General features: G+C 73.1%; 58 protein-coding genes, 1 tRNA gene and 1 riboswitch (1 of these 60 running past the window's edge). Of the genes, 38 read left to right on the top strand and 21 right to left on the bottom strand.

What is annotated here, in order from left to right; translation table 11 throughout:
- Positions 1-990: the 3' portion of a bifunctional phosphatase PAP2/diacylglycerol kinase family protein gene (locus tag QI554_RS37885; protein ID WP_281477021.1), read on the top strand. 723 nt of this gene lie to the left of the window's left edge; only the last 990 of its 1,713 coding nucleotides appear in the window; the start codon falls outside the window, past its left edge; its stop codon occupies positions 988-990.
- Positions 991-1,159: 169 nt separating this feature from the next.
- Positions 1,160-2,035, top strand: coding sequence for a polysaccharide deacetylase family protein (locus tag QI554_RS37880; protein ID WP_281477020.1), 876 nt, complete (start codon positions 1,160-1,162; stop codon positions 2,033-2,035).
- A 19-nt stretch (positions 2,036-2,054) separates the two neighbouring features.
- Here QI554_RS37880 and pheA read toward each other — a convergent pair whose 3' ends face one another.
- Positions 2,055-3,002 (bottom strand): prephenate dehydratase, encoded by a 948-nt coding sequence (pheA, locus tag QI554_RS37875; protein WP_281477018.1) that lies wholly within the window; start codon positions 3,000-3,002, stop codon positions 2,055-2,057.
- Positions 3,003-3,132: 130 nt separating this feature from the next.
- On the opposite strand from pheA, the gene QI554_RS37870 reads away from it, so the two are divergent.
- The 4 genes from QI554_RS37870 to QI554_RS37855 all read left to right on the top strand — a co-directional run bounded on the left by QI554_RS37870 (position 3,133) and on the right by QI554_RS37855 (position 6,724).
- The gene (locus QI554_RS37870) at positions 3,133-3,912 is read left to right on the top strand and encodes an ABC transporter permease (protein WP_281477017.1); all 780 of its coding nucleotides are present in this window, start codon (positions 3,133-3,135) and stop codon (positions 3,910-3,912) included.
- Between the two features lie 195 nt (positions 3,913-4,107).
- Positions 4,108-4,401: a hypothetical protein gene (locus tag QI554_RS37865; protein WP_281477015.1), complete on the top strand. Its 294-nt coding sequence runs from the start codon at positions 4,108-4,110 to the stop codon at positions 4,399-4,401.
- Between the two features lie 10 nt (positions 4,402-4,411).
- Positions 4,412-6,061, top strand: coding sequence for an alpha/beta hydrolase (locus tag QI554_RS37860; protein ID WP_281477013.1), 1,650 nt, complete (start codon positions 4,412-4,414; stop codon positions 6,059-6,061).
- A 105-nt stretch (positions 6,062-6,166) separates the two neighbouring features.
- Positions 6,167-6,724 carry a hypothetical protein gene (locus tag QI554_RS37855; RefSeq protein ID WP_281477012.1) on the top strand — a complete coding sequence of 186 codons (558 nt, stop codon included), beginning with the start codon at positions 6,167-6,169 and terminating at the stop codon, positions 6,722-6,724.
- Positions 6,725-6,730: 6 nt separating this feature from the next.
- On the opposite strand, the gene efeB is transcribed toward QI554_RS37855, so the two are convergent.
- From efeB to QI554_RS37825, 6 genes are all read right to left on the bottom strand, one after another.
- The gene (efeB, locus tag QI554_RS37850; protein WP_281477010.1) at positions 6,731-7,981 is read right to left on the bottom strand and encodes an iron uptake transporter deferrochelatase/peroxidase subunit; all 1,251 of its coding nucleotides are present in this window, start codon (positions 7,979-7,981) and stop codon (positions 6,731-6,733) included.
- Positions 7,982-8,024: 43 nt separating this feature from the next.
- Positions 8,025-9,785, bottom strand: coding sequence for a copper resistance CopC/CopD family protein (locus tag QI554_RS37845; protein WP_281477009.1), 1,761 nt, complete (start codon positions 9,783-9,785; stop codon positions 8,025-8,027).
- Positions 9,775-10,461, bottom strand: a complete 687-nt coding sequence (locus tag QI554_RS37840; RefSeq protein ID WP_281477008.1) for a copper chaperone PCu(A)C — start codon at positions 10,459-10,461, stop codon at positions 9,775-9,777. Before QI554_RS37840 ends, QI554_RS37845 begins: the two co-directional genes overlap by 11 nt.
- Positions 10,458-11,168, bottom strand: a complete 711-nt coding sequence (locus QI554_RS37835; protein ID WP_281477006.1) for an SCO family protein — start codon at positions 11,166-11,168, stop codon at positions 10,458-10,460. Before QI554_RS37835 ends, QI554_RS37840 begins: the two co-directional genes overlap by 4 nt.
- 33 nt (positions 11,169-11,201) lie before the next feature.
- Positions 11,202-11,960: a YcnI family protein gene (locus QI554_RS37830; protein WP_281477005.1), complete on the bottom strand. Its 759-nt coding sequence runs from the start codon at positions 11,958-11,960 to the stop codon at positions 11,202-11,204.
- Positions 11,961-12,211: 251 nt separating this feature from the next.
- Complete coding sequence (locus QI554_RS37825; protein ID WP_281477004.1) at positions 12,212-12,973, bottom strand: hypothetical protein; 762 nt, start codon at positions 12,971-12,973, stop codon at positions 12,212-12,214.
- Between the two features lie 284 nt (positions 12,974-13,257).
- On the opposite strand from QI554_RS37825, the gene QI554_RS37820 reads away from it, so the two are divergent.
- Together QI554_RS37820 and QI554_RS37815 are read left to right on the top strand one after the other, a co-directional pair.
- Positions 13,258-13,701, top strand: a complete 444-nt coding sequence (locus tag QI554_RS37820) for an ATP-binding protein (protein ID WP_281477002.1) — start codon at positions 13,258-13,260, stop codon at positions 13,699-13,701.
- A gap of 59 nt (positions 13,702-13,760) precedes the next feature.
- Positions 13,761-16,022: a hypothetical protein gene (locus tag QI554_RS37815; RefSeq protein ID WP_281477001.1), complete on the top strand. Its 2,262-nt coding sequence runs from the start codon at positions 13,761-13,763 to the stop codon at positions 16,020-16,022.
- Here QI554_RS37815 and QI554_RS37810 read toward each other — a convergent pair.
- Together QI554_RS37810 and QI554_RS37805 are read right to left on the bottom strand one after the other, a co-directional pair.
- Entirely contained in the window at positions 15,969-17,432 is a 1,464-nt protein-coding gene (locus tag QI554_RS37810; RefSeq protein WP_281477000.1) for an MptA/MptB family glycosyltransferase, read from the bottom strand. The genes QI554_RS37815 and QI554_RS37810 overlap by 54 nt on opposite strands.
- Before the next feature lie 38 nt (positions 17,433-17,470).
- Positions 17,471-18,322, bottom strand: a complete 852-nt coding sequence (locus QI554_RS37805; RefSeq protein ID WP_281476998.1) for a glycosyltransferase — start codon at positions 18,320-18,322, stop codon at positions 17,471-17,473.
- A gap of 475 nt (positions 18,323-18,797) precedes the next feature.
- Here QI554_RS37805 and QI554_RS37800 point away from each other — a divergent pair, with 475 nt between their 5' ends.
- From QI554_RS37800 to QI554_RS37790, 3 genes are all read left to right on the top strand, one after another.
- Positions 18,798-19,517: a bifunctional DNA primase/polymerase gene (locus QI554_RS37800; protein ID WP_343230855.1), complete on the top strand. Its 720-nt coding sequence runs from the start codon at positions 18,798-18,800 to the stop codon at positions 19,515-19,517.
- 212 nt (positions 19,518-19,729) lie between these two features.
- Positions 19,730-20,506, top strand: coding sequence for a hypothetical protein (locus QI554_RS37795; protein WP_281476996.1), 777 nt, complete (start codon positions 19,730-19,732; stop codon positions 20,504-20,506).
- A 157-nt stretch (positions 20,507-20,663) separates the two neighbouring features.
- Positions 20,664-21,335, top strand: a complete 672-nt coding sequence (locus tag QI554_RS37790; protein ID WP_281476994.1) for a hypothetical protein — start codon at positions 20,664-20,666, stop codon at positions 21,333-21,335.
- 488 nt (positions 21,336-21,823) lie between these two features.
- Here the strand turns inward: QI554_RS37790 and QI554_RS37785 are convergent, their stop codons facing one another.
- The 4 genes from QI554_RS37785 to QI554_RS37770 form a co-directional block, all read right to left on the bottom strand.
- On the bottom strand, positions 21,824-22,789 hold the full coding sequence (locus QI554_RS37785; protein WP_281476992.1) for a DUF5926 family protein: 966 nt from the start codon (positions 22,787-22,789) through the stop codon (positions 21,824-21,826).
- A gap of 150 nt (positions 22,790-22,939) precedes the next feature.
- Positions 22,940-23,410, bottom strand: a complete 471-nt coding sequence (locus QI554_RS37780; RefSeq protein ID WP_281476990.1) for an ATP-binding protein — start codon at positions 23,408-23,410, stop codon at positions 22,940-22,942.
- A 246-nt stretch (positions 23,411-23,656) separates the two neighbouring features.
- A complete protein-coding gene (locus QI554_RS37775; RefSeq protein WP_281476989.1) occupies positions 23,657-24,496 on the bottom strand; it encodes a glycerophosphodiester phosphodiesterase in 840 nt (279 codons plus the stop codon).
- Positions 24,497-24,583: 87 nt separating this feature from the next.
- A complete protein-coding gene (locus tag QI554_RS37770) occupies positions 24,584-25,972 on the bottom strand; it encodes a purine-cytosine permease family protein (RefSeq protein ID WP_281476987.1) in 1,389 nt (462 codons plus the stop codon).
- Positions 25,969-26,093: riboswitch (TPP riboswitch) on the bottom strand. It overlaps the preceding gene by 4 nt.
- A gap of 79 nt (positions 26,094-26,172) precedes the next feature.
- Here QI554_RS37770 and QI554_RS37765 point away from each other — a divergent pair.
- From QI554_RS37765 to QI554_RS37755, 3 genes are all read left to right on the top strand, one after another.
- Positions 26,173-26,616 carry a TFIIB-type zinc ribbon-containing protein gene (locus tag QI554_RS37765; RefSeq protein WP_281476985.1) on the top strand — a complete coding sequence of 148 codons (444 nt, stop codon included), beginning with the start codon at positions 26,173-26,175 and terminating at the stop codon, positions 26,614-26,616.
- 199 nt (positions 26,617-26,815) lie between these two features.
- Entirely contained in the window at positions 26,816-28,444 is a 1,629-nt protein-coding gene (locus QI554_RS37760; RefSeq protein ID WP_281476983.1) for a S1C family serine protease, read from the top strand.
- 90 nt (positions 28,445-28,534) lie between these two features.
- Positions 28,535-28,623 (top strand) — tRNA-Ser (locus QI554_RS37755).
- A 202-nt stretch (positions 28,624-28,825) separates the two neighbouring features.
- Here QI554_RS37755 and QI554_RS37750 read toward each other — a convergent pair.
- The 3 genes from QI554_RS37750 to QI554_RS37740 form a co-directional block, all read right to left on the bottom strand.
- Positions 28,826-29,263, bottom strand: a complete 438-nt coding sequence (locus QI554_RS37750; protein ID WP_281476982.1) for a hypothetical protein — start codon at positions 29,261-29,263, stop codon at positions 28,826-28,828.
- Positions 29,260-30,750, bottom strand: a complete 1,491-nt coding sequence (gadC, locus tag QI554_RS37745) for a glutamate/gamma-aminobutyrate antiporter GadC (RefSeq protein WP_281476980.1) — start codon at positions 30,748-30,750, stop codon at positions 29,260-29,262. Before gadC ends, QI554_RS37750 begins: the two co-directional genes overlap by 4 nt.
- Before the next feature lie 176 nt (positions 30,751-30,926).
- Positions 30,927-31,556: a hypothetical protein gene (locus QI554_RS37740; RefSeq protein ID WP_281476978.1), complete on the bottom strand. Its 630-nt coding sequence runs from the start codon at positions 31,554-31,556 to the stop codon at positions 30,927-30,929.
- 157 nt (positions 31,557-31,713) lie between these two features.
- On the opposite strand from QI554_RS37740, the gene QI554_RS37735 reads away from it, so the two are divergent.
- Positions 31,714-32,136: a spore germination protein GerW family protein gene (locus QI554_RS37735; RefSeq protein ID WP_281476977.1), complete on the top strand. Its 423-nt coding sequence runs from the start codon at positions 31,714-31,716 to the stop codon at positions 32,134-32,136.
- 84 nt (positions 32,137-32,220) lie between these two features.
- Here QI554_RS37735 and ligD read toward each other — a convergent pair whose 3' ends face one another.
- Positions 32,221-34,065, bottom strand: coding sequence for a non-homologous end-joining DNA ligase (gene ligD / locus QI554_RS43480; protein ID WP_343230854.1), 1,845 nt, complete (start codon positions 34,063-34,065; stop codon positions 32,221-32,223).
- 121 nt (positions 34,066-34,186) lie between these two features.
- On the opposite strand from ligD, the gene ku reads away from it, so the two are divergent.
- Both ku and QI554_RS37715 read left to right on the top strand, forming a co-directional pair.
- Positions 34,187-35,194: a non-homologous end joining protein Ku gene (ku, locus tag QI554_RS37720; RefSeq protein WP_425528126.1), complete on the top strand. Its 1,008-nt coding sequence runs from the start codon at positions 34,187-34,189 to the stop codon at positions 35,192-35,194.
- A gap of 809 nt (positions 35,195-36,003) precedes the next feature.
- Complete coding sequence (locus QI554_RS37715; protein WP_281476974.1) at positions 36,004-36,726, top strand: transglycosylase family protein; 723 nt, start codon at positions 36,004-36,006, stop codon at positions 36,724-36,726.
- A gap of 179 nt (positions 36,727-36,905) precedes the next feature.
- On the opposite strand, the gene QI554_RS37710 is transcribed toward QI554_RS37715, so the two are convergent.
- Entirely contained in the window at positions 36,906-37,088 is a 183-nt protein-coding gene (locus QI554_RS37710) for a hypothetical protein (RefSeq protein WP_281476973.1), read from the bottom strand.
- Between the two features lie 236 nt (positions 37,089-37,324).
- On the opposite strand from QI554_RS37710, the gene QI554_RS37705 reads away from it, so the two are divergent.
- The 11 genes from QI554_RS37705 to QI554_RS37655 all read left to right on the top strand — a co-directional run bounded on the left by QI554_RS37705 (position 37,325) and on the right by QI554_RS37655 (position 47,156).
- Positions 37,325-38,209 carry a nitrilase-related carbon-nitrogen hydrolase gene (locus tag QI554_RS37705; RefSeq protein ID WP_281476972.1) on the top strand — a complete coding sequence of 295 codons (885 nt, stop codon included), beginning with the start codon at positions 37,325-37,327 and terminating at the stop codon, positions 38,207-38,209.
- A gap of 136 nt (positions 38,210-38,345) precedes the next feature.
- Entirely contained in the window at positions 38,346-39,803 is a 1,458-nt protein-coding gene (locus QI554_RS37700) for an aldehyde dehydrogenase family protein (RefSeq protein ID WP_281476970.1), read from the top strand.
- Between the two features lie 37 nt (positions 39,804-39,840).
- Positions 39,841-40,284 (top strand): hypothetical protein, encoded by a 444-nt coding sequence (locus QI554_RS37695; RefSeq protein WP_281476969.1) that lies wholly within the window; start codon positions 39,841-39,843, stop codon positions 40,282-40,284.
- A gap of 100 nt (positions 40,285-40,384) precedes the next feature.
- On the top strand, positions 40,385-41,875 hold the full coding sequence (locus QI554_RS37690) for a VWA domain-containing protein (protein WP_281476968.1): 1,491 nt from the start codon (positions 40,385-40,387) through the stop codon (positions 41,873-41,875).
- 490 nt (positions 41,876-42,365) lie between these two features.
- Positions 42,366-43,745, top strand: a complete 1,380-nt coding sequence (locus QI554_RS37685; protein WP_281476967.1) for an MmgE/PrpD family protein — start codon at positions 42,366-42,368, stop codon at positions 43,743-43,745.
- A gap of 210 nt (positions 43,746-43,955) precedes the next feature.
- Positions 43,956-44,132, top strand: a complete 177-nt coding sequence (locus QI554_RS37680) for a RidA family protein (protein ID WP_281476965.1) — start codon at positions 43,956-43,958, stop codon at positions 44,130-44,132.
- On the top strand, positions 44,129-44,563 hold the full coding sequence (locus QI554_RS37675; RefSeq protein WP_281476964.1) for a MaoC/PaaZ C-terminal domain-containing protein: 435 nt from the start codon (positions 44,129-44,131) through the stop codon (positions 44,561-44,563). The genes QI554_RS37680 and QI554_RS37675 overlap by 4 nt, the downstream gene beginning before the upstream one ends.
- Entirely contained in the window at positions 44,560-45,141 is a 582-nt protein-coding gene (locus tag QI554_RS37670) for a thiolase C-terminal domain-containing protein (protein ID WP_281476963.1), read from the top strand. The genes QI554_RS37675 and QI554_RS37670 overlap by 4 nt, the downstream gene beginning before the upstream one ends.
- A gap of 27 nt (positions 45,142-45,168) precedes the next feature.
- On the top strand, positions 45,169-45,624 hold the full coding sequence (locus tag QI554_RS37665; protein WP_281476961.1) for a Zn-ribbon domain-containing OB-fold protein: 456 nt from the start codon (positions 45,169-45,171) through the stop codon (positions 45,622-45,624).
- Positions 45,625-45,639: 15 nt separating this feature from the next.
- The gene (locus QI554_RS37660) at positions 45,640-46,806 is read left to right on the top strand and encodes an acyl-CoA dehydrogenase family protein (RefSeq protein WP_281476959.1); all 1,167 of its coding nucleotides are present in this window, start codon (positions 45,640-45,642) and stop codon (positions 46,804-46,806) included.
- On the top strand, positions 46,803-47,156 hold the full coding sequence (locus QI554_RS37655; RefSeq protein WP_281476958.1) for a cupin domain-containing protein: 354 nt from the start codon (positions 46,803-46,805) through the stop codon (positions 47,154-47,156). Before QI554_RS37660 ends, QI554_RS37655 begins: the two co-directional genes overlap by 4 nt.
- A 44-nt stretch (positions 47,157-47,200) precedes the next feature.
- Here QI554_RS37655 and QI554_RS37650 read toward each other — a convergent pair whose 3' ends face one another.
- The gene (locus QI554_RS37650; RefSeq protein WP_281477076.1) at positions 47,201-47,809 is read right to left on the bottom strand and encodes a TetR/AcrR family transcriptional regulator; all 609 of its coding nucleotides are present in this window, start codon (positions 47,807-47,809) and stop codon (positions 47,201-47,203) included.
- A 177-nt stretch (positions 47,810-47,986) separates the two neighbouring features.
- On the opposite strand from QI554_RS37650, the gene QI554_RS37645 reads away from it, so the two are divergent.
- The 10 genes from QI554_RS37645 (at position 47,987) to QI554_RS37600 (ending at position 53,944) form a co-directional block, all read left to right on the top strand.
- On the top strand, positions 47,987-48,655 hold the full coding sequence (locus tag QI554_RS37645; protein WP_281476956.1) for an FMN-dependent NADH-azoreductase: 669 nt from the start codon (positions 47,987-47,989) through the stop codon (positions 48,653-48,655).
- Position 48,656: 1 nt separating this feature from the next.
- On the top strand, positions 48,657-48,977 hold the full coding sequence (locus tag QI554_RS37640; protein ID WP_281476954.1) for a DMT family transporter: 321 nt from the start codon (positions 48,657-48,659) through the stop codon (positions 48,975-48,977).
- A 78-nt stretch (positions 48,978-49,055) separates the two neighbouring features.
- On the top strand, positions 49,056-49,490 hold the full coding sequence (locus QI554_RS37635; protein ID WP_281476952.1) for a thioredoxin family protein: 435 nt from the start codon (positions 49,056-49,058) through the stop codon (positions 49,488-49,490).
- A 17-nt stretch (positions 49,491-49,507) separates the two neighbouring features.
- Positions 49,508-49,924 carry a DUF4395 domain-containing protein gene (locus QI554_RS37630; protein WP_281476950.1) on the top strand — a complete coding sequence of 139 codons (417 nt, stop codon included), beginning with the start codon at positions 49,508-49,510 and terminating at the stop codon, positions 49,922-49,924.
- Between the two features lie 111 nt (positions 49,925-50,035).
- Positions 50,036-51,073 carry an NAD(P)-dependent alcohol dehydrogenase gene (locus QI554_RS37625; protein ID WP_281477074.1) on the top strand — a complete coding sequence of 346 codons (1,038 nt, stop codon included), beginning with the start codon at positions 50,036-50,038 and terminating at the stop codon, positions 51,071-51,073.
- A gap of 262 nt (positions 51,074-51,335) precedes the next feature.
- Positions 51,336-51,797, top strand: coding sequence for a SigE family RNA polymerase sigma factor (locus QI554_RS37620; RefSeq protein WP_425528128.1), 462 nt, complete (start codon positions 51,336-51,338; stop codon positions 51,795-51,797).
- Positions 51,797-52,549, top strand: coding sequence for a hypothetical protein (locus tag QI554_RS37615; RefSeq protein ID WP_281476948.1), 753 nt, complete (start codon positions 51,797-51,799; stop codon positions 52,547-52,549). The genes QI554_RS37620 and QI554_RS37615 overlap by 1 nt, the downstream gene beginning before the upstream one ends.
- 147 nt (positions 52,550-52,696) lie before the next feature.
- Positions 52,697-53,044 carry a DoxX family protein gene (locus tag QI554_RS37610; protein WP_281476946.1) on the top strand — a complete coding sequence of 116 codons (348 nt, stop codon included), beginning with the start codon at positions 52,697-52,699 and terminating at the stop codon, positions 53,042-53,044.
- A 94-nt stretch (positions 53,045-53,138) separates the two neighbouring features.
- Positions 53,139-53,573, top strand: a complete 435-nt coding sequence (locus QI554_RS37605) for a GNAT family N-acetyltransferase (protein WP_281476945.1) — start codon at positions 53,139-53,141, stop codon at positions 53,571-53,573.
- A 224-nt stretch (positions 53,574-53,797) separates the two neighbouring features.
- Entirely contained in the window at positions 53,798-53,944 is a 147-nt protein-coding gene (locus tag QI554_RS37600; protein ID WP_281476944.1) for a hypothetical protein, read from the top strand.
- A 150-nt stretch (positions 53,945-54,094) separates the two neighbouring features.
- Here the strand turns inward: QI554_RS37600 and QI554_RS37595 are convergent, their stop codons facing one another.
- A complete protein-coding gene (locus tag QI554_RS37595) occupies positions 54,095-54,289 on the bottom strand; it encodes a DUF397 domain-containing protein (protein ID WP_281476943.1) in 195 nt (64 codons plus the stop codon).
- The gene (locus QI554_RS37590) at positions 54,286-55,134 is read right to left on the bottom strand and encodes a helix-turn-helix domain-containing protein (protein WP_281476941.1); all 849 of its coding nucleotides are present in this window, start codon (positions 55,132-55,134) and stop codon (positions 54,286-54,288) included. Before QI554_RS37590 ends, QI554_RS37595 begins: the two co-directional genes overlap by 4 nt.
- Positions 55,135-55,976: the final 842 nt, after the last annotated feature.

The raw sequence follows: 55,976 nt of genomic DNA, 5'->3' as shown, positions 1-55,976 counted from the left end.
CCGATCAAGCTCGACTCGGAGGACGGGCGCGCGCGGATCGCCCGCATCATGGCGGAGGCCGGCTGGGCGCCGCCGCTGTGGCTGGAGACCACCGTCGACGACCCGGGCGCGGGCGCGACCCGTCGGGCCCTCGACGAAGGCGTCGACCTCGTCCTGGTCGCGGGCGGCGACGGCACCGTGCGGGAGTGCGCGGAGGCGCTGGCCGGCACCGGTGTGCCGCTGGCCGTCGTGCCGTCCGGGACCGGCAACCTGCTGGCCCGCAACCTCGGGCTGCCGATCGACCTCGCCGACGCCGTGCACGTCGCCGTGCACGGCCGCGACCGGCCCATCGACCTCGGCGGCATCGAGTCCGACGAACCCGACGCCGGGCACCGCTACTTCACCGCGATGGCCGGCATCGGGCTGGACGCGGCGATGGTCGCGGACGCGCCGGACGCGCTGAAGAAGAAGGTCGGCTGGCCCGCGTACGCCGTCTCGGGCGCCCGCCACCTGCGCGATGCCCGCATGCGGGTGACGCTGCGCATCGACGACGGGCCGCCGATCACCCGGCGGGCCCGCATGGTGCTGGTCGGCAACGTCGGCGCGCTGCAGGCCGGCATGCAGCTGCTGCCGGGCGCCGAACCGGACGACGGGCTGCTGGACGTGGTGGTGTTCGCCCCGTACGGCATGACCGGCTGGGCGCACGCGACGCTGCGGGTCATAGGCCGGCGGCGCCGCGACGAGCAGCAGGCCGCCGCCCGGCAGCGGCGCTGGCGGCCGATCGAGCACTTCACCGGCCGGACGGTCGAGGTCGAGACGGCCCGCCCCGAACCGCGCGAGCTCGACGGCGACCCGATCGGGCCCGGTACGCGGATGGTGGTGCGAGTGCGCCCCGGCGCGCTGATCGTCCGGGTGCCGGACGGGCGGGTCGCGCTGCGTCCGGAGGCGCGTGCGGAACCGTTCCCGCCCGCGGACGCCGACGGGGGACTGGCGGCGGTCGAGGGGGTCTGACGCGGGCGGTGCGGCCGCCTCCGCGCACGTGCTCCCGTCCGGCGGCCGTCGGGGCGCCACGAACAGCAAAACGTCGGAAAATCAGACGATTTGCCCGTTCTGTGTGTCAGGGTGGACGACGGTCGTCTCGTCATCGGCCGCAACTCCCCCCAGCCAGGAGGAGGCCCGTGTGTCGGAGACGCGCCGCCACCCCGCACACCCGCTCGTCGCCCTGCTCGCGGTCCTCGCACTGACCGCGATCGGCTGCTCGATGCAGGGCGGGAGTGCCGACCCCCGCACCTCGTCGGCGTCACCGCCGTCCGACGGCGGACCGCGCGCCGCCCCGAACCCCCATCTGGGGCGCGAAGTGCCGCCGCAGGGCGGCGGCGCGGCCGAGTCCACGTCGGCTCCCGCCTCGTCCGCCGCGCCGTCCCCTTCGACCGTCGGACCCCAGGCCCGTCCCCCGGTCTCGGACACGCTCGTTCGCAGCACCGCGGGCTCCGGCCGACGCGTCGCGCTCACGTTCGACGACGGGCCGAGTGCGGAGTGGACCCCGAAGATCCTCGACCTGCTCGACAGGTACGGCGTCAAGGCCACGTTCTGCGTCGTCGGCGAGCAGGCCCGCGCGTACCCCGCGCTGGTACGGAAGATCGTCGCCAAGGGACACCGCCTGTGCGACCACACCGAGACCCACGACGAACGCCTCGCCCGCATGCCCGAGGACCAGGTCCGCAAGCAGATCGGCGGCGCCCGCGACGCCATCCTCGCCGCCGCCCCGGACGCGGAGCTCGAGTGGTTCCGCGCCCCCGGCGGAGGGTGGTCGAGCGCCATCAAGAAGGTCGCCGTCGGCTACGGCATGAAGCCCCTCGACTGGTCGGTCGACAGCCGCGACTGGGAGCGCAAGGGCGTCGACACCATCGTCGCCACCGTGCAGCGCCAGCTGCGGCCGGGCGGCGTCGTCCTGATGCACGACGGGGGCGGCGAACGCTCGCAGAGCGTCGCCGCACTCGCCCGGCTCCTGCCCTGGCTCGTCCAGCAGGGCTACAGCTTCGACTACCCGGGCTGAGGGGACCGGGCCGACCGGGTCAGTCCTCGCCGCGCCGGCAGCGGTCCAGCCACGCGGCGGCGTCCTCGAACTCGGCGTCCGACGTGCCGCGCCGCACCTGCGGGCGGGCCCCGTCGGCGCGCGGGTACGAGCCGAGGAACCGCACCGCGGCGCACACCCGGCGCAGACCCATCAGCGCCTCGCCGACCCGCGCGTCCGCGATGTGCCCCTCGGCGTCGATCGCGAAGAAGTAGTGGCCGAGGCCGTCGCCGGTGGGGCGCGACTGGATGTGGTCCAGGTTGACACCCCGCACCGCGAACTCCTGCAGGATCTCCAGCAGGGCGCCCGCGTGGTCGTCGACGATGAAGGCCGCCACCGACGTGCGGTCGGCCCCGGTCGGAGCGTCGACGACGCCCGGGCGGCGCACCATCACGAACCGGGTCACCGCGCCCTCGACGTCGTGGATGTCGGTGACCAGCGGCGTGAGGCCGTAGCGCGCGGCGGCGAACTCGCCCGCGAGCGCGGCGTCGTAGCGGCCCTCCTGGACCAGGCGTGCGGCGTCGGCGTTGGACGCGGAGGAGAACCAGTGCGAGTCGGGCAGGTTCGCGGCCAGCCAGCGGCGCACCTGCGGCTGCGCGTGCGAGTGGCTGGAGACCGTCTTGACGTCCTCCATCGCCGTGCCGGGGCGGACCAGCAGCGCGAACGAGATGGGCAGCAGGATCTCCCGCTCGATGATCAGCGGTTCGCCGGTCGCCAGCTCGTCGAGCGTGACGGAGACCGAGCCCTCGACCGAGTTCTCCAACGGCACCACGGCCGCGTCGGCGTCGCCCCGCCGCACCATGTCGAGCGCGGCCGGCACCGAGGCCATGGGAATCGTGTCGACCGCCTCGGCTCCCGGCAGCGTGCGCAACGCCGCCTCGGTAAAGGTGCCCTCCGGCCCGAGGTAGCTCCAACGGGGGGCACCGACCGGTGTACGCGAGGCTGACATGTCGGCCACTGTAGCCGCGTGCGACGGGAGGGAACGGCATGTGTGATCGTCGTATCGGGAACCCGGCCCTGCCGCGTGCCGCGGCGTGGCCCTCAGCGTGCTCGCGTTCCCAGCGCCTAGCGTCGTCTCCATGACCCACCCGACGATCACGGTCGCCGCGTCGCTGCTTCCCGTCACGCCGACGCTCGGGGTCGTCATCGCCGTCCTGCTGCTCGCGGCGTTCCTCGTCGCGGCGCTCGCGCACCTGGGGCACGGACGCGAGGTGCTGGTCGCCGGGGTGCGGGCCGCCGTGCAGCTGCTGGTGGTCGCGCTGGTCATCGGGCAGGTGGTGCACCACTGGTGGGCGACGCTGCTGTTCGTCCTCGTCATGTACGGCGTGGCCGCCGCGACCGCGTCGGGCCGTATCACCGGCGTGCCGTGGCGGCCGTGGGCCGCGGTGCCGCTGCTCGCCGGGACGCTGCCGGTGCTGACGCTGCTGATGGTCACCCGGCTGGTGCCGTTCGACGGCCTCGTCCTCATCCCTGTCGCGGGCATCCTGATCGGCGGGGCGATGACCGCGACGGTGCTCGCGGGGCGGCGGGCGCTGGAAGAGCTCACGGTGCGGCGCGGCGAGGTCGAGGCCGCGCTGTCGCTGGGGCTCATGGACCGGGAGGCCCGCCTGGAGATCTGCCGGCCGGTCGCGGCGGGCGCGCTCATCCCGGCGCTCGACCAGACCCGTACCGTCGGACTCGTGACGCTGCCGGGCGCTTTCGTCGGCATGCTGCTCGGCGGGGCTTCGCCCGCCGCCGCCGGGGCCGTGCAACTCTTCGTCCTGATCGGCTTGTTGGCGACCGAGTCGATCGCCATCGCGGTTCTCCTCGAACTGGTCGGAAGAGGCCAAATCACCCGTAGTGCCGCCAACAGCCGCTAAGTGCCTGTGAGTTGCCGGACTCTTCATCCACAGGTCTGTGGAAAACCGGCCCTGTGCTGGGGAAATCCTGTGGATAAACCGGCTGTTGACCATCCGATCCGGTGAATCTCATGCCAACCGACCGGTGTGTTCGGCCGGCCGGGCTTAGCGTCGAAGCGGATCACTCAACCGCCCGCGAACCCCGGAGGACCCATCATGCGCGTCGATCCCGCCGCCCTGCACAGCGCGTCAGCCGGCGCGCGGAAGCTCGCCGCCGAGCTGCCGCGGCTCGCCGACGAGGTCGCGGCCAGCGCCGACGCCGCCGCGACCGGGTGCCCCGGCTTCGCCTTCTCCGACGCGCTGGTCGAGGTCGCCGCGTCCTGGCGCGGCCGGCTCGCCGAGGTCGGCGTGGCGTACGGGCGCACCGCCGACGGTCTCGGCGCCACCGCGCGGCGCGATGTCGAGACCGACCACGCGGTCGCCGAGCCGTTCCGCGCCGGGGCGGGGTGAGGCGGCGGTGGTGACCCTGCCCGCGCTGCGCGACGCCCAGTTCAACCGCTGGGAGAGCGCGGCCGACGAATGGGCCCGGCTGTCCACGGCGCTGGACCAGGGAGGCAGCACCGCCGCGTCGACGGTCGCGGGCCCGCTGCTTGCCACCGGCTGGGCGGGCGCCGACGCCGACGCAGCGTTCCGGCAACTCGAAGCACAGGACACGGCGTTACGGGCCGCCGCGCAGGAAGCCTGCGGCGTGGCACCGCTCGTGGAGGCGGCCGTCAGCGAACTGCGGTCGGCGCAGGCCGTTCTGACGGCGCTGCTCGCCGAAGCCGCACAGGGCGGCCTCGCGGTCGGCGACGACGGCGCGGTGCGGGCCCGGGCATGCGAACCCGCCCACTCCGCCGACGCGGAGCACGCGGCGCGGATCTCCGCCGACATCGCCGCCGTGCTCGTCCGCGCGAGCGAGGCCGACGAACTGCTCGGCGACGGCGTCCGCCGGCTCGCGGCCGACAGTGTGCGGCCCGGGCTCGACGCGATGGCCGACGCGGCCGCGGACAGCGCGATGGTCGCCGCGCTGGCGAGTGTCGACGCGTCCGCGATCCCCAAGGGCGGGCCGCAGGAGGTCGCCGCGTGGTGGGCGGGGCTGTCCGAGCGCGACCGCCGGCGCTACCTGGCCGGCTGCCCCGAGGCGCTCGGCGCGCTCGACGGCCTCCCGGCGCACGTGCGCGACCGGGCGAACCGCCTTGTGCTGGCCGCCGCCGAGGCCGGGCTCGGCGAGCGGCTCGCCGCTGAGCGAGCCAAGCTCGACGCGGTCACCGGCGGCACCCGGGGCGCCGGCGTCGCGTTCATCCAGGCCGTCGGCGACCTGGAGACCCGCCTCGCCGCCGTGCGGGGGCTGCGCGCGTCGCTTGACCTGATCCCCGACGGCAAGGCGGCCCCACCGGCCTACCTGCTGGCCCTTTCACCCGATGGCGACGGCACCGCCGTCGTGGCCCTCGGCGACCCCGACCGGGCCCGGCACACCGCCGTGTTCGTGCCGGGCAAGGGCGCCGACCTGGCCAACGTGCCGCGCGACGTCGAACGCATGCGGGCCCTGTGGTCGCGCACCGGAAGCACCGACGGCGACGTCGCCGCCATCGCCTGGACCGGCTACGACGCCCCCAACACCCTGCAACGCGCCCTCGACCCCGACTACGCGAGAACGGGCGCCCCCAAGCTCGGCCGCTTCGTCGACGGCCTGCGCGCGGCCCACGACGCGACCGAACCGGACCACGTGACCGTCATCGGCCACAGCTACGGCTCCCTCGTCGCGGGCGAGGCGGCGAAGCGCGGCGGCTTGGCGGCCGACGACATCGTCGCGGTGGGCAGCCCCGGCATGCACGTCCACAACGCGTCCCAGCTCGGCACCGCCCCGGGCCACGTATGGGTGGCCCGCGCGCCCGGCGACCCGATCCCCGAACTCGGCAAGGCCACCTACACGTTGCCGATCGCCGGAGTCGGCCCGGACGACCGCGCCTTCGGCGCCAACCGCATCACGACCGACGGTTCGCACGGCCACAGCGAGTACTGGCGCACCGACCACCCGGACAGCCTCGACAACCAGGCCGCGATCGTGAAGGGCGAGTACGACCGGGTCCACCTCATGTGGGGGACACCGCCACCAGGACGGGAGTGACGGCGGCCCCGACAGGCTCGCGCGGCCGGGTGGTCGGCTGACACGGGTCGGCTGGGCGTGAATTCGACGCGACACCGCGGGGGCGGAGGTGCGACCCTCGCGGGCATGACCCGGTCCGACCACACGGTCCGTCCGCCCGGTGCGCCGCGCGTCATGGGCGCTTCCGGGGCCGCGGCGCGGGCGGACGCCGATCCGGGTGCCGAGCACGGGACGGCCAACGGCCGTACGCTGTGCGGCATTCCGCGGGAGCAGGTCACCGTGTACCGGCATTTCTTCTTCCCGCTGCGTCCGGACGCCTGTCCGAGGTGTCGTTCGCTGGCCACCGGCGCACCCGTCGACGCGGCCGCGCGCGAGCGCATCTACGCGTACGCCGAGTCGGCCGACTGGGGTCCGCTGCGTGAGGCACTGCTGGACGCGCTGCTCGAGGACGCCGAGGTCAGCGTGTGGCTCGAAGGCCCGGCGTCCGAGCTGATCCACCGCTACGCCCCGCCGAGCTGGATCGCTGAAGTGCGGCCGCAGGCCGAGGCCCTGCTTCGGGTGCGCGAGGCGCGCCTGTGCCTGGCCAGGGCCGGGCATCTCGGCCGTGAGCTGCTGCTGTTCGTGCCGGAGGACCGGCGCCCGTTCGTCGCCGCCGGCCCGTCGCCCGTGTGGCCCACGGACTGACGCGCGTCAGCCCTCGAAGAGCGCCTGGCCCACGTACCCGCCCTCCGCACACCCCGGAGGCGCCGCGAACAGGCCGCTCGACTCGTGGCGGACGAACGGCGACAGCGCGTCTCCCCGGGCCAGCTTCTGCTGGATCGGCACGAACCCGTCGAGCGGGTCCTTCTGCCAGGCGATGAACAGCAGGCCCGCGTCCGGCGCCCCGTCCGGGCGGAAGCCGTCGTGGTACGAGTAGCCGCGCCGCAGCATGGTCGCCCCGCGGTTGAACTCCGGTGCGGAGACCCGGATGTGTGCGTTCGCCGCGATGGCGAGCGTGCCGTCCGGCGCGCGGCGGCCGAAGTCGGCGGCCGTGTGCTCGCCGCCGCCGGTGACCGGCGCGCCCGTGTCCTTCTTCCGGCCGATGACCTGCTCCTGGGCGGGGACGTCGAGCCCGTCCCAGTCGTCGAGCAGCATCCGGATGCGCCGCACCACCACGTACGAACCGCCGCGCAGCCACGCCGGTTCGGCGTCGGGCGCGACGAAGATCTTGGCGTCGAAGTCGGGGGCGTCGGGCTCGGGGTTGTTGGTGCCGTCGACCTGCCCCATCAGGTTGCGGTGCGTCATGGGCCGGGCCGTCGCGCCGGGGGAGCGGGCGAAGCCGTTCATCTGCCAGCGCACCCGTGCCACGCCGCGGGCCAGCCGCTGCAGGGTGCGGACCGCGTGGAAGCAGACCAGCGCGTCGTCGGCGCACACCTGGACGAGCAGGTCGCCGTCGCCGCGCGCCGGGTCCAACTCCTCGCCGGGGAACGCGGGGAGCGGCTTGAGCCCGGCCGGCCGACGGTCGGCGAGGCCGGTCTTGTCGAACAGCGTCGCCCCGAACGCGAAGGTGACGGTGAGCGAGGACGGCCCGGCGTCGAGTCCGACCTGTCCGTCGGCGTCGGGCCGTTCGCCGCGCGCGAGGCGGGCGGCCGTGTCGGACCACCGCCGCATGAGCGCGGCGGTCTTGGCCTTGTCGGCGCCGGGTTCGAGGTCGTACGCCATCAGCACGGTGCGGGCCTGCGCGGGCGTGGTGATCCCGGCCTGCCGCGCGCCGTGGAACGGCACCGCGGTGGCGCCGAGCGCGGTGAGCGCGGGCCCGGACGCGGTGTCGTCCGAGGCGAGCGACGCGCCGAACGCGCCGCCCGCCGCTCCGACGACGAGGCCGCCCGCGCCCGCCGCGCCCGCGACGCCGAGGAGCCGGCGCCGGCTGATGCCCTCGGGCTGGTGTGCGGTAGTACCCATCTCGGTTCCCTCGGTGTCCTTGACTCGTCTACGCGGTGCCGGCTCAGCGCACCTTGACCGGCACGACGACGGTCGCGCGGTCGAAGTCCCCGGTGCGTACCGAGACCGAGAACTTCCAGGTCCCGGCCATCGGCAGCGACAGGTCCCGGGCGCTCCACTGCCCGGGCCCGGTGCGCTGGAGCGCGACGGTGATGCCGTCGATCTGCTTCTCGGGCAGGGAGACGCTCAGCGTCACCTCGGGCGGGTCGATCGTGTTGTTCAGCGGGTCGCGCACGGACACGTCGACCGAGTTCACGCCGGCGCGCGCCGGGGTGACGACGAGCTCGAAGACGCCCTTGCCGGCCGGACCGCCCGCGTCGTACGGCGAACTGACGCTGACAGTACGGGACGTGGTCGCCTCCTCGCGCTCGTGCGCGGTGCGCCCGGGCTCGGTGTTGACGAGCACCGTCGTGACCGCGAGCACCACGATGGCGAGCACCGCTTCAGTGCCGACGGCGCGTTGCAGCGTGCGCTTGCGCGCGAGGGGCTCGCCCGCGCGTTCGCCGGCCTTGGCGCGCAGCCGCGCCTGGAGCCAGCGCCGGGCCACCCACGCCGCCGCGATCATCAGCAGGACGAAGTTGACCTTGAGGATGAGCAGCAGGCCGAACGTCGTGGAGAACAGCGCGTCGAACGACCCGATCTGCCGCCACCCGGCGTACACGCCGGTCACCGCGAGCACGGTCACGCACACCATCGCGGCCTTGGAGAACCAGCCGACGGTCGGGACGTCGAGCGCGCCGGGCAGTTCCTCGCCGTCCTCGTCCTTGTCCGGTCCGAACAGCAGGACCAGCAGCACCGCGAGCCCGCCGAGCCAGCACCCCATCGCGACGAGGTGCACGATGTCGGCGCTCATCGCGAGCGGCGCCTGCATGCCGACCGACGCGTGGTCGGACGCGGCCCACGTCGCCGCCATGCCGACGCACAGCAGCGCCCACGCGCCGCCGAGCACCGCACGGCGCCGGCGCCCCGCCTCGCCGAGGACCGCGACGAGGTAGCCGAGCAGCGCGCCCGCCGCGCCCAGGATGAGGATGCGCACGGACAGCGCGCGGCCGAGCTTGCTCTCCAGGGTGGTCCGCAGGACGTCCAGGTCGAACGCCGACGAGAACGGCAGCCCCGCCGCCTTGGGCCCGTACAGCATGAGCGCCGCGACGGTGGAGACCAACAGCCCCGCCCAGGACGCGAACAGCAGCAGCCACACCCGGAACCGGCCGACCGCGGCGGGCCGCAGCGCGACGAGGAACAGCACCGATCCGGTGAGCAGCGCGAACGTCCCGAACGCGACGCCGCGCGCGAGTCCGTCGAAGAACCCGACGGTGTCGTCGCCGCCCTGGTCGATCCCGACGCCGCCGCCCGCCGAGGCGCGCACGATGTTGAAGGTGAACGCGCCCGAGATCGGGTGCGAGTCCTCCGACACGACGCGCCACGCGACCGTGTACGTGCCCGGCCCGAGCCCCGGCTGCAGCTTCACGCGCAGCGTCGACGGGCCGCCGACGCCGTGCTCGGGGCTGCCGGTGTCGACCCGCTTGCCGGTCGGGTCGAGTACCTTCACACCGCCGAGCGCCGCGTCGACGCCCTCGCTGAACCGCATCGTGACGACCGACGGCGCGGAGGGCACGGTGCTGCCGTTCGCGGGGTCGGTCGAGTCGAGCGACGCGTGCGCGGACGCGACGCCCGCGCCGCCGACCAGCAGCGTGAACAGCAGCACGGTCAGCGCGAACAGCCGGGCCGGCAGGCGGCGCCGGCCCGGTGCGGCGTCAGCCGCCATGACTGGTGTGGTCCATGCCGGTCATATCGCCGTTGGCCGACGATCCGGTGGACGGCGACCCCGAGGGTGAGCCCGACGCGGACGTGGTGGGCGACGCCGAGGCGTCCCCGGGCCGCTCGGCCGCACCCAGCACCGGCACCTGCACGGTGATCGGCCCGGACTTCTCGAAGGTCAGCGTCAGGGTGACCGTGTCGCCCTTCTTCAGCGTCTTCGTGACGTCCTCGAACATGATGTGCGTGCCGCCGCGGGCCAGCACGCCCTTGCCGTGCGCCGGGACGTCGACCGCGTCGACCTTGCTCATCGAGTTGCCGCTCGTCTGGTGGAGACCCGCGCTGGCGGTCAGCGGCGTGCTGACCGACAGCAGGCGGTCCGCGGCGTCCCCGTCGTTCTGCACGACGAGGTAGCCGGCGGCCGTGCCCTGCTTGGCTGGCTGCGGGATGTACGGGTCGACGACGCGCAGCTTGGGCGCCCCGGTCGACGCGTCGGACGACCGGGCCGCGTTCGGGTTGGCGCTGACCGGCCCGGCCGGCACCGACGGCGTCTCCCACTTGGGCGAGGACGACGACCCGCAGGCGACCAGCGGGATACCGCCCGCGAGGGCGAGGACCCCGCCGGCGACCAGGGCGGTCGTCCGGCGGCGGAGCGCGATGCGGGAGCGAAGGGGGGCCGTGATCATGGAGTGCTTCCCTCGGGGTGGATCAGGAGCGGCAGGTCGTGGGCGAAGTCGTCGGCGGTGATCCCGGCGGGGGTGCCGTCCGGGTTCAGGCCGACGCCCGCCAGGTAGATGATCCTCGCGAGATTGTCGCGCTCGAAAGCGATGATCTGCGTGCCGTGGGTGCTGGTGACCTTGCCGTCCGCGCCGACCTTCGGCGGCTCCAGGGCCACGCCGACGCTCTTGGCGGCCGCCTGGATCGTGTCGAAGGACCCCGTCAGACCGACGAACGTCGGGTCGAACGCGTCGAGCCACGAACGCAGTTCGGGGCCGGTGTCGCGCTGCGGGTCGGAGGTCACGAAGACCACGTCGACGTTTGCGCGGTCCTCGGGCTTGAGCTTGGTGAGGCCCCGCGCGAGGTCGGCCATTGTGGTGGGGCACACGTCGGGGCAGTGCGTGTAGCCGAAGTAGAGCAGCGTGACCTTGCCGGCCGTCTTGGCCTTGAAGTCGTACGCCTGCCCCGACGTGTCCGTCAGCGTGAGTTCGGGCTTCGCCATCGGGCCGCCGAGTTCGGTGCCGCGGTACTTGGACGGCGGGCCCGACGAGTCGATCCGCACGGGCGCCCCGCCGGTCGCTGTGGGCTTGCCGCCGTCTCCCGAGTCACTGCACCCGGCGGCGAACAGGATGCCCGCCGCCGCGAGTGCCGCGGTCCTCACAAGTGCCTTGCGCATGGTTCTCCCGATCACGTGACGGTAGGGCGGTGGTTACGCGCGCGGACCCGCGGCGCGCGACGCGCGGAGGATGCCGAACGCGCCGACGGCGAGGCCGAGGACGCCGACGACGAGGCCGGCGACGCCGAGACCGCGCGCCGTGCTGTCGCTGCCGTCCGAGGACTTCGCGGCGGCCACGGTGAGGTTCTTGTCCGCCGGCGCGGGCTGCGCGGCCGGGGACGCGGCGGGCGTGCCGGCCGCACCGGCCTTGGGGACGAGCTTCAGGGTGGGGGCCGGCTTCTCCGGCTCCTTGCCGTCGGGGCCGGGCACGTCGATCCAGCGGACGACGTCGCCGTTGTCGTACGTCTGCAGCGCCTTGAAGACCAGCTTGTCGGTGTCGGTGGGCAGGGCGCCCATGGACACCTCGAAGTCCTCGTACTGGCCGGGGGCGATGCGCACGCCGGCGTTCGCCGTCCACGTCACCTTGGCGACCGCCTCGGTGATCTGCTTGCCGTGCGACGTGATCGGCGTGGCCAGCGGCCGCTTCTCGATGGTCGCCGTCCACCCCGCGAGCGGGCGGGTGCGGACGGACGTCAGCGGCTTGTCCTCGGGCAGCTGGACCTCGAGCTTGGTGGTGCCGGCCGCGTCGTTCTCGTTCGGGACGCGGAACGCGACGGCGGCGTAGCCGCCCTGCTCGGCCTGGACCGGCTGCACGGTGACGTGCGCGGACGCGGGCGCGGCGAGGGCGAGCACTGCGGCGACGGAGCCGGCGGTGAGGATCGCGGCACGGCGGCGCAGGGTGTTGAGCTGCATCGTTTCTGGACTCCAGGAGTGGGCGCACGCAGGGTCGCGGCCGCGCGGCGGAGTGCCGCGTTCGGGCGGGGCGTGCGGGGACCGGGTTGCCCGGGGCTCCGGACGGCGCTCAGGCGCCGGTCGACGAGTGCGTCGGCCGACTCGGCGCGCGGCCGGAAGGCGGGCGGGGCAGGATGCGCGGTCATGAGCCGCCTGCCGTCCCCGTTCCACCGAACGGGTGATTCCCCGGTCGCGGAGTCGCGTCCGGTTCGTCAGCAGGCGGTGGCGAACGCGGGCGGCCCGCGGCGCACGACGGCGTGCCGCAGCACGACCGGCCGCGGACCGGGTGTCGCACGGTCGAACGCGCGCACGGCCGGCGGGCGGTACCCCGTGCGGGGAACCCCGAACAGGACGGCCAGGACCACGCGCAGCGGCGCGGCCACCGTCGTGTGCAGCCGGTGCAGCAGGCCGAACAGCGCCGCCTCGCCCCGGCGCAGCCACCAGGCGGTGACCAGCGCGGCGAGGGCGTGCGCGGCGAGCATGCCGTACCCGCCGTCGAAGAGCATCGGGCCGATCGTGTGCCCTGCCGCGTGGCCGGAGCCGGGCGCGGGCAGCGCGTTGGGCGCGTCCGGGTTCAGCCCGGCCGCCGCCACGATCTCGCGGGCCGACCAGCCCTGGGGGAGCACGATGTGCCCGGCCGAGTCGCGGCTGCCGCACAGCAGCCGGTCGAGGAGCGTGGCGCCGCCGTGGTGGCCGGTCATCGCGGGGGCGGCCGCGGCCGCCATCCCGACGCTGAAGAGCGTGTGCAGGCCGATCTGGGCGAGCGCGAGCAGCGCGGCGATCCCGCCGAGCGACCGCTCGCGTCCGGCGGCCGCGAACGCGACCGCGAACACCGCCCCGAAGCCGGCGCCGACCGTCCACAGCGGCAGCGGCTCGCTGGTCATGAACGCGTGCCCGGCCGCCGACAGCGCGACGCACACCGCGGCGAACACGGCGGCGCGCGCGGCGCGAAGGGGCAGGGACACGGCGAGCATGACGCCCCATGCTCTCATCGCGCCCGCGCGCCACGAGCGCGGGTCCCCGATTCCGCCGCACCCTCCGCCGTACCGCCGTCCGAGGGACACCTGATGAAGGAGTTGGTGGAGATCCCTCGAATCCCGTACCGCGCGATACAGGACGCCTCTGCTGGGGAAAAATTCAATTGTTGACTTTCTATGGGATTTGGGTATATGCGCTGAGTCTCTCCCGCGAGACACCCGGATCCCGGCGCGGATCCTGAATGCGATCTTGAATGCGACCCTCTGAGCGGAGGCCGTTCATGGACATGCGGTGGACCGTCCACCTTCCCCGGGAGACGGCGAGCGTTCCCATGGTGCGGAGACTGCTGATGGGCGCCATGGAGACCGCCGGCGTGGACCCCGGAGTGGCCGCCGAGATCGGTCTGGCGCTGTCGGAGGCCTGCGCGAACGTCGTCGAGCACGCACGCGGCGCCAATCCCGAGGCCGAGTTCGAGGTCCGTGCCGGAATCACCGGCAACCGCTGCCGCGTCGAGGTCAGCGACACAGGCCCCGGGTTCAGCGCCGAACGATTGCGCACCCCGCTGCACCACATCGCCTCGACGGGCGCCGAGAACGGCCGGGGGCTGCTGCTGATCGAGGCCATGAGCGACCGCGTCCAACTGCGCAACCACCCGCGCAAGGGCGCGGTCATCCGTTTCGAGAAGTCGTTGCGCTGGCGCAAGGACGCACTGCTGCCCGTGTGAGACCTGGGCTCCGCATAGCCTGGTGCCGCCCGCACCGGACCGACGAGGAGCCCCGCACCGTGACGCCCCGCCCGACCAGGCCGCACCTCGCCGTGCTCGCCGCCTCGGTCGCCACGCTCCTCGCGACCGTCCTCGCGCTGCTGCCGGCGCCCTCCGCGGCCGCCGCCCCGGCCGTCGGCCCCGCGCCGACCGCGCCTGCCGCGTCGCCCGGCGTCGCGCCCGTCGCCGCGACCGAGCACGTCGTCTTCGTCGGCGTCCCCGGCCTCATGTGGTCGGACGTCACCGCCTCCGGCACGCCCAACCTGTACGCGCTCGTCGGCCGCAGCACCTCCGCCGCGCTGTCCGTGCGCACCCCCAACCTGCGCGGCTGCCCCAACGACGGCTGGCTCACCGTCGGCGCGGGCGTGCGCTCGACGGACAGCCACGCGCACGGCTGCGCGCTCCCCGTCGACCCGGTGGTCGGACCCGACGGCGGCCTGACCGTGCCGGAGATGCCGGCGATCTCCAAGCGCAACGACAAGTTCTCGTACGACCCGACGTTCGGCCTGCTGGCCGCCACGGTGGCCAAGGCGGGCCGGACCGTCACCGCGGTCGGCCCCGGCGCCGCGCTGGCGACCGCCGACGAGCACGGCCGCAGCCCCGCCGCCTACCTCCCGGACAGCACGGCCCTCGACACCGGCGCCATCGCCCGCAGCGCGCTGACGCTCGTCGACCTCGGCCCTGAGGCCGGCACCGCGGAGCCGGTCGGCGGCGACGGCCTGGCGCCGCGGTTCCAGCCCGACCGCGCCGAGCGGCTGCGGGCGTTCGACACCGCGCTGGGCCGCATCGCCGCGGCGCTGCCGCCGAACTCCCGGCTGGACGTGGCCGGCATCTCCGACGACGGCGGTGTCCCGCACCTGCGGATGTTCACCGTGGGCGGCCCGGCCCCGTTCGGCGGCGGTGTGCTCACCGCCACGTCCACCCGTTACGACGGCATGGTGCAGATCACCGACATCGCGCCCAGCCTGCTGTCCCAGCTCGGGATCGAGCAGCCGGAGGCGATGATCGGCGCGGTCGTCACCCGCACCGGAGGCCCGACCGGCGCCGCCGCCGTGCGCGAGCTCGGCCTGCTCGACGTCGGCGCGGCGGCCGCGCGGACCGTGCGCGAGAAGTACCAGTTCTTCACGTGGCTCACCCTGCTGCCGCTGCTGCTGTTCGGCATCGGCGTCGCGTGGTCCGGCCGCATGCGCCGCAACGGCGCCGCGCCGACGGCCCGCAAGCGGCTGCACCGAGGCATGCAGGTCCTCGGTGTCACGGTCGCGTCGGTGCCGGCCGCGACGTTCCTGGTCGCCCTGTTCCCCTGGGAGAAGGCCGGCAGCCCGGAGCTCGCGATCATCGGGCTCACCCTCGCCTGGACGGCGGTGCTCGCCGCGCTCGCGTTCGCGGGACCGTGGCGGCGTTCGCCCTACGGCCCCGCCGGGTTCGCCGCCGCGGCCACGGTCGCGGTGCTGGCCGGCGACGTGGCCACCGGGTCGCACCTGCAGATGAACACGATCTTCGGGCTCTCCCCGCTCGTCGCCGGACGGTTCTACGGCTTCGGCAACGTCGCCTGGTCGGTGTACGGCATGGTCGTCGTCCTCGCCGTCGCCTGGCCCGTCGGCCGTCTCCTCGACCAGGGCCGCAGGCGCGCGGCCGTGGCCCTGCTCGCCGGGTGCGGACTGGCCGCGATCGTGGTCAACGGATGGCCGGCGTTCGGCAGCGACTTCGGCGGCGTCCTCGCGCTCGTGCCCGGCTTCGCGGTCCTCGGCCTGCTGCTCACCGGCACGCGGATCTCGTGGATCAAGGTCGGGCTCATCGCGCTCGGCGCCGTCGCGACCATCACCGTCATCGCGGTCCTCGACTGGATGCGGCCCGCCGCCAGCCGCTCGCACCTGGGCAAGTTCGTGCAGCAGGTGCTCGACGGCGACGCGGGCAGCGTGCTGCACCGCAAGGTCGCGGCCAACCTCGGCACCTTCAACTCGCCCGTCAGCTACCTGATCCCGGTCGCGATGGTGCTGCTCCTCGTCGCCGTGCTCAACCCGCCCCGGCTGCGCGCCACGGCGCTGCCGCCCGCGTACGCCCGCGTGAGCTGGCTGCGCCCGGCGCTCATCGCGTGCTGGATCACCGCCGTCGTCGGCTACGCGGTCAACGACTCGGGGATACAGATCCCGTCGGTGGCCCTGCTGCTGGCCGTCCCCCTGGGCGCCGCCGTCCTCGCCGCGGTCGCCGCGGACGACGACACCGCCTCCTCAACCGGCGACGCGGCCCCGCCGCGCCCGCAGGCCCAGCCACAGCGCACCTAGCAGCAGCGCGACCCCGACGTACGGGCCGACCGTGCCGCGCACGGTCCGGGCGAACGCGTCGACCGCGTCCGGCAGCGGCACGGCGCGGCCCGGCACGTACGCGCACACCATGAACGCCGTGCGGGCCAGCAGCAGGCCGTCCGCCGCGCTCGCCGCCAGCACTGTGAACGGCGCCCAGGCCGCCACGTCGTACCAGGGCAGGCTGTACGGCGCGGTCAGCAGCCACGCCAGCGTCAACAGGGCGGCGGCGCCCACCGCGTCCGGCAGCACTGCCTCTCCTCCGAGCGGCCCGCGGCGCGCGGCCCGCGCGACGACCGGGGCCAGCAGCCAGGCGACGACGACGAGCAGCAGCCACCCGACGGCCCCGATCAGCGTGCGCGCGGTGTCCGGCGCGAGCACCGACTCCAACGGGTGCACCGTCAGCCGCAGCGCGGTCGCCAGCGAGACGAGCTTGCTGTTCTCCCGGATCTGGGCGAACGCGTCGGTGCCGACCGGGAGATAGGCCAGCACGCCGACCACGGCCGCGGAGCCGAGCAGCTGCGCGATCGCCTTCGGACGGCGGCGCAGACCCCAGACCAGGGCGAGCACGAACAGGCCGAGCGTCACCTTCGTCGCACACGCGAGACCGACCAGCACGCCGGCGAGCACGGGGGAACTGCGCACGGCGACCAGCGCCGCGACGGCGAACGCCACGGCGAACGCGTCCACATGCCCGGCGTTCACCGCCACGAACAGCAGGAGCGGGTTCAGCGACCACAGGAGCGCGACACGCGAGCGGGCACCGTGGTCGGGCCCGGCGAGCCGCTGGAGCAGCAGTCCGGTCAGCACGAAGGCGACCGCGCCGAGCAGGGTCAGCACGAACACTGTGGTGTGCGCCGACGTCCCGCCGATCCTGGACGCGAGCCACTGCTCGGCGGTCGCGAACGGGCCGTACACCGAAGGAGTGTCCTGCCACGGCGCCTCGACCGCCCGGCCCACCGGATCCCCGGCGCGGGCGAGGTCCGACGCCGTCTCGGTGTACGGGTTCCCGCCGGTCGCGGCCAGCCGCCCGTACGCCGCGTACACGAGATGGTCGGCCGACCCCATGGGCGGAACGAGAACGACAGCCCCCGCCGCGACCGCCCCGGCGACCGTGAGCCGCCGCGGATCAGGCGCCCACCCGGCCCGCAACGCGACCATCGCGAGCCCCAACCCGACGGCCCCGACCAGCGCCGACGCAAGCAACAACCCGGTGACCAGCCCTGCGGACGGCCCACCCCCGAGGTCGTACGGCGGCAACCACCCAGGCCCCCCAGGCACCGGCGGCTGCGCCGCCGACGTCCCGAGCAGCCCGGTGACGAGCAGCAGCCCGATCCCGACCCCAAGGCACACGAGTGACGCGCGCCCCTGACCTGCGGCGTTGTGTTTCACGTGAAACATCTCAGACGACCCACCACCCTGACGAGCCGTCAAGACCCCCCACCACCGGGCTCGCGGGACACCCCATCGCCCTCGACGGTGCCGCCGCTCGTTCCCGCGCGGAGCGCTCCGGGGAGGGCGCCCACCGCGCCGCGTTCGGCGAGGGCTCGGGCGACGTGGGCGTACTGCTTGGCGCGGTGGCGCTGGGCGGCCCAGTCCTTGCCGGTCACGCGGTGGTGGAGGTCGACCTCAACCTCGCACACCGGGTAACCCTGGCGGACCAGGTCGATCGTCAGGCCCGTCTCCACGCCGAAGCCGGCGGCGAGCGGGAGGGCCGCGTCGAATGCTTCGCGGGTCAGGCAGCGTTGGCCCGACAGCGGTTGGGTCGCGATGAAGCCGCTGGCCCGGCGGATGCCGTCGCGTGCGGCGCGGACGACGAAGCCGTGGCCGCCGCCTGCGCGCTTCTGCGGGGGGAGGACCGCGATCGACATCGCGGCCGTCCCCGCCCGTACCGGGTCGACGAGCGGGGCGGTGTTGGCGGCGCTCTCCTCCAGGTCGCCGTCCAGGAAGAGGAGCAGGTGCGCGGTCTCCGGCGTCCTCCGGCCCTCGCGTGCGTCGACGGCGGCCACCGCGGCGGCGCCGGTCTCCATCGCCGCGGCCTTGCCGCGGTTGCGGCCGTGGCGGACGACCACCGCGCCCGCCGCCGCCGCCGCGCGGACGGTGCCGTCCCGGGACCCGTCGTCGACCACGACGACCAGGTCCACCCCGTCGACGACCCGCGCGGCCCGGACCGTCGCGCCGATCCTGCGCTCCTCGTCGTGCGCCGGGATCACCACGGCGACCGGTGCCGCGCTCCGTGCGCCGTCCTCGAACGCGCCGCCTCCGGATGCCTGAAGTGCCATGGCAAGGGATCGTAGAACGTGTGATGCCTGTCTCGCCGGGCAGCCGGCAGGCGGGCGGCGCGGCGCGGCGGCGTGCCCGGACCTCGCGGAACGGGTACAAAAGATGAGGGAGGGAGACCCGTGGGGCCGCCCTGCCGACCACCAGTGGTGGACCGCGCCCGTGTCGGGTCCGTGGTCGACCCCGACCCCGAGGGCCGTCGCATCGACGCGGGGAACCTTGCGGCGTGACGATTCGTCATTCCAGAAGAAAAGAGCTGATCGGGTACTCCGCCCGGATGGCGCAGCAGTCGACAGGCCATCGCTCCGCCCATCCGCGCCACGGCGCGCCATATCCCGCCACCCGGGACGCGCGTGGTGCGCTGCGAAGTACCTTCGGCGCCCGCAGGCCAGCGGCGTGCGCACGCAATGCCCAGCATTTCCCGGCAGTTCCGGCAGTTTCCGGCAGGCTCACGGCTCACGGAAAGGAACGAGCGCCATGCTGCGCGAGATCCTCGGAAGGCGACGTAGGGAACGCTCCGCACTGCTCTCGGCCGCAGTGGCCTGCGCCCAGTGGCGCTGGGCCGTGGTTCCCGGGACCGGGTTCGACCGCTGGGCCTGCACGTGTGACTGCGGCCGCGACGACTGCCCCGTGCCCGGTGCGCATCCCGCTCCTCCCGTGCCGCTCGACGGGACGGCGCGCGGCCCTGGTGCCGCTGGTGCCGCCACTCCGCCCCCGCTGCTTGCGGCCAGTACTGACGAGCGCATGGTGCGCTGGTGGTGGTCACGCTTCCCGGACGCGCCGATCATCTTGGCGACCGGACGACGGGTCGCGGCGTTGAGCGTCCCGGAGGAGGCCGGCGTCCGCGCGTTGACCCAGTTGCGGCTGATGGGTGTGCGCACCGGACCTGTTGTGGCCGCGCCCGGACGGTACGGCTTCCTGGTGGCGCCGTACGCGTTGGACGAACTCGCCGATCTGCTCGACCGGTACGGCCTCGACCGCTACGGCGCCGTGCCGTTCACGTTGCGCTGCCACGGCGACGACGGCTACCTCGCGCTGCCGCCGTCGCGCGCGCCGGGCGGTGCGCTGCGTTGGGCGGTGGCGCCGGAGGCGTCCGTGGTGGGTGCGCCCGCGCCGTGGCTGCCGCAGGTCGCCGACCTGGTGCGGACACTGGTCGACACGTGCCATTCGGTGACGCAGGTCCGTCGTTCGGCGTGACCTCCTAGGCGATTCGGCGCACTGTTGCCGGGTGTTGCCGTTGACGGGCCGGTGATCGTTCCGCCGTGTGCGGGTGCCTTGTGCCGCTGCGGGCGTCCCGCGGTTTCGACACGGTGAGTCGCCTTCCGTTTCCGCGGAGTCGCGGCATGTCTCCCGCATCCGCCGCGGCGGCGGTAGCGTGAGTCCCGATCGGGCGGCTCGGGGAGGGCGGTATGCGTCAGCCGGACGGGTACGAATCCGGTGCCACGGGGGGATTCGCCGGGAGCGGTGCGCGGCTCGGGCACGAGCCGGGCGCGGGGGACGCCGAGGAGTGGGACGGGCGGCAGTTGCCGCCGACGGTGTCCACCGGGCTGGAGAGCCTCGCACGGCTGTGCGTCGACATGGACTTCGCGCTGGAGAGCGCCGACTTGGCCGTCGGCAAAGTGCGGGTCGCGTACGAGCGGGCCCGCCAGGACGAGTCGGAGGCCGTGTTCCGGCCCCGTACCTCGGTCGCGTGGCAGCTCGAGTCGCTGGTCTACGCGCACTTCAACGGCATACGGCGGCTGGCCTTCGAGCGCAACGCGGCTTACGCGTTGGCGGCCGCGGCCGTGCTGCAGGCGGTGGTGGACGGGCGCACCCCGTCCGACGACGACCTCGTGCCGGCGGGCGAGCCCGAGCAGATCCGCCAAGTCCTCGACGACGCCTCCGCGTTGCGTGCCCTGCTGCCGCGCCCGGTCACCGGCAACCGCGAGGTCGACGACGTGTTGACCGCCGCGCACGAGGCGGTCCTGCGCGCCCTCGGCGCCGCGGGCAGTCAGGAACTGCCGTGGCTCCAGGCCCACTTGCATCTGGCCGAGCTGGTGGCCGACCTGTCCGAGCTCGATCCGCCGGTGGCCACGGGCGAGCCGGGCATCAACCTGTCGTTGCGTGCGTACGCGCAGGGCTGCCACGGCGTGGTGCTGGGGCTGGCCCCGGGCGGCTGGCTGACGGTGAGTCCGGTACCGGGCTGAGCGGGTGTCCGCTGTGTGGCGTTCGGCGTAATCCTGTGGCAGGACCGCGACATCGGGTGATCGTCCGTGCACGGCGCAGGCGATAGGCTCACCTCCGCCAGGTGATCAGGCTCGGAATCCCGCGCTGACGGGGCCGGCCTTCGCGCGAGGAGACACCATGCAGCGGGCACGTACGGCACGCGTTCGCACGGCGGCGCTCGGCACCACGGTCGGGCTGTGCCTGATCATCCCCCTCGCGGCCGCCTCGGCGGATTCGGCGCACACCAAGAGCCCGTCCGCGGACGGCAAGCCGAGCCCGACGGCGACGGCGACGCCCAAGGGCACGCCGTCCGGCCATGACTTCGGCAACGGCGTGGCACCGGGCGGTGCGGAGGGCATCGACTCGGTCAAGCAGCTGCTCGCGCCGACGTCGGCCGCCGCGACGGGGGCCACGCCGGCCGCGTCCGCCTCGACGCCTCCGGCTCCGGCCGCTTCGGCCCCGGTGTCGAACGCGCTGTGCGGCAAGGCCGTGGAGGTGCCCGGCGGGGTGCGCGCGCAGACGTGTGTGGAGCGCGAGGGCGGCGAGATCTGGGCGCGTGTCTACTACCGCAACCCGACCCGGGACCCGCTGCTTCTGGTACTGAGCCTGCTGCGCCCCGACGCCGGCACGGTGCAGATCCGCTGCACGATCGACGCGGCGGCGGGCGACGGCCAGTGCGAGACGCCGCGGCTGCGTTCCGACGAGCCGCTGAGCGCGTGGTCGGCGGTCGCGGAGATCGCGACGGCGGACGGCTCGCGGAAGGTCCTGAGGTCCGGCACGGCGGCCGCGACGGGCATGGGGACCGGCTGAGGCCTGGAGCCCCGCCGGGGGCGCCGCGCGGGGCCCGCAACGGGCGCGGCGCGGCGCGAAAACGACCCCGGGCACGAAGACAAAAGGGCCCGGCCGCTGAAGACGGGGGATGCATCAGCGGCCGGGCTGGATCAAAGGTAACAGGCAACTTCCCAGTACCCAAGTCCGCGGCGGAATTGGACTAGGTCCAATGTGTTTCACGGGGTCCCGGGCCGGGAGTCCCGACTTGACGCGCTGCGAATCGGGGGCTCCCGAGGGCCCCCGAGGCCGTGTTCCCAGCGTTCTCCCAGGCTTCTCCCAGCCTTCCCCAAGGTTCGCCGAAACCCCTCACAAGGGGCGTTCCGGTCGACCCCGGGCGCGGCCGGAACCGGCCGGACGCGGAGACGGAAAACGCCGCGCGGGCCTCGTCTCCGAGGCCCGCGCGGCGTCCGTCTCCGCCCGCTGTCCGGGCGCGCCGACCGCGTCCCGCTACTGCCGTCCGGGGGCGGTCAGTTGAGGGTGATCTGCCGGTTCAGCAGTCCGTTGCGCGCGCTGCGCTGACGCGCCGTCAGCGGCGTCGTGTCGGCGAGGGCCTCGGCCAGCCGCTCGCGGAACTCGGCGGCCGGCTTCTCGACGTCGTCGGCGCTCATGCCGCTCGGCAGGTCCCAGACCGGCACCAGCAGGCCGTGCGCGCGGAAGGAGCCCACGAAGCGCGTGCCCTCGCCGAGCGACGACGCCTCGGCGGCGTGCAGCCGCGCGATCGCGTCCAGCAGCTCCTCCTCCGGGTGCGGCATGACCCAGCGCAGGTGATTCTTCTCACGCATGCTGCACCAGTAGGCGGCGTCGACCGAGGTGAGGCGCGCCGTCGGGGTCGCGGCCGCGTTCGCCCGCTCGAGGGACGCGGCGACCTCGCCGGTGGCCGACTCGGCGTCCTCGACCCAGAAGTCGAAGCCGGTGTGCACCGTCACGTCGAGCGGCGCGGCGGTGTCCAGCAGGTCCTGCAGGCGCGGACCGGCGGCCGGCAGCGGGCCGGGCGTGATCGGCGTGCCGTCCTCGACCGCGAGCGCGCGCTCGATGGCGTCCGCGAGGTCGCGGCTGACGTCGCCGGAGCTCGTGTGGGTCTGCAGGCCGATCAGGATCGCGCCGTTCTCGCGGCGCAGCGCGGGCCACGCCATCGGCAGCACGGTGGCCAGCGTGACGGGGGTGTCGGCGTTCTCGCCGACGAGCGTGAGCTGCGCCGTCGCGGCCGGCACCAGCTCGCGCAGCGCGACCCAGTCGCACTCGTTGGCGAGGCCCTCGAAGGGGCGGTGCACCAGCGTCTCGGCGGCCACCGCCGCCTCACGGCCGTGGCACGCCTTGTAGCGGCGGCCCGAGCCGCAGGGGCAGGGTTCGCGCCCGCCGACCACCGGGACGTCCTGCGCCGCGGTGCCTTGGTTCGTGCTCTGCTGGCCCTTCCGCGCGGCCTTCTTGCCCATGCTGAGATCTCTCCCGGTCGCGGATCGCGAATAGACGGACTGACTCGACTGCCTGACGACCGCGAGCGTAGTGCGCTCCAGGCAATTGGCCCATTCCGCGACGCCGTGGCGTGGTCCGCGGGCGAAATCCGCGGGCCGGCCGGGCGGCGGTCAGCCGTCCAGCGGCTCCACCGCGTCGAAGTCGAAGTCCCACGTCTCGTCCGCGGCGCTGCCCGTGCCGGCGCGCTCACCGGTGGACAGCAGCGCCCACACGGTCACCTCTTCGCCGCCGCCGCGTACCCCCCAGTCGGAGGCCAGCGCGTCGATGATGGACAGCCCGCGGCCGCCACGCGCGGTCAGCGACGGGCTGGACTGCCGCGGCCGGGTCGGGCCGCCGCCGTCCGTCACCTCGATGGCGAGCAGGTTGTCGTCGCGCACCGCCCACGCGGCCCGGACGCTGCCGGACGGCAGCGCGTGCGCGTGCTTGAGGGCGTTGCTCAGCAGCTCGGACAGGACGAGCGCGGCGTCGTCCACGACGAGGGGGTCGACACCACGGTCGGTGAGGTCGGCGATCAGCCGGTGCCGGGCGGCTCCGACGCCGACGGAGGCGTGCGGGACGAGTACAGCCTCAGAATCGGGCACCCCACGGGCCACGACCATTGCCACCCCCGGACCTCCTTCTCACCCACACGTCGGGCATGGGATGCCCGGTGCGCGTCGCTCGGAAACAGTTCCGTCGGCCCGCGCGGGCGGTGCGACGGTCGGGTCTCCGGCCGGTCCGCGCGGCTGTGGCGCGGGCCGGCGACGGCGTACACCGGCGTACGCACACATTTCTACCTGGTGTGCACGTGCATACCCGAGAAGGCGGCGACGGGTGATGAGGAGTTGTTATCGAGTGGGTTGACGGGAGACCTGGCTGAGCACCGTTCCTGGACGGTTGGTGATGATCGCGTCGACGCCGAGTTGCAGGCACAGGTCGACGTCGTCGGGCCGGTCGACGGTCCACACGTGGACCCGGTGTCCGGCCCGGTGCAGCCGCGCGACGAAGCGCGGGTGGGCGCGGACGATCTCGATGCTGGGGCCCGCGATGCGGACCCCCTTGGGGAGCGTGCCGTCGCGGAAGCGCAGCGGGACCCGCTCCATCAGGAACACGGTGGGCAGGCGCGGCGCCAGCGTGCGCATCCGGCGCAGCGACATCTGGGAGAAGCTCATGACCCGCACCGGCGAGCGGACGCCCTCGACGGGATGGGCCAGGCCGAACCGGTCGAGCAGCTCCACCAGGCGCCGCTCGACCAGGCCCGCGTAGCGGGTCGGGTGCTTGGTCTCGATCGCCAGCTCGACGCGGCGCCCCGCGTCGACGACCAGCTGCAGCAGGCGGTCGAGGGTGAGGACGGACGTGCGGTCCCAGTCCGGCGCCTCGACGTCGGAAGCGTGCTCGCCGCCCTCCTTCCACGACCCGAAGTCGAGCGCGGCGAGGTGGGACAGCTCGAGGGTGGACACGAGGCCGCGGCCGTTTGAGGTGCGGTTGATGCGGCGGTCGTGGACGCAGACCAGGTGCCCGTCCGCGGTCAGGCGCACGTCGCACTCCAGCGCGTCGGCGCCGTCGTCGATCGCTTTCACGTACGCGGCCAGGGTGTGTTCGGGCACGTCCTCGGACGAGCCCCGGTGGGCGACCACCTGGACGGCGGCGCCCGGCGTCTGGGGGGACGACGCGGCGGGAGAGGTCACGACCTCATCGTGCCACCTCGTCCCCAACTGCAGGTGACCAGTCGTCGACGTCGGGTGGTCGGTGCGGGGAGATCGGCGTGCGGGGCGTCAGCCGGCGGGCGCCGTGCGCGCCCGGTCGATCCGGACCAGGGCGAGTGTGCCGAGCGCGGAGGCGGCGAACGAGAAGAGCGTGGCGGAGGTCCAGCTCTGCGGGTGGACGTGCAGCGCGTCCTGGGCCTTCGTCCAGAAGTCCGCCCACCAGCCGATCGTGCCGGGGTTGATGAGCTGGTAGACGGCGAAGCCGAGGATCCACGGCAGCAGCATCGCCCAGCGCGCGGGGGCGTCCTGGCGCAGGTTCCAGGAGGCCCGGCCGCGGCCGAGGAACCAGTCGACGGCGGTGACGCCGAGGAGCGGGACGAAGACCGAGCCGATCAGGTAGAGGAAGCTCTCGTACTTGGAGAAGTCGTCGACCTGGGTGGCCAGGCCGGTCACCAGGGCGCCGACGGCCAGGGATATGACGCGGCGGTCGACGCGCGGGACCAGGTTCTGCAGGGACATCGCCGTCGAGTAGACGTTGGCGAAGCTCTGGTCGACCTCGCGCACGACGAGGACGGCGAAGAACACCCAACCGGCCGAGATGCCCAGCAGCGTCTGGAAGATGTCGCCGTTCTCGGGGGTCTGCGCGAGCGCGAGGATGCCGAGCAGGCTGCACCACACGCCGGTCGTCGTGTAGCCGCCGAGGGTGCCCCAGAACGCCTGCTTGGCGCCGCGCGAGTGGCGCGTGTAGTCGGACGCGAGCGGCACCCAGGAGACGGCGAGCGCGACGGACGCGTCGACGACCGGGAGGAAGCCGGACCAGGAGCCGTCGTTCAGGTCGGGCACGCCCGCGCGGACCAGCTGGACGGAGAAGTAGAGCATCGCGACGCCGACGGCGACCGTGACGTACCGGCGCAGGATGCGCAGCATGCCCAGGGGGCGGATCGTCATCAGCGTGGTGAGCGCGCCCGCCGCGACGATGTAGATCCAGTGCGGCCCTGCGTCGTCCGCGAAGTGCTTCACCAGGGTCTCGGAGCCCATCGCGATGACGGTCAGCTCGAAGACGCCCCAGCCGACGCACTGGATGATGTTCATCGCGGTCGGCAGGTAGGACAGCTTGGTGCCGAAGAGGCCGCGCAGCAGCGCCATCGCGGGCGCGCCGGTCGCGGCGCCCGGCAGGCCGGAGACGGCGACCATCGCGGTGCCGACCACGGTGCCGACGGTGATGGCGACCGTCGCGGCGATCAGCGACAGCTGCGGGTAGCCCTCGGGGGCGAGGAACGCGGCGGCGCCGCTGAAGCCGATGAGGCTGACGCCCAGGTTCGCCCAGAACGCGAACTGGTCGCGGAAGCCGAGCGTCTTCGGCGTCTCGGCGGCGGTGTCGAGGACGAGCGGGGCCTCGACCGATCCGGGCGTGGCCGCCGAATTCGGGCGCGCGTCGTCTATGGCAGGAGCCGACATGGCTCTCTCCTTCTCCCTACGCCGGCATTACCCGGACAGGTTCGAGCGGTCGGCGGCCCCGGGAGCCACAGCTCCCAGCCGCCCTCTCAGCCCGGTGGTCCGAGCTCCCGCGTGTGGTGAGGATGAGCACAGTACGCCCAGAACGGATCCGCGCCCAGGGGCGGGGTCCAGAAACGGTTCTTCGCGAGTACGTTGGCGGGATGAATAACCTCACCTGCCCGCGGTGCCGCGGCATGATGCAGACGTTCCAGCGCGCCGGTGTCAGCGTCGACCAGTGCACCCAGTGCCGGGGGATCTTCCTGGACCACGGCGAGCTCGAGCACATCATGAACGCCGAGCGCAGCTGGGGCGCGCAGCAGTACCCGCAGGGGCAGGCGTACCCGCAGCCCGGCGGCTACCCGCAGCAGGCGCCCCCGCCGCCCGGGTACGGCGCCCCGGCCCCCGCCTACGGCGTGCCCGCCCCGCAGCACGGCGCCCCCGTGCACCAGCAGGGCCACGCCTACTACGGCCACGGCAAGCACGGCGGCCACGGCGGCTACTACGGGCACAAGAAGCACGGCTCGCACGGCGGCTACTACGGACACAAGAAGCACGGTGGCCACTACGGGCACCGCCGCAGCTTCATCCAGGAGCTGTTCGACTGATTCGACTGATCGGCGGCTTCGCCCCGGACTGGTCGCCGCGCCGCCGCCGCGCCGTCGCGTCGCCGGGCGGCGCGGGCACCCCTGCCGGATAATCACGGGATAAAGAACCCGGGCCCCACGAGCCTTGGGTCCTAACCGTGTTCCGACAGGCCATCGGGAACCCTGGAGGGGCAGAGTTGCCGATGAGTGGAGGATTCGAGTGAGCGACGAACGCGAGGTCACCGGCCGCACGCCGGTGCCGGGGGAGGACAGCAGCCTCGCGCCGTCCGAGCCCGAGGCATTCCCGAAGGCCGCGGCGCCCGAGGGCGAGACCGTCGAGGCCGCGGCCGTGCCACGCCCGGAGGCGGCTCCGGAGGCCCCGGCCGCCGCACCACCCGTACCTGCCGCACCGCCCGCGGCCGAGGCCGAGAAGCCGGCGCCGGCCGCGCCCGCCGCTCCGCCCGCGACCCCGCCCGCCGCTCCTACCGCTCCCGCCGCGGAGCCGAGCACGGCGGTCCTCGACGCGGTCGCGCCCGAACCGGCGGCCGTCGGGGCCGAGTCCGGTACCGAGGCGGCCGCCGCGTCGGCAGCGGCCGGCCTGCCCGGCACCGCCACCCAGGCGGGCGGCGGCGCCGTGCCGCCGTTCGGCATGCCGCCGACCGCGCCCTACCCGGGCTACCCCGGCTTCGGCGCCCCGGCGCCCGCGAAGAAGCGCCGCCCCAGCCCGATCGTGGTCACCGCGCTCGTCACCGCGCTGCTCGCCGGCGGCGTCGGCGGCGGCATCGGCGCGTGGATCGCCGACCGCGACAACGGCTCGTCGTCGTCCACCGTCAACACCAACAACGGCCCGGTCGACCCGGCGGCGCTGCAGCGCGCGCCCGAGTCCGTCGCGGGGATAGCGGCCAAGTCGCTGCCCGGCACGGTCACCATCAAGACCAAGGGCGGCTCCGGCATGGGCGCCCAGGAGGGCACCGGCGCGGGCTTCGTGCTCGACGACCAGGGCCACATCCTGACCAACAACCACGTGGTGTCGCTCGCGGCCGGCGGCGGCGACCTGACCGTCACGTTCTCCGACGGCCGCACGGTGCCCGGCAAGATCGTCGGCCGCGCCGAGGGCTACGACCTCGCGGTGGTCAAGGTCGACGGCGTCACCGGCCTCAAGCCGCTGCCGCTGGGCGACAGTTCGGCCGCCGCGGTGGGCGACCCGGTGCTGGCCATCGGCTCGCCGTACGGCCTCGACGGCACCGTCACCACCGGCATCGTCAGCGCCAAGAACCGCCCGGTGGCGTCCGGCGACCAGCAGCAGGTGTCGTACATGAACGCGCTGCAGACCGACGCGTCCATCAACCCCGGCAACTCCGGCGGCCCGCTGCTGGACGCGCAGGGCCGCGTCATCGGCGTCAACTCCGCGATCCGCTCGGCGGGCAGCGGCTCCGACCAGTTCGGCGGCCAGCAGCAGGCCGGCAGCATCGGCCTCGGCTTCGCGATCCCGATCAACCAGGCCAAGTGGGTGGCCGACACGCTGATCCAGACCGGCAAGCCGGTGTACGCGCAGGTCGGCGTCATCCCCGACCCGTCGTACAAGGGCGTCGGCGCCCGCATCCGCCCGAGCGCGGCCCAGGGGCAGGCGCCGGTCACCCCCGGCGGCCCCGCCGACAAGGCCGGCCTCAAGGCGGGCGACGTCATCACCAGGCTCGGCGACCGCCCGGTCACCGGCTACGAGGAACTGTTCAGCGAGATCTGGAGCCACCGCCCGGGCGAGACCATCAAGGTCACGTACCAGCGCGACGGCAAGGAGGCCACCACGGACCTCACGCTCGGCCAGCGCGAGGGCGACCAGACCCGCTGACACACGGCGCCGCCGGAGCGAATCCCCGGTGATCGCGCGCCCCGCGCGTGAGACACTGTCCAGGCCCGCGAACCACTGGAACGCGGGCCTGGAGGGCTCGCCTAGTGGCCGATGGCGGCGGTCTTGAAAACCGCTATGGCTGGTGACAGTCATCGTGGGTTCGAATCCCACGCCCTCCGCAGGGCACGGTGTTTCGCGCAGATGCGTACAGAGGGGCGGGGGGGGGGGGGGGGGGGGGGGGGGGGGGGCGCGCCGCCCCGCCGGGGGGGGGGCCCCCCCCCCCGGGGGGGCCCCCCCCCCCCCCGCCCCTCTGGCGTGTGCCGATCCGTTGTGCGGGTGGAAGCGGCCGCGGTGCGCGTCGCGCACCGCGTCGGCTGCCGGTCAGCCCCGGACGGTGTTCCCCGTCTTGAGGTCGTCGATCTTGCGCTGGTAGGCGTCGAGCTTGTCCGGGCAGTACACCCGGACGACTTCGGCGCCCGCTTGGAGGATCCGCTGGTCGGCGATGATCGGGCGCATGCCGGGGCCGCCCGCGCCGTTGGCGAGCTGGGTCAGCCACAGGCCGCGCCGGAGCGAGGAGTTCGGGTCCGCGCAGACCGAACCGCCGTTGGTGCCGAGGAGCTGCGCGATGTTGTTGACGTTGAACGGGCGGAACCCCTTGGCGACGAGCGCGTCGTTGAGCTGGTTCGCCTTGGCGTACGCCTTGTTGGTCGCGCGCTGCTGCGTGTAGGTGAGCAGGCCGGCGATCGCCAGGCCGACCAGCACCACGATCGACGTGATGTAGATCCATTTGTGCTCGGAGGCCATCCGCGTCGGGCTCATGCCACACCTCCGTCGACCGCGGCGTTGTCGGCGTCGGGAAGCCGCCAACTGGGTTTGCGGGCAAGGAGGAACGCGCCGGGGATCACGACGCCGAGCAGCAGCAGGCCGCCGGCGACGATGCCGATGTACGCCCAGACGCTGCCGCCGCCGAACTGCGACGACGGCACGAACCCGATCACCATCGCCAGTGCCGAGGACACGAAGCCGACGACGCAGATGACGGTGAGCAACGGCGCCCGATAGCCGCGCGGATGATCGGGCTGCTTGCGCCGCAGCTGGACGGCGGCGGCGAACATGAGCAGGTACATGATCAGGTAGACCTGCGTGGTGATGACCGAGAAGATCCAGTACACGCTGGAGACGTTCGGGATCAGCGCGTAGAACAGGGCGATCACCGTGGTGACCAGTCCCTGCGTCACGAGGATGTTCTGCTGGACGCCGTTGCGATTGAGCTTCTGCAGGAACGGCGGCAGGTAGCCCTCCTGGCGCGAGATCAGCAGCAGGCCCTTGGACGGACCGGCCAGCCACGTCAGCATGCCGCCGACCGACGCGGCGCACAGGCCCACCGCGACGATGGGGACCAGCCACCCCACGTGGAAGTACTGGAAGAACGCGTCGAACGCCTGCATGACGCCCGCCGTCAGGCTCAGCTGGCTCGACGGGATGACCCAGCTGATCGCCAGCGCGGGCAGGATGAAGATCAGCAGCACCATGCCCATGGCCAGGAACATCGACTTGGGGAACTGCTTCGCCGGGTCCTGGAGTTTGTTCACGTGGACGGCGTTCATCTCCATGCCGGAGTAGCTGAGGAAGTTGTTGACGATCAGCACCAGGCTGGCCACGCCCGTCCACTGGGGGAAGAAGTTCGCCGCGTCCATCGGCGCGGCCGACGGGTTCCCCTGTCCGAGGAAGACCATGCCGAGCACGACGAGCAGGGCGCCGGGGATCAGGGTGCCGATGATGAGGCCGAGCTTCGCCAAGCCCGCGACCGCTGTCGTGCCGCGCGACGAGATCCAGACCCCGGTCCAGTAGACGACGACGATCACGATCGCCGTATAGACGCCGTTGTTGGCCAGGCTCGGGTTGATCACGTAGGCGATGGTGCTGGCCACGTAGGCGAGCAGGCTCGGGTAGTAGAAGATCGTCATCGCGAACTGGCACCACACGGCGAGGAAGCCCAGCGGCTTCGACAGGCCCTGGGCCACCCAGTTGTAGACGCCGCCGTTCCACCCCGACGCCAGTTCCGCCGACACGAGCGCGGTCGGCAGCAGGAACACGACGGCCGGCCCGAGATAGAGGAAGACGCAGGCGAGGCCGTAGACGGCCATGGTCGGCGCCGCACGCAGGCTGGCGACCGAGCTGGTCGTCATCATCGCGAGCGTCACCCATGTGATCCACTGCGGCGCCGCGCCGGCGCGCGCTACCGCCTCGGTCCGGGAGCGGCGGGCGCCACCGGCGTCGTCGCTCGGTACGTCCAAGGTGCTCATCAGGCGCCTCCTCGTAGGCCGACGGCGCCCGCAGGCGGCACGGGCATGGCTGACGCCTGCGCGTACCCGCCCCGTCGACGCACACGCCGTCCGGACGGCCGAGGTCCCCCGAATGACCGAACGTGGCACAGCCGAGGCCGTGCCACGGGTCCTCGGTCGACAGGACGGCCTCGCCGTCAGCTGCAGCTGCCGCCCCCGCAGCTGCTGCCGCAGGAACTGCCGCACGAGCTGCCGCACGAGCTGCCGCAGCTACTCCCGCAGCTGCTGCCCGAGCTGCCGCAGCCGGAGCTCCCCGAATCATCCGAACCGCCGGAGCGTGAGCTCGCGTACGCGCGCTCACGCTCGGCCGCGGCGTTCGCCGCGCGGGCGCTCACGAGGGCCTTGGCTTCGCTGTCCAGGCCGAGTCCGACCTGCCAGTCGATGAGCACGTCGTCGCAGCGGCCGGCCGGCAGCCGGGCGGCCCGCCAGTAGGCGCTGTCATTGAGGAGCCGGCCGCACAGCGCGCCGACTCCGAGCGCGACGAACACGGTGGGGGTCACCGCGATGAGCAGTCCGCCCACGACGCCGCCCCAGCGGCCGGTGGCGGCCAGCCCGGCAGCCAGACCGGTGACCGGCAGCGCCCGGCCGGCCCAGCGGCCCTTGCGCTCCAGGTCGTCGTAGGCGCGCCACGGCGGCCTGGGGAACGTCTTGGCGAGCGACGGCACGCTCTTCTCGGCGCGGACGAACTCACCGACACGATCCAGCTCGTGGGTGTGCATTCCCTGGCCCGCGCGGGTGAGCAGGGCCTTGTAGGCGGCCGCCGCCACGGGGTCCGCCGACAGCCTGGATCCGTCGTTCCGAGCGGCGCGCAGGATCCCAGCACGGGGTGGGGGCGTCCGAGGGATCCCCCTCGGTCCGTGAATGGCGCGACCGCCCCCGGCGGGACATGCTGGCCGTCAGACACCTGACTTCGGGAGGCGGGCCATGTCCATCGCGCACAACGAGTCGACGCCGGCGCATCGCGAGGCCGCGGCGGCCGCGTCGGGGCCGGCCGAAAGGCTGTTGGAGCGGTTGGCCGGGACGCTTGGCAGCAAGACGTCGGTCTCCGCGGCCTTCGGCGACCCCGTCGAGCGGGACGGGGTGACGGTGATCCCGGTCGCGAAGGCCAAGTTCGGCTTCGGCGGCGGGGCGGGCGTCGGAGGGGATGGGACGGAAGGCCCCAACGAGGGCGGTGGAGGCGGAGGCGGCGCGATGGTGACGCCGGTCGGCTACGTCGTCATCCGGGACGGCGACGCGGAGTACCGCCCGCTGCGCGCTGACTGGGAGCCGTGGGCGTTCGGGGCGGCGGGTGCGCTTGCCGCGGTCGTCGGACTGCGGGTGCTGGGACGGCTGTTCCGGCGCGGCTGACCGGTCGGCTGACCGGTCGGCTGACCGGTCGGCGGGGCGGTCGGCGGGGCGGGCCGCCGGGGCGGGGCCCGGCGGCCGGGCCGATCAATCCCCGCGCAGGCGAACGAACTTCACGTACGGCGACCGTCCGACCTCCGCCGTCACCTCGGCCGTGAGCGGCTCGACCAGGTGCACGACGCCTTGGTCCGGGTCCTCTTCCGTGCCGCCCAGCTCGCGTCCGGCGAGTGCCTCGCCGACGTCCCGCGCCTGGACGGCGTTGAGCTTCGGCGAGGTGAACGCCCGCGTCCCGTCGGCGGATTCGGTCAGCAGGGCGCGGGGTCGCCGGGCGGTGCCGGTGTATCCGAGGACGGTGACGTCCGCCGTGTCGGAGTCGCGGATCTTGAGCCACGCGCGGCGCAGCCGGGGCTGGTAGGGGGTGTCGAGCCCGCGCGCGACGAGCCCTTCGACGCCGGTCGGGGCGAGTGCGGCCCGCCAGTCGAGGGCTTCGGCGCGGTCGTCGGTGGCCATGACGAGCTGGAGCGGCGGCCCGGTCCCGTCGAGGAGTTCGATGAGCAGCTCCCAGCGGGTGCGCAGCGGTAGTGCGCGCAGGTCGCGGCCGGGCACGGCGAGCAGGTCGAACGCGACGTAGCCGACCGGCACTCCGTCGCGCTCCCGGCCCCGCGCGGACTGGACGAGCCGGCCGAAGTCGAGGCGCCCTTCGTGCCACGCGCACAGTTCGCCGTCGAGCACGGTGCCGTCGGGGAGTTCGGCGACGGCGGCGGCGACCGTCGGGAAGTCGGGGGCGAGGTCGCGCCCGGAACGGGACTGCAGGACGGCCGGATCGGCGCCGCGGGCGAAGGCGACGGCGCGGAAGCCGTCGAGCTTGATGGAGTACTGGACGCCGCCGGGCAGCGCGTCGGCCCGCGGCACGTCGCCGACGGCCTGGGGGCGCACGACCGCGACGGGCGGTTCGACGGTCCGCGCCGCGGAGTCGACGGGCGTTCGCGGGCGCCTGCCCGCGGGCTTCGGCGCCGGGGCCGCGCGCCGCGGGGTCTTGGGCGCGGCCACGGGCTCGGGCACGCGTCCCGCGCGGTTCGGGTTGAGCAGGGGCGCGAGCAGGTCGCCGTACCGTTCCATGCGCTCGGGCATGTCGTCGATGGTGAAGACGAGGTCGCGCGGGTCGTCCGCGGCGGCCAGTTCGTCCCATCCGACCGGTGCGGAGACGGTCGGGACGCTGCGGGCGCGCACGGTGTACGGCGCCGCCGTGGTCTTCGCGGCGGCGTTCTGCGAGAAGTCGATGAATACCTTGCCGGGCCGCTCGGCCTTGGCCATCGACAGGACGAGCCGGTCGGGGTGCGCGTCGGCGAGCTCCCGCCCGACGGCTTTGGCGTACGCCGTCACCCGTTCGGACGGTGTCGGGGTGATCGGTACGAGCAGGTGCAGCCCTTTCGAGCCGGACGTCTTGGGGTATGCGGTCAGCCCGTCGGCCGCGAGCCGGTCGCGCAGCAGCAGCGCCGCGTCGCGGCAGTCCAGCAGGTCGGCGGGCGGCCCCGGGTCGAGGTCGAGGACGAGCCGGTCGGCCTGCCCCGGCTCGTCCTCGCGCCACTGCGGGGTGTGCAGCTCGGCGACCAGGTTGGCGGCCCACACGAGGCTGGCGAGGTCCTGGATCGCGACCTGGCGGAGGGTTTTGTCGCGGGTGGGCGTCTCGGCGATGTGCACCCAGGGCGGGGTGCCGGGCGGGATGTGCTTCGTGACGAACACTTGTCCGGACGCGCCGTCGGGGAAGCGGACGAACGACAGCGGGCGGTCGTGCAGGTGCGGCAGCAGCGCCGAGGCGACCGCCGTGTAGTAGTGCACCAGTTCGCCCTTGGTGGTGCCCGTGTCGGGGAACAGCACCTTGTCGAGGTGGGTGAGGGTCAGCCTGCGGCCCTCGACCAGGGTGACCGGCACGGTTCCTCCCCGCGCGACATGTCGACAAAAGCGACAAATGGGATAATCAAGGCTACTCCGGGGGTCGACGATCGGAGCATCCGTGCGCGCCATCTGGAAAGGGGCGATCAGCTTCGGGCTGGTGAGCATCCCCGTGAAGGTCGTGTCCGCCATCGGCAGTGAGCACAGCGTCAAGTTCCACCAGATGCACCGGACGGACCAAGGCCGGGTGCGCTACCGCAAGGTCTGCGAGCTGGACGGGGAGGAGCTCGGCCCGGGCGACATCGTCCGCGGCTACGAGGCCGCCGACGGCCGGGTCGCGACGGTCACCGACGAGGACCTGGCCGACCTGCCGCTGCCGACCTCGCGGACCATCGAGGTGCACGGCTTCCTGGCCGGCGAGGACGTCGATCCGCTGCAGCTCGGCAAGCCGTACTACCTGTCGCCTGACACCGCGGGCGCCAAGCCTTATGTACTGATGCGCCAGGCGCTGCAGCGCTCCGGCAAGGCCGCGGTCGCCAAGCTCGCGATGCGCGGGCACGAGATCCTCGCCCTGGTGCGGGCGCACGACGAGGTGCTGGTGCTGCACCAGCTCTACTGGCCGGACGAGATCAACTCCACGGAAGGCGTGGCCCCCACCGAACGGGTGAAGGTGTCGGACGCCGAGCTCGACATGGCCGACACCCTGATCGACGCGCTCGGCACCGCCGACCTCGGCCAGGAGCACGACGACTACCAGGCCGCCGTCGAGGAACTGGTGGCCGCGCGGCTCGAGGGCGCCGAAGTGCCTGCCGAGGCGCCCGCCCCGACCGGCGGCGCACAGGTCATCGACCTCATGGCGGCGCTGCGGCAGAGCGTCGAGGACGCCCGCGGTGCGCGCGAGGCGGCGGGCGGGGCGCCGCGGAAGGCCGCGGCGAAGGCGCCCGCAAAGGCGGTGCGCGGCGCGGCGACGCCGAAGGGCACGGAGGCGAAGAAGTCGACCTCGAAGGCCGCCGCGAAGTCCACGGCGAAGCGGCCCGCCAAGTCGACGGCCAAATCCTCGGCGGGGTCGTCGGCCAAGTCGACCAGGAGCACCGCGAAGTCGACGGCCAAGTCGACCGCCAAGTCGGCGGCGAAGACGCCGGCCCGCCGCCCCCGCAAGACGGGCTGACCGGATCCGGCCGGACGGGCCCGCGAGACGCCGGAGAATCCAGCCGATCGTTTAAATTGCGGCGCCTCGGCGGCGCCGATCTTTATCCTCGGAGAAAAGTGTCCTGGGTCACAGGGATTTTCCGGGGGCGCACGGAATCACCCGCCGTTTTGCGGACCTGGCCGTTGTCTTTCGCGCAGTGAATCCTCGCAGTTGAACGCGGTGGTGCGCCGGGCGCGCGGCGCATTAATACCGCGCCGCGCGAACAACAAGCATGACCCCTGTGTGAGCTCGGTCACGCGTCTATCACAACACGGGCATATAGCTGCTTTACGGACCTGTAAACCTTTTGGTTGCCGCCGTCTTCGACGTGACGGAACGATCACATATCGTCATGCCGTCGCGCAACGTGACACGCCGAACGCGTTCTGTGTATCGCCCGTGAGCAAACCGGGCGAATCGTGCCCCGGCAGTCCCACTGGCAAACCGCGAAACGCTCCCGACACGCTCTCGGCTGCTTCGGAAAAACGCGGGCTGACCTGCATAAACATCGGAGGAGGTTGATTACGCCCTTATAACCTGCTTATGGTCTCGGCAATGTGCAAATCGCACCCTGTGGGTTCTCGGCTCGTTCGTTGAGTCCGGGATCCGCGCCTGGGAGGGACGCGGAACCAGCGATTGCCGGAACACGCACGCCGCAGGGCGTGGGTGTGCCGGCACCCCGTGCGGCACGGCCTTCGGGCCCGCGCCGCCGCATCGCCCCACGGGAATTCCGAGAGGAATGTATGTCTCTCCGTCTCGCTTTCCGCAGCGACAACACCCACCGCGGCATGGGTCGTACCCAGCGCCGCGTGCGCACCGCCGTCGTGGCCGGCGCCGTCGTCGCGGCCCCCCTCGTGGGTGTCGCCACCGCAGGCTCCGCGTCCGCCGCGAGCGTCTCGACGTGGGACAAGGTCGCCCAGTGTGAGAGTGGTGGCAACTGGTCCATCAGCACCGGCAACGGCTTCTACGGCGGCCTCCAGTTCACGCTGGGCACGTGGCGCGCCAACGGCGGCTCCGGCATGCCGAACCAGGCGTCCAAGGCCGAGCAGATCCGGGTCGCCGAGAACGTCCTGCGGAGCCAGGGCCCCGGTGCCTGGCCGGTGTGCGGCGCGCGTGCGGGTCTGAGCCGCGGCGGCGACGCACCGGACCTGGGAACGGCGGGCGACAGCAAGCCCGTCGAGAAGTCCGTCACCAAGACGCCGACCAAGCCGAGCAAGCCGGCCGCGCAGCCGACGAAGCCGAGCAAGCCCGCGTCGTCCCCCAAGACCGAGGCCGCGCCGAAGACCCAGACGGCGCCGAAGACCGAGGCCGCCCCGAAGACCGAGCAGGCCGCCCCGGCGAAGCCCGCGGCCGCCGGTGAGTACATCGTCAAGTCGGGCGACACCCTCAGCCAGATCGCCGCCGACCACTCGGTGCACGGCGGCTGGCAGAAGCTGTACGAGAGCAACCGCTCCGTGGTGGGCGGCAACCCGGACCTGATCTTCCCGGGCCAGCACCTCACGCTGGGCTGACCACCTCCTCCGACGCCTCCGTCGCCACTCCGCGGCCGCCTGCCCGCTGCCGCGCGATGACGGACGCCGGCGAACGCCGAAGGGCCGCCCGCACCATCCGGTGCGGGCGGCCCTTCGGCTGTGTGCTGTGTGCGGTCCCGTCCCGCACGTGGCCGCCGCCGGGCGGCCCGGGGGCCGGCTCAGCCGCCGGCGGGTTCCTGAGTGAGCGTCCCGCAGATGCGCTCGATGCGCCGGGCTATGTCGCCGGCGCGGGCGAGCAGGAGCCGGGCACGCTCCTGCTCCCCCTCCGCCCAGACGTGCGCGTCGTGGCCGGCCGGGGCGTCCACCCCGCCCGCCGGAAACGCGGGACCGTTCTCGTTCATGTTTGGTCGGTTTCCACATCCTTGGGAGAGTCATACGTCTTCTGATGGATCGGACTTCGTGATTCGAATCACATAACACACCGTCAAGATCCGTCACGGGAAAGGACTCGCCGCCCATCCGGGCGGAAGAGGCGCGGTCCGGCGTCGGGCGGCGGTTCGTGTACACCGCCAACTCCGGCTGCTAGATTCCGGCTTGCGAAACGGCGTTCCGAACACTCCGGCCGCGTGGGGGCGCGATGGACGGGTACGACGGACACAGCGGCGGCTCCGGCGCGGCGGGCTGGGACCCGCACTACCGGGCGCTCGCCCTGCGGTCACGGTGCGACGCGGTCGACGCGTTGGCGCCGGAGGACGCGCGGGAGGCCATCGGGCGGGCCATAACCCGGATCCGGGCCGAGACCGCCGCGAGCATCGCCCTCATCGGACCGGACGTGCGCCCCGTGGTGCTGCCCGAGTACGTCCTGGACAAGTACCTGGACGTGTACGGCATCGACGGCGTGCTCCCGGTCGCCCGCACGCCGCTGGGCAACCTGGCGGCGCTGGCCTCTGAGGAGATCCTGTACCCCGAGCCGGCCCGGGCGTTGACGCTGCGCGGCGCCGAGGTGCTGTGCCACTCCACGTCGGAGGCGGGCAGCCCGCGGCCGACCCCGAAGTCGGTGGCGCGGATCGCGCGCGCTGTGGAGAACCACGCGTACGTGGTGTCGGCCAACACGGCGGGCATCACCGGCACGGCGATTCCGGGCGGTTCGACCGACGGCATGTCGCAGGTCGTCGACTTCACCGGAACCGTTCTGGTGGAGGCGGGCGTTGGGGAGAGCATGGTGGCGAACGCCGAGCTCGACCTCGCCGCGCTGCGGCGCACGCGGCGCCGACCGGGCATGGGCAACCTGCTCGCGCGCGGCAAACCCGCCCTGTGGGCGGGCGAGTACGCGCGCGCGACGGGCGAGACGCCCAATGGCCTCATGTCGGAGGGGACGGCGTCCAACGGGGCCGCGGAGGGCGCGGCCGACGGCGAGGCCGCCGCGAAGCCGCCGGATTACACCGTCCCGGACCGCGCGTGGTTCGCGCGCCGCCAGCCCGAGACGCTCGAGCGCCTGATCAAGGCGGGGGTGATCACGTGAGTGCCGGTGTGGGGCCGCGGCGTGCACGCGGGGTGGGCGACGCGCGTCATGAGCGGTCGAACGGCGATCCCGGCCGGCGGGAGTCAGGTCCGCGTCGGGGACCGGCGGCGCGTGTGCGGCGCGGGACGGTGCGGCCGTGACCGGGTCCGACGGCGGCGGGTTCGCCGCCGACGCGCTGCTGCGCGTCCGCGACCCGCGTACCGGGCGGGACGAACGCGCGCTCGCGCCGCCCACCCGGGCCGGACTCGCGGACACGCTCGCCGCGTTGCGGCACGCCCAGCCCGCGTGGGAGGCCCTGGGCGCCGCGGGGCGGGCCGCGGCGCTGCGCGAACTGGCCGTGCAGATCGCGCTCGTCCAGGACGAGCTTGTCGAGGCCCTCGGTCACGACACCGGCCGCCGTACCGAGTCCGTCATGGAGGTGCAGGCCGTCCTCGGCGGACTCGCCCGCTGGGGTGCGGCGCCGACCGAGACCGGCGGCGCCGCGGCGGGTGCGCCGACCGCGCTGCCGTGGATCACCGCGCGCTCGGCCGAACGCCCGTACCAGCTCGCCGCCGTCATCAGCCCGTGGAACTTCCCGCTCCTGCTCGGCACCATCGACCTGATCCCGGCGCTGGCGGCCGGCTGTGCCGCCGTCGTCAAGCCGAGCGAGGTCACGCCGCGCTTCCTGGCCCCGCTTCGGCGCGCCTTGGACGCCGTCCCCGCGCTGGCGCCCGTGGTCGCTCTGGTGGAGGGCGGCGCCGAGGTCGGCGCGGCGCTGGTCGACGCGGCCGACGTCGTGTGCTTCACCGGTTCGGTCGCGACCGGCCGCGCGGTCGCCGAGCGCGCGGCCCGTGCGTTCGTTCCCGCCCACCTCGAACTCGGCGGCAAGGACGCGGCGATCGTGCTGCCCGGCGCCGACCTGCAGCGCGCGGCGTCCGCGATCCTGTGGGGCGCGACCGCGAACGCCGGCCAGTCGTGCCTGTCGATCGAGCGCGTCTATGTGCACCGCAAGGTCTTCGACGAGTTCACCGGCCTGCTGTGCGACCGCGCCGACGCGCTCGGCCTGGCCTGGCCGGACCTCGACGCCGGCGGCATCGGGCCGTTGATCGACCCCGCGCAGGCCGCCGTCATCCGTGAGCACCTAGACGACGCGTACGAGCAGGGCGCGCACGCGCTGGTCGGCGGCACCGTCGAGGAGCTCGGCGGCGGGCTGTGGTGCCGCCCGACCGTGCTGACCGCCGTGCACCACGGCATGCGGGTGATGGCCGAGGAGACGTTCGGCCCGATCGTGCCGCTGATGTCGGTGTACGACACGGACGAAGCGGTGCGGCTGGCCAACGACACGAGCTACGGCCTGTCCGCCGCGGTGTTCGCCGCCGACGAGGACGCCGCGCTCGCGGTCGCGCGGCGCCTGGACGCGGGCGCGGTCAGCGTCAACGACGCGGGTCTGACCGCGTTCGTCCACGACGCGGAGAAGAACTCGTTCGGCATGTCGGGGCTCGGCGGCTCGCGCATGGGCGCCGCGTCGATCCGCCGCTTCGTGCGCCGCCAGGCGTTCCTGGTCAACAACGGGCCCAAGGACGACCCGTGGTGGTGGGACGCGGCGCCGCGGTAGCCCGTACCGGAGGAAAGTCCGCAGAGAGAGGGCACGCATGTCCATCAGGGAAGAGATGCCGCTGCTGGCCCGCCACGAAGGCGAGTGGGAGGGCGAGTACATCTGGGTCGACGCCGACGGCAACGTGACCGACCGGCACGCGACCCACCTGGCCTGCACGTTCCCCGACACCGGTGAGTGGCCGTACTACCAGGTCAACACCTACACATGGCCCGACGGCCGCACCGAGGTCATCCACTTCCCGGCGACGTACAAGGACCGGAACATCTGGTTCGACACCGACCGCATCAACGGCCATGCGTGGGAGGTCGACGAGCGGACGATCTGCCTCACGTGGACGCGCAAGGACGACCCGGGCGGCTTCTTCTACGAGATGATCCAGCTCGACGAGACCGGGACGAAGCGGTCGCGCGTGTGGCAGTGGTTCGAGGACGGCGTGTGCACGAAGCGCACGTTGATCAACGAGCACCGGGTGGCGTGAGCCGCTGACGACCTGCCCGACCGCGCCCGACCGGGCCCGGCGGTGCCCGAATTCCGGGCAGGTGCAGCGGGGAACCGGCGGGCGCAGGACACTGTGGGGCATGACGACGACCCTCACCGCCGGTGCCAACGTCCCCGTCCCGGCCGGGGATCTCTCTCTGGTGGTCCGCTGGTCCCCGGGCGCGCACGGATACGGCGCCTCGGCCGTGGACGCGTCGGCGCTCCTGGTCACCGCGGCCGGGAAGGTCCGCTCCGACGACGACTTCGTCTTCTACAACCAGCCCCAGGCGGCGGGCGGCGCGGTCGCCCACCAAGTGGGCGCGCAGCAGGGCGTCGAGTTCCTGACGGTGCGTCCGGGGCTGCTGCCGGCCGACGTCGACCGGGTCGTGGTGGCGGCGTCGGTGCACGCGGGGACGTTCGCGGCGGTCACCGGGCTCTCGCTCGACCTGGTGGACGCGTCCGGCGCGCAGCTCGCGACCTACCCCGTGCAGGCGCGCGGCAGCGAGACCGTGATGGTGCTGGGCGAGCTGTACCGGCGCCAGGGCGCGTGGAAGTTGCGCGCCATCGGGCAGGGGTACGACTCGGGACTCGCGGGGCTGGCGACCGACTACGGCGTCTCGATCGCCGAGGACGACACGGAGCAGTCCGAGGCGGTGGCGGCGCCCGCCGCGGCGCCCTCGTTCGCGCCCCCGGCCGCCCCCGCGCCGTCGTTCGCGCCGCCCACGGCTCCTGCCCCGTCGTTCGCCCCTCCGGCCGCCCCCGCGCCGTCGTTCGCGCCGCCGCCCGCGCCCGCCGGCGCGGGCGACGCCACCGTGCGCCTGCCCAACCCCGCCGACGACCACGAGGTCGCCGCGCTGCCGCCGCAGATGGGCGCGATGGTCTCGCTGCGCAAGGAGACCGTGCGGGTCACGCTGGAGAAGAAGGGCCTTACCGGTGTGCGGGCCCGCGTGGCGATCGTCCTGGACCGCTCCGGGTCGATGCGCAAGCTGTACGGCGAGGGCGCGGTCGGCCGGCTCGTCGAGCGGATGGCGCCGGTCGCGGCCAAGCTCGACTCGGACGGCTCGCTGGACGCGTGGATCTTCGCCGACGACTACAGCCGCCTGCCGTCCTTCCGTGTCCCCGAGCTGGCGCGCTGGATCGAGCAGCACGTGTACATCGTGTCGAAGGGCCAGCAGCTGCCGCCGCTGCCGAACGGCTCGCCGCGCGTCCCGGACCAGCTGGAGCGCATCCGCGGCGGCAACAACGAGCCGCCGGTCATCAACGACATCGTGCGCCTCTACACCAGCCAGCCGGGCGACCCCGTCCTCGTGCTGTTCTTCTCGGACGGCGGCATCAACCGCAGCCGCCAGATCGGCGAACTCCTCACCCAGGCCAGCACCCTGCCGATCTTCTGGCAGTTCGTCGGCCTCGGCCGCGCCGACTACGGCATCCTCGAGAAGTTCGACACGATGCCGGGCCGCGCGGTCGACAACGCGGGCTTCTTCTGCGTCGACGACCTGGACAAGGTCACGGACACCGAGCTGTACGACCGTCTGCTGAGCGAGTTCCCGCAGTGGCTCGCGGCCGCCCGGCAGCGCGGCATCATCCGGTAGCCGCCGACACGTGGACGGGCCCGGCGCGTTCCGCGCCGGGCCCGTCTTTTGTTCGCCCCTGGGAGCGGGTACAAAGAACTCGGCAAAACTGGAACAGGGAACCGCTCTGCGAAACTGCTTCGCACGACGGAGGTGCTCCGGTGACCCGGCTGCGCATTACGTACGGCCCCTGGGGCGAGACGCTCGCCGAGCTGCGCGCGGCCGCGGCCGCCGCCGAGCGGGTCGGCGCCGACGTCGTGTGGGTGCCCGAGCCGCACCGCAGTTCCACCCCGTGCGGAGGATGGCGCAAGCCGGGACCGAACCGGGTTCGCCGTACGCGACGTTCGAGGACCGCCGTACGCTCGCCGACCCGCAGAGCGAGGCGCGCGGCCTGGTCGTCGAGACCGAGCACCCGCGCTACGGCGCGCGCATACGTACTCCGCGATCCCCTCGGGTACGACGAGGACAGGATCGCGGCACTGGGCCGCGCCGGTGCGTTCGGGGAGCAGACATGACCGTCGCCGCACACCTGACCTTGTGGGCCCTGGGACTGACGAACGACACCGCACCCGACGAGGTCAGGGACGCGGCGTGCCGCGGCCTGCTGGACGGCGTCGGCACCGCCCTCGCCGCCGCGCGGCTCGGCGCCGCCGAGCCCGCGGTCGGCGTCGCGGCGGCGCTCGGCGGGCCGCGCAAGGCCACGGTGATCGGCTCGGGCGGTCCGCGTATCGGCGCGCCCGCGGCCGCATTTGCCAACGGCACCCTCGTCCACGCCCTCGACTTCGACGACACGCATCCCGGCGGGCTGGTGCACTCCACCGCGCCGGTGCTGGCCGCGGCGTTCGCGGTCGGCCAGGAGCAGCGCGCGACCGGCGCCGAGGTGCTGCTGGCGGCCGTCGCCGGGATGGAGACGGCGTGCCGGATCGGCGCCGCCGCGCCGCACGCGTTCCACGCGCGCGGCATACACGCGACCGGCGTCGCCGGGGTGCTCGCCGCGGCGCTGGTCAGCGCCCGGCTGATGCGGCTGGACGTCGACCGCACCGTCAACGCGCTGGGCATAGCCGGGAGTTCGGCGGGCGGGCTGCTGGAGTTCCTGAGCACGGGATCGGCCACCAAGCAGCTGCACCCGGGGCAGGCGGCCTCGAACGGCATCCTCGCCGCGCGGCTCGCCGCGGCCGGCGCGACCGGGCCCGACACCGTGTTCGAGGGCGAGTTCGGGGTGTTCCGCGCGCTCGCCGGGCGGACCGTCGCCCCGCACCAGGTACTGGGCGGGCTCGGCGACCGGTGGGAGCTGCTGCGTGTGACGCCGAAGCCTTACCCGTGCTGCCAGTTGATCCACGCCTCGCTCAACGCCGCCCAGACGGTCGTCGCGAGGATGGCCGAGGCCGGGCTGACCGCCGCCGACGTCGAGTCGGTCAAGGTGACCGTGCCGAAGGAGGCCGTGCCGATCGTGTGCGGGCCGGACAAGGCGTACCCGAAGACCGTCTACGACGCGAAGTTCTCGCTGGCCTGGACGCTCGCCGCGATGCTCACGGACGGCTCGGTCGGCGTCGACACCTACTCCGAGGGCTGCACGAGACGCGTCCAGCTGAACGAACTCGCCCAGCGCGTCCGTTTCGTGCAGGCGCGCGGGGACGGCGAGGCGGCGACCGCGCCGGGGCGACTGACCGTGCGGTTCCGCGGCGGCCGCCAGGAGCGCGCGGAGGAGCCGGCGACGACGGCGATGTCGGACACCGCGCTCATGGCCAAGTTCCACGCCAACGCCGGTGGCATGACGCCCGATTCGGAGCACCTGGCGGCGCAGCTGCGCGCGCTGGGAACCGTGCGCGGGCTCGGCCCGCTGCTGGATCTGACGGCGCAGGTGGCGGCCGGGAAGGGCAGCGTCGCGTAAGGCAGGGATCCGCACGATCAGGGGGAACAGCGATGCCGTACGCACCGATCCGACCCGCCGACTTCCCGTGGTTCCGCTACGAGGGCTACACCTTCTCGCTCGGGCTGGCTCGCACGCTGCCCGACGGCGGCACCGAGGCGGTCCTGTCCGGGCAAGCACTCGGCGTCGGAGTACGACCCGGACGCCGGGCGGATCGTCGTCAACGGCGGCATGGCCCGGCAGACCCGCACCGCGTACGCCAAGATCCGCGCGATCCTCGCCGCGGCCGGCCTCGGCCTGGACGACGTGACGCGCGTGGTGGAGAACGTCACCGCCCGCTACACCGACCAGCACGGCGCACCGCTCGCGACCGACGAGGAGACGATCATTTGGACGGCGCAGCCGTGACCGCTGTGCGAGGCGGTCTCCCGGCGGCGGGCACCGACGTCCCGCCGCTGGAACGCACGATGGACCGCGTGTCGATGGTCGCCTATGCGGGTGCGACCTGGGACTGGCACCGCATGCACCACGACGACACGTGGGCGGCCGAACGCGGGCTGCCCGCCCCCGTGGTGGACGGCCAGGTGTTCGGCGCCCTGCTGGCCGAGCAACTGCTCGACTGGCTCGGCCCGAACGCGCGCCTGACAGCGTTGCGGTTCCGCTTCCGGGGCCTGGTGTTCGCGGGCGAGCGGGTGCGCTGCACGGGCCGGGTCACCGCCGTCCAGGGCGACACGGTGACGGTCGAGCAGGAGGTCGTCGTGCTGGGCGCGGACGGCGCGCCGGAGCGCGTCGCCGTCGGCCCGGCGGGTGCCACCGTCGTCGTGGGGAGGCCGGTGTGACCGCGGCGATCGTCGGCGTCGCCGAGTCCGACCTGGGCGTCACCGTCACCGTCCCCGACGGCGGCGGCGCGGTCGTCGTCACGTCCCTCGAACGGGCCCGCGACCTGCGTCCGGACCCCGTCGTGGTGCTCGGATACGGCGAGTCGACCACCAACTCCGGCATGGCGGCTGTGGATAACCTTCTGCGCCCCGGCTCGTTCGACGCCGCAGCGCGCGCGTACGGGATGGCCGGGCTCGGGCCCGCCGACGTGGACGTCGTCGAGGTGTACGACTCGTTCACGATCACCGCGCTGCTCGGCCTGGAGGCGGTCGGCTTCTGCGCGCCCGGCGAGGGGCCGGATTTCGTCGCGGACGGGCGGCTGCGGCCCGGCGGCGCGCTGCCGTTCAACACCAGCGGCGGCGGTCTGTCGTACAACCACCCCGGCATGTACGGCCTCTTGCTGCTGGTCGAGGCCGTGCGGCAGCTGCGCGGCGAGTGCGGTGCCCGCCAAGTGGCGGATCCTTCGGTGGCGTTGGCGCATGGCACCGGCGGCATCTTCTCGACACATGCCACAGTGCTGCTGGGCCGGGACCGATGAGGCGCGTAATGCGACAGGCGGGGACGAATGGGTACTGAAGCGAGCACTGCCGAGCACACCGGCGGCAACGCCGAAAGCCCGCCGGAATACCGCGTTCCGCCGCCGGACGAGGTCACTGCGGGCTGGTGGGACGCGACCCGAGAGCGCCGCCTGGTCGTCCAGCGGTGCCTGGATTGTGCACATCTCCAGCACTATCCGCGCGCGTTGTGCACAGCCTGTGGAAAAACTTCGCTGGAGTTCACCGACGTGTCCGGCCGCGGCCGGATCGACACCTACTCGGTCACCCACCGCGCGCCGCGCCCCGACCTGACCCCGCCCTACGTCGTGGCGCGCGTGCGCCTCGCGGAGGGCCCCGTCCTGCTCACCAACATCGTCGACTGCCCCCTCGACCGGCTCGCCTGCGATCTGCCGGTCGTCCTGGCGTGGCGCCCGCTGCCGGACGGCCGCGCGCTGCCAGTCTTCCGACCGGACCCCGACGCGTGAGGCGGCGAACACCCCGTGGACTTCGAACTCAACGACGAACAGAAGATGTTCCAGCGCACGCTGCGGGACTTCGTGCGCAAGGAGGTGGAACCGGTCGCCGCCGAGTGGGAGCGTACCGGGCGCTACCCCACGGAAATCGTCGACACCATGCGGTCGTTGGGCCTCTTCGGTCTGACCGTGCCGAACGAGTACGGCGGACTCGCCGTCGACATGGTGTCGTTCGCCCTGGTCTTCGAGGAGATCTCGCGCGGTTGGATGGGCGTCGCGGGCATCCTCGGCTCGCACTCGCTCGCCTGCTGGATGATCGCGCGGCACGGCACGCCCGAGCAGCGCTCGCACTACCTGCCGAAACTCGCGAGCGGGGAATGGCGTTCGGGCATCGCGCTGACCGAGCCGGACGCCGGAACCGACCTGCAGGGCATCCGTACCACCGCGCGGCTCGATGGTGACACCTACGTCGTCAACGGCGCCAAGACCTGGATCACCAACGCGCGGCACGCCGCCGTGTTGCCCGTGCTCGTGAAGACCGACCCCGAGGCGGTTCCCGCGCACCGCGGCATGAGCGTGTTGCTGATCGATACGGACACGCCCGGGTTCGAGGTGCTGCGCGACCTGCCCAAGCTCGGCTACAAGGGCCCCGAGTCGTGCGAACTCCTGTTGACGGACGTGCGGGTGCCTGCCTCGCGGCTGCTCGGCGGCGTCGAGGGCGTCGGGATGAAGCAGGCGCTGTCCGGCCTGGAGACGGGGCGCATCAACGTGGCGGCGCGCGCGGTCGGGGTCGCGCAGCGGGCGTACGACGAGGCCCTGGAGTACTCCCGGCAGCGGCACGCCTTCGGGCAGCCGATCAGCGGCTTCCAGGCGGTCCAGCTCAAGCTCGCCGACATGGCCGCCGGCGTGCAGGCCGCGCGGCTGCTGGTCTACTGGGCGGCGTCGCGCGCGGACGCGGGCAAGCGCGTGGACATGGAGTCGGGCATGGCCAAACTCGTCGCGTCGGAGGCGGCGCTCACCTGCTCGCTCGACGCGATGCGGATCCACGGCGGGTACGGCTACTCGCAGGAGTTCGTCGTCGAACGGCTGTACCGGGACGCGCCGTTGATGGCGATCGGCGAGGGCACGAACGACATCCTGCGGACGGTGATCGCGAAGTCCCTGGTGGCGGGCGTCGAGGCGATCGGGGGGTGAGCCCGCGGGGGCCCGCGTTGCGGTGGCGGGACTTCGTCATGCCGTTCACCGCGACGCCGGTGCGGCTCGCGACGCTGCGGTGGGACGCCGGCTCGGGTGCGGTCTCCGCGCTGGTGCGGTTCCCGCCGGGGTGGGCGCGGCCGACCGCGGTCGCCTATGCCTTCGACGAGCATTTCCTGCTGCTGTCGGGCGAGTTGCGCATGAACGGGAGCACCTACCGGCCCGGCCGGTGGGTGACCGTGCCGGGCGGCGGCACACGGTACGACTCGTCGGCGCCGTGCGGGGCGGTCGCGCTGGCGTGGTTCACGGGCGATCCGGGTGCGGTGGTGCGCGCCGAGGGGTCGGCCTGATCCCGGCGCGCGGGCCTGCCGCCTGAGGGGTTCCCGCCGCCGCGTCAGGGCCCGGTCGGGCCGCCCAGCACGCCGTACGCCAGCACCTCCAGGCTCGCGCTGATCCGGTCGATGCCGATCCCGCGCTCGCGCTGGCTGCGGAAGAGCTCGGGCGCGAGCGGCGCCAGCAACTGGTCGGCCAGCGCGTCCGGGTCGGGCGCGCCCGCTTCGGCGGTGAGGTGGCGCACGTGCAGGCGCCAGAACGCGTACGCGCCCGTCTCGTACCGTGCCGATCCCGTCTCCGCGCCGAGCACCAAGTGCACGTGGGTCTCGAGGAGTTCGACCATCGCGGCATAGAAGGCGGCGAGCCGTTGGGCGGGCGTCACGTCGTCGCCTGGTCCGCCCTGACCGCCGGGGCCGAGCGGGGCGGGGCCGCGCATGAGCTTCTCCTGGAGCGCGCGCTCGTGCTCGTCCAGCAGTGCGCGGGCGATCGACGCTCGGTCCGGGTAGCGGCGGTAGAGCGTGCCGCGGCCGATGCCGGCCGCCTTCGCGATGTCGTCCATCGTCACGCCGGCCGGGTCGCGGTCCGCGAACAGCTTGGCCGCCGCCGCCAGGACGCGCGCGCGGTTGCGTGCGGCGTCGGCGCGCTCGCGCGGGGGCGGCGGGTCGGCCATCGGCAGCGGCGGGGCCCCGGGGGTCGCGGGCGGGTTCGGCGGTCGGCTCATGGCCTCACTCTAGGCAGCAAGTGGACACGGAGTCCACTTGTGCGTAGGGTTCGGGACGTCGGCAAGCGGACAGTCTGTCCACTTAGCTGCTCGTCCTTCGCACGCCTCTGACCAGGGAGTCCCGCCGTGTCCCAGCTCCTGCACCTCGACAGCAGCGCCCGCACCGACTCGTTCTCCCGGCGGCTCGGCGCGGCCTTCGCCGACCGCTGGCGGGCGTCCGGCGGCGGCGTCACGTACCGCGACCTGGCCGCCGACACACCGCCCGCCATCCGCGAGGGCTGGACGCGGATCTGCGACACGCTGCTCCGCGAAGGCATCACCGACATCGCCCGGTACGCCGACGCGGTCCGCACCGACGAGGAGCGCGAGGCCTGGGCGGTCGTCGAACCGCTGCTCGCCGAACTGGTCGCCGCCGACGTCGTGCTGATCGGCGCGCCGATGTACAACTTCGGCGTCCCGGCCGCGCTCAAGGCGTGGATCGACCAGGTCACCTTCCCCAAGATGGTGCTCGCGCCACGGAAGTTCGTCGTCGTCTCGGCGCGCGGCGGCGCCTACGGGCCCGGCATGCCGCGCGAGCCGTACGACCACCAGGGCCGCTACCTGCTCGACTTCTTCGCCGGGCACTACGCGGTCGAGGACGGGACGGTCATCAGCGCCGAGCTGGTCAACGCCCTGGTCGACCCGGGCCTCGCCGAGCGCGTCGAGCAGCACCGCGCGTCCGCCGCGCAGGCCGTCCGCGACACCGAGGAGCTCGCCGCGAAGCTGGCCGGGTTCGCGATCCCGAGGGAGAGCTGACATGCCGTGGGTCTGGCTGCTGCTCGCCGGCGTCGTCGAGGTCGCCTGGTCGCAGAGCATCAAACCGACCGAGGGCTTCACCAAGCTTCCCCAGACCGCGCTGTGCTTCGTGCTCATGGTCAGCGCCGTCTACCTGCTGTCGCGCGCCATGAAGGACCTGCCGACCGGGACGTCCTACGCGGTCTTCACCGGCATAGGGACCATCGGCGCGATCGTGCTCGGCGTCGTCGTCCAGCACGACGCCCTCAACCTCGGGCGCGTCACCGCCCTCGTGCTGCTCGTCGCGGGCCTGACCGTGGCCCGGCTCACGACCACCGGGTGAGGGGCCTGCCGGCCGTGAAGGCGCCGGGGAATCCGGCGATCGGGAATAACTCCGGCGCCTTCACGTGTTGAGCGCCGCATGTCCGCAGGAATCATCGTCGTCGCCGTGGTGCTCGCCGCCGCGACCGCGGTGGGCCTGTGGCGGCGCCGGAACGACGGAAGGATGCGGGACGTGGCGGAGCGCACCGAAGCCGCGGCACCCGCGCTGGACCCGGCCGAGATCGGTGTGACGCTCGGCACCAGGGCCACCTTCGTGCAGTTCTCCACCGCCTTCTGCAGCCCGTGCCGCACGACCCGCCTCCTGCTGGGACAGATCGCCGGCGAACTCGACGGCGTCGTGCACGCCGAGGTCGACGCCGAGAAGCACCTCGACCTGGTCCGGCGGCTCGACATCAGCCGCACCCCGACCGTGCTCGTGCTGGACGCGCGCGGACACATCGTGCGGCGCGCCACCGGCGTACCGCGCCGCCAGGACGCCCTCGCCGCCGTGGCGCTGGCCGTATCGCCCGCCTGACCCGCAGGAGCCGTCACATGGGTCTCGACCCGCGCGGGCCGCGCTTCGCGGCCGCCCTCACCTCGCTCGTCCTCGCGATCGTGCTCGTCACCGGGAGCGGATGGCTGCTCGCGGCACAGGCGCTCGTGTTCGCGATCGGCGTCTTCGCCGGGCCCGGGCGGGCACCGTACGGGCTGCTCTACCGGCACCTCGTCGCGCCGCGCCTCGCCCCGCCCACCGAGCGCGAGGACCCGCGCCCGGTGCGGTTCGCCCAGGGCGTCGGCCTCGGCTTCGCTGTCGTCGGCACCGCCGGCTACCTCGCCGGCGCCACCGCGCTCGGCGTCACCGCCACCGCGTTCGCCCTGTTCGCGGCGTTCCTGAACGCCGCCTTCGGGCTGTGCCTGGGCTGCGAGATGTACCTGCGCTACCGGCGCCTGGCCCCCGCCAGGGACTGACCGCGTCGTCCGAGGGGCGGAATTTCTGAGCGCACAGGGAGTTGGCCTTATACGGCCCCCTATGTCTCGCATGCCTCCGGAGCGATCGACACCATGAGCAACACCACCGATCTGACCGCCGTCGCCGCGTACGCCGCCCCCGCCGCCAAGGCGCCGCTGGAACGCACCACGATCGCGCGTCGGCCGGTCGGTCCGCACGACGTCCTCATAGAGATCAAGTACTCGGGCATCTGCCACTCCGACATCCACCAGGTGAAGGAGGAGTGGGGCGAGTCGCTCTTCCCGATGGTGCCCGGACACGAGATCGCGGGCGTCGTCACCGCCGTCGGAGACCAGGTCACCAAGCACAAGGTGGGCGACCGCGTAGGCGTCGGCTGTTTCGTCGACTCCTGCGGCGAGTGCGACAACTGCAAGGCCGGTATGGAGCAGTTCTGCCTCACCGGTGCCACCGCCACCTACCCCGTCGACCCCAACGGCGACCACATGTACGGCGGTTACAGCACGCACATCGTCGTCACCGAGAACTTCGCGCTGAAGATCCCCGAGGGCGTCGCGCTCGACGTCGCCGCGCCGCTGCTGTGCGCCGGCATCACCCTCTACTCGCCGCTCAAGCGCTGGGGCGCGGGCCCGGGCAAGAAGGTCGCCGTCGTCGGCCTCGGCGGGCTCGGCCACATGGGTGTCAAGATCGCCGCCGCCCTCGGTGCCGAGGTCACCGTGCTCAGCCAGAGCCTTCGCAAGCAGGAGGACGGGCTCCGCCTCGGCGCGGAGGCCTTCTACGCCACGTCCGACCCGGCGACCTTCGAGGAGCTGGCCGGCTCGTTCGACCTGATCGTCAGCACCGTCTCGGCGAACTTCGACCTGAACGCGATTCTCGGCCTGGTCAAGACCGGCGGCGTGTTCGTGAACGTCGGCGCCCCGGCCGACCCGCTGCCGGTGCACCTGTTCTCGCTGATCGACGGCAACAAGACGCTCGCCGGCTCGATGATCGGCGGCATCGCCGAGACCCAGGAGATGCTCGACTTCTGCGCCGAGCACGGCCTGGGCGCGGACATCGAACTGATCGACGCCGACCGGATCAACGAGGCCTACGACCGCGTCCTGGCCGGCGACGTGCGGTACCGCTTCGTGATCGACGCCGCGACCATCTGACGACGTCGCTCCACCCCTGCAACGAGGGCGCCCCCGATCCGTCGGGAGCGCCCTCGCTCGCATTCCCCGACGGTGATCCGGGTCACACGGGCGCGCGCTGTGCAGCAACCGTCGCGGGGCGGTCGTCGAGGAGGGGTGCAGTGATCGCACCCGAGGAGGAACGCGTGGACACGTCGACAGGCGGCCGGTGAGGCTGCGCAGGGGCAGTCCGGGCCCGGACGAGATCGACTTCGTCGAGTTCGTGACGGCGCGCTCGGCCGCGCTGTTCCGCACCGCGTACGTCCTGACCGGCAACCGCGAGACCGCCGAGGACCTGCTCCAGGAGGCCCTCGAACGCGCCTGCCGCAACTGGAAACGGGTCACCGCGGCGGACTCGCCCGAGGCCTACGTACGCACGATCGTGGTCAACCTGGCCAACGACCGGCGGCGTCGGCTCAGGCGACGCGGAGAGGAACTGCCCGTCGTTCCCGACCGCACCGACCCGCACGACGCCTACCGGCAACTGGAACAGCGCGACGAGCTCATCCGCGCGCTCCAGGCGCTGCCCGTGGGCATGCGCACGGTCGTCGTCCTCCACTACCTGCACGACATGGACGACCAGGGCATCGCCGCGACCCTCGGCATCACGCCCGGGTCCGTGCGCTCGCAACTCTCGCGTGCCCTCGCGAAGTTGCGCGCCAACGCCGCCGCCCTCACCCCGCTGCCCCACCTCGAAGGTGCGTGATGACTGCACTCCCTCCCGACGACGACTTCCTCGGAAAGGCACTGGTGCACGCCATGGACGAGTTCGCGGACAGCGCACACCCCCCGGTCATCGACGCAGCGGCCATCGCCCGCCGAACCCGGCGCCGCCGCACGGTCATCACGACGGCCTCGGCCGCCGCCGCCGTCCTCATCGCCGCGGGCGCCGCCGTGGCCTTCCAGCAGTCCCCGGACAAATCCGCCTCCACCGCCACGGCCACCAACCCGGTCCCGACCGTCTCGGCTGCGGGGGTACCGACGGTTCCGCCGTGCGTCGTCGCGGTCCCGTCGGGCGCTCCGACTGTGCCGTCGGTGTCGCCCACGCCCGGTCGTCCGGCCGGGCCGCCGCCTCCGGGGGTGCCGACCGCGATCCCGAGCCACCTGGGCGCCCCGACCGCGGCCCCCGGCGTGCCGACCATGGCGCCGGGCGGGCCTACCCCGCCCCCCGGAGTGCCGACCGCAGTGCCGGCGGCGCCGACCGCGCCGACCGCACCACCGGCCGTCCCGACCGTGACGCCGAGCCTCCCGGGCAACCCGCCCCCGTGCCTTCCCCTTACCACGGCGGCTCCGACAACCCCGCCGACGGTCCCGGGCCATCCCGTTCCCCCGACGAGCATCCCGACCGTGATGCCAGGCGCCCCGACCCCCGTGCCGACCACCGCCCCGGCCGGTCCGACCACCGTTCCGACACCCCCGTCCGTCCCGACGGCACCCGCGATCACCGTGACTCCGTAGCCGGCCGGTCTCCGCCGGTTTCGACGTCGACGGCGATCGGCTGTCACACATCGCGGACGTGCTCCGTCAGTGCGATGTCCGGGTCCGCAAGCGAGCCGGGTCACCGCGCCGCAAGCGCATCCGCCGCGTCGATCCAAGGAGTCCGCCATGTCCGTCGCCTACACCGTCGTTGCCGTCGTCAGTGCGCTTTGGGTCGGATTCTCCGGATTCTCGCTGCTGCGCCGGGCCGACTTCGTGACCGCGCCGCTCATCCAGTACGGCGTGCCGCGCTCCGCGTGGACCCTGCTCGGCCTGGCCAAGTCCGCAGGAGCCGTCGGCCTCCTGGTCGGCCTTGCGGTCCCCGCCATCGGCATCGCCGCGGCGGTCTGCCTGATCCTGTACTTCCTGGGCGCCGTCGTCACCGTCCTGCGCGCCCGCTCCTACAACACGGTCGCCTTCCCGGTCCTGTACCTGGCCCCGGTCGTCGCCACCCTGGCCCTCGGCTTCACCGCCTGACCCGGAAACCCCAGTGCCGCCGCCCACGGGCGGCGGCACTGCCGCCGTCGCCCCGACGGTAAACGCCCGCCGCACCGTCCCTATCGTTCCCACCATGAAGATCGTCGACCTCGAGCCTGCCGACCCGCGCATCGCCGACGTCCTGCCCGTACTCCGCGAACTGCGCCCCCACCTGACCGCGGACCTCTTCGCGCAGGTCTACGACGAGGGCTACCGCCAAGGCCTGCGCTTCACCGCCGTGTTCGACGACAACGGCCGCTGCGTCGGCGCGGCCGGCTGGCGCGTCCAGGTGAACACCGTCTCGCTGCGCGCCCTCCACGTGGACGACCTGGTCACCGCCGAATCCGCCCGCTCGACGGGAGTAGGCGGCGCCCTCTTGGCCCACCTCGAAAACCACGCCCGCGAACGAGGCTGCCGCGAACTCACCCTGGACTCCGGCACCGCCCGCACCGCGGCCCACCGCTTCTACCTCCGCGAACGCCTGGACATCACCGCGTTCCACTTCGTGAAGCAGCTCGACACACCCTGACCTGCGGCTTAGCCGGCTTCGGGGGTGCCTTAGACCGCATCATCAGCACCTTAGACGCCCCCTGAGCCACCTCAGCCCGAGCCATGGCGAATCCGCCCTCCAAGATCGGGCATCCGTCCGATGCCCGGTACCCCACTGGGAGACGAATCTTGAGTCATGCCCGGAGAGACACCGGGAACCCGGAGCGGAAAGCCCGCCGAGGGAACGGACTTCAAGGAGTCACCGTGATCGAGTACCAGCTCTTCCAGACCCGGTCCCACGAGATGCGCGAGGTCGCCGCCCACGAGCGCGTCGTCTCCACCGCCCTCCGCACCCGCCGCGCCGCCCGCCGCGCCCGCCGCGAGGCCCGCACCACCCACCCCGCCGCATGACCCCGACGAACGGCCGACGCCCAGCCCGGCCACCCTGTACCGACGCAGACCCACCGAAGGGGTCCGGACGCCACAAAGCGTCCGGACCCCTTCGGCATTTCCAACAAGGGCGGACGCTCCATACAGACGCCGCGACCTTCGCAGCGTGCGTCAGCTCGCCTTGAGCGCCCGAGCCAGTGAAGTCCACGACGACGCCGAGACCATCAGGTGCCCGCGCGCCGGTTCCTTGCTGTCACGCACAGGGACGACTCCTGGGATGCCGTCGCAAACCTCTACGCAGTCGCCCCCCTGTTGCCCGCTGTAAGACGATTTCCGCCACGTGAACCTGGAACGTGCAGGCGTCATTCTGTGCCCTCCAAGAGGTCTCTCAGGTGCCGTTCCGTCCGGGCGGGGGCAAGGGTGTCGGACCGGAGCAGATCGTATCGACGCTGAACCTCCGCCACGGTCTGAGCGTTGGTGGTCATACGCCCCTCCGACATGTCCTCGGCGTACGTACATTCTCCCTTGCCGGGGACGGTGAACAGCACGAAAGCGCCATCCATGCATGGGTGCAAGCCGACGTCGATCGGGACCATTTCGAGGACGACGTTCTCCCGCTCGATCATGTCGAGCATGAGGAGGAGCTGAGGCTTCGCCACCTCGGGGTTCCGCATCAGCCGGAGCAGCGCGGCCTCGTCAACGATGGCCCAGTATTCGGGTGGTTCGGAGGCCAGCAGCAGGCGCCGCCGCGCAAGTCGGCGTTCAACCCACATTTCGGCCCGTGCCGCTGGTACGCGGGCGCGCTTCAGCAACTCCCTTATGTACTCCTCACATTGGAGGAGCCCAGGGATCACCTGAGGTTGAAACGTCCGAATCCGCGTCGCAGCCCTCTCCGTCTCGGCGAAGCTCTCGAACCATTCCTTGGGATCCGGCGTGAGCTTGCGTGCATGAGACGCCGTTGCGATGAGGAGTTTCGTAGCCCCGGTCGCCGCGTCGAGTTGCGCAGCGAACTCGGGACTGGGTGTCCGTTCGCCTGTCTCGATCTGTCCAACGAACGACCCTGTTGAATGCAGACGATTGCCGAGTCGAGATTGCGTCTCCCCGTTCGCAGTTCTAAGAAACCGCAGGTAAGCACCGAACAGGTGCCAGAGCGACGCTTCCGGATCAAGTTCTTTCGGAGCAGGCATCGTTGACCTATCCCACAAGTCCAACTGCTGGATCCTGGACCGTTCCCACGGTACGCCTGCGGGTGTTCGCTGGGTGACAGATCGGTTACCCAGGGAGGCGAATATGGTCGAGGGGCCGCGCACTAGCCGTATGACGATCCGCACGTATGTGGCCGGTACCGAACCAGGCCCGGTCACGAACGTAGTGCGGATGCGAGACCCGCTGACCGTCGTTCCGTCGTCCGTAGCCTGCCCACCATGCCAATGCCGCAGATGCAGCGGGAGAGCGTCGGACGAGCGAGGACCCGCGCCTGATGACGCTTGAACACTCAGCCCGGCAGTCATGAAACACCCAGGGCCCGTCAAGCTCCGGGTTTTAGCGCGGCGCGGCCAACGCCGCGCCGCGCAAAACTCGTTCAAGACCCGGCCCGGCCGGACGTATTCGGCCCAGAGTTGCGTGACGAGCGAGCGCGCCTCTGGCGCGGCAGCGCCACTCGATCAACCCGGCACCCCAGCCTCGACGGTGTGGAGCGCTCGTCGGGGGACGCTTTGCCTTTTCCGCGGCGCGACCTTGGTCGCGCCGCGGAACCTGTACGACATTCCACCAGGCAGCCGAAGCCGATCCCCGCGGTTGGCGTCGCAGCGCCTCCACGTCCCAGACCCGCAGTGCGATAGCGCAAAAGCTCCACCGGGTACCGGTTTTGAGCGCGGCGCGGCCTGTGGCCGCGCCGCGCAACACGCCCTCAAAGAGCACGCCCACCTGTCCGAGGCCCTTGGCGTCGATCCTCGCGGTCAGCGTCGCACGGCCTCCACGTCCGAAACCCGCAGCGCTAGGGAGCAACGGCCCGACCGGAAGTACCGGTTTTGAGCGCGGCGCGGCCCACGGC

The sequence above is a fragment of the Yinghuangia seranimata genome, from assembly GCF_029953285.1.
GTDB lineage: Bacteria > Actinomycetota > Actinomycetes > Streptomycetales > Streptomycetaceae > Yinghuangia > Yinghuangia seranimata.
The sequence above is the reverse complement of the archived record's forward strand: the minus strand, read 5'-3'. Positions and strand labels throughout refer to the sequence as shown.

Coding starts and splice junctions, on each gene's coding strand:
- QI554_RS37770 (WP_281476987.1), bottom strand. CDS start 25,972: ATGTCGGCTCCTGCCATAGACGACGCGCGCCCGAATTCGGCGGCCACG.
- QI554_RS37800 (WP_343230855.1), top strand. CDS start 18,798: ATGCTGCGCGAGATCCTCGGAAGGCGACGTAGGGAACGCTCCGCACTG.
- QI554_RS37605 (WP_281476945.1), top strand. CDS start 53,139: ATGAAGATCGTCGACCTCGAGCCTGCCGACCCGCGCATCGCCGACGTC.
- QI554_RS37805 (WP_281476998.1), bottom strand. CDS start 18,322: ATGGCACTTCAGGCATCCGGAGGCGGCGCGTTCGAGGACGGCGCACGG.
- QI554_RS37630 (WP_281476950.1), top strand. CDS start 49,508: ATGGGTCTCGACCCGCGCGGGCCGCGCTTCGCGGCCGCCCTCACCTCG.
- QI554_RS37865 (WP_281477015.1), top strand. CDS start 4,108: ATGCGCGTCGATCCCGCCGCCCTGCACAGCGCGTCAGCCGGCGCGCGG.
- QI554_RS37825 (WP_281477004.1), bottom strand. CDS start 12,973: ATGCTCGCCGTGTCCCTGCCCCTTCGCGCCGCGCGCGCCGCCGTGTTC.
- QI554_RS37785 (WP_281476992.1), bottom strand. CDS start 22,789: ATGGGCAAGAAGGCCGCGCGGAAGGGCCAGCAGAGCACGAACCAAGGC.
- QI554_RS37710 (WP_281476973.1), bottom strand. CDS start 37,088: ATGAACGAGAACGGTCCCGCGTTTCCGGCGGGCGGGGTGGACGCCCCG.
- QI554_RS37765 (WP_281476985.1), top strand. CDS start 26,173: ATGAATAACCTCACCTGCCCGCGGTGCCGCGGCATGATGCAGACGTTC.
- QI554_RS37640 (WP_281476954.1), top strand. CDS start 48,657: ATGCCGTGGGTCTGGCTGCTGCTCGCCGGCGTCGTCGAGGTCGCCTGG.
- QI554_RS37705 (WP_281476972.1), top strand. CDS start 37,325: ATGGACGGGTACGACGGACACAGCGGCGGCTCCGGCGCGGCGGGCTGG.
- QI554_RS37680 (WP_281476965.1), top strand. CDS start 43,956: ATGGCCCGGCAGACCCGCACCGCGTACGCCAAGATCCGCGCGATCCTC.
- QI554_RS37685 (WP_281476967.1), top strand. CDS start 42,366: ATGACCGTCGCCGCACACCTGACCTTGTGGGCCCTGGGACTGACGAAC.
- QI554_RS37870 (WP_281477017.1), top strand. CDS start 3,133: ATGACCCACCCGACGATCACGGTCGCCGCGTCGCTGCTTCCCGTCACG.
- QI554_RS37835 (WP_281477006.1), bottom strand. CDS start 11,168: ATGCGCAAGGCACTTGTGAGGACCGCGGCACTCGCGGCGGCGGGCATC.
- QI554_RS37845 (WP_281477009.1), bottom strand. CDS start 9,785: ATGGCGGCTGACGCCGCACCGGGCCGGCGCCGCCTGCCGGCCCGGCTG.
- QI554_RS37830 (WP_281477005.1), bottom strand. CDS start 11,960: ATGCAGCTCAACACCCTGCGCCGCCGTGCCGCGATCCTCACCGCCGGC.
- QI554_RS37690 (WP_281476968.1), top strand. CDS start 40,385: ATGACGACGACCCTCACCGCCGGTGCCAACGTCCCCGTCCCGGCCGGG.
- QI554_RS37610 (WP_281476946.1), top strand. CDS start 52,697: ATGTCCGTCGCCTACACCGTCGTTGCCGTCGTCAGTGCGCTTTGGGTC.
- QI554_RS37615 (WP_281476948.1), top strand. CDS start 51,797: ATGACTGCACTCCCTCCCGACGACGACTTCCTCGGAAAGGCACTGGTG.
- QI554_RS37735 (WP_281476977.1), top strand. CDS start 31,714: ATGTCCATCGCGCACAACGAGTCGACGCCGGCGCATCGCGAGGCCGCG.
- QI554_RS37790 (WP_281476994.1), top strand. CDS start 20,664: ATGCAGCGGGCACGTACGGCACGCGTTCGCACGGCGGCGCTCGGCACC.
- QI554_RS37635 (WP_281476952.1), top strand. CDS start 49,056: ATGTCCGCAGGAATCATCGTCGTCGCCGTGGTGCTCGCCGCCGCGACC.
- gadC (WP_281476980.1), bottom strand. CDS start 30,750: ATGAGCACCTTGGACGTACCGAGCGACGACGCCGGTGGCGCCCGCCGC.
- QI554_RS37650 (WP_281477076.1), bottom strand. CDS start 47,809: ATGGCCGACCCGCCGCCCCCGCGCGAGCGCGCCGACGCCGCACGCAAC.
- QI554_RS37695 (WP_281476969.1), top strand. CDS start 39,841: ATGTCCATCAGGGAAGAGATGCCGCTGCTGGCCCGCCACGAAGGCGAG.
- efeB (WP_281477010.1), bottom strand. CDS start 7,981: ATGGGTACTACCGCACACCAGCCCGAGGGCATCAGCCGGCGCCGGCTC.
- QI554_RS37820 (WP_281477002.1), top strand. CDS start 13,258: ATGGACATGCGGTGGACCGTCCACCTTCCCCGGGAGACGGCGAGCGTT.
- QI554_RS37595 (WP_281476943.1), bottom strand. CDS start 54,289: ATGACGCCTGCACGTTCCAGGTTCACGTGGCGGAAATCGTCTTACAGC.
- pheA (WP_281477018.1), bottom strand. CDS start 3,002: ATGTCAGCCTCGCGTACACCGGTCGGTGCCCCCCGTTGGAGCTACCTC.
- QI554_RS37750 (WP_281476982.1), bottom strand. CDS start 29,263: ATGAGCCCGACGCGGATGGCCTCCGAGCACAAATGGATCTACATCACG.
- QI554_RS37715 (WP_281476974.1), top strand. CDS start 36,004: ATGGGTCGTACCCAGCGCCGCGTGCGCACCGCCGTCGTGGCCGGCGCC.
- QI554_RS37855 (WP_281477012.1), top strand. CDS start 6,167: ATGACCCGGTCCGACCACACGGTCCGTCCGCCCGGTGCGCCGCGCGTC.
- QI554_RS37840 (WP_281477008.1), bottom strand. CDS start 10,461: ATGATCACGGCCCCCCTTCGCTCCCGCATCGCGCTCCGCCGCCGGACG.
- QI554_RS37665 (WP_281476961.1), top strand. CDS start 45,169: ATGGGTACTGAAGCGAGCACTGCCGAGCACACCGGCGGCAACGCCGAA.
- QI554_RS37795 (WP_281476996.1), top strand. CDS start 19,730: ATGCGTCAGCCGGACGGGTACGAATCCGGTGCCACGGGGGGATTCGCC.